Below are 43,430 nucleotides of genomic sequence, written 5' to 3' on the forward strand. Positions count from 1 at the left end.
AATGACTATAAAATATCTGCCTGTGAAAAAGGAGTAAAGAAACATGTGGGAATGGAGAAATATTTACCGTGGTCTTCTCATGGGAGCCAGCGATGTTGTTCCCGGCGTCAGTGGAGGCACGATTGCTGTAGTTCTGGGGATTTATGATCGTTTGATTGAGGCCATCAACGGATTTTTCAGTAAGGAATGGAAAAAACATTTGAAGTTTCTGCTGCCGCTCGGTATTGGGATCGTCACTTCCATCGCGCTGCTGGCCAGCGTCATTGAATGGCTGTTTGAACATTACCCGGGTCCGACGCAGTTTTTCTTTCTTGGATTGATTATCGGGGTGCTTCCCTATTTGACCCATAAAGCAGACATGAAAAATAAATTTCAAGCGAAGCACTATATTCTGCTGTTGATGGGTGCCGCTGTGGTGGCTTCCATGGCCATCTTCCAGACATCGGAAACGACGGCAATGGAGGAAATCACACTGTCCGGATACCTGCTGCTGTTCTTTTCCGGATGGATTGCCAGCAGTGCGATGATTCTTCCCGGCATCAGCGGATCGTTCATCCTTCTGATTATCGGTGTGTACACAACCGTGACTTCAGGCATTTCGGATTTCCGCATCGATATCATCGCCGTGGTCGGATTAGGTATTCTGATTGGCTTGGTTTCTATGAGTAAAATCGTGAAGTTTTTCCTGGAAAATTACACGTCCGGAACCTTTGCTGTCATTATCGGGCTTGTGATCGGTTCCGTGTTTGTCATCTTTCCCGGGGTTCCTGAATCGACAGGACTTCTCATCGTCAGTATCGTCACTTTCCTTGCAGGACTGCTTGCTGCCTGGCTGCTCGGTCGTGTGGAATACAAGGACTAGCAGCCGTGAGCGGAAAGTAAGACAATTGAGCGTGATTTGATTATCATGAGGGTAGAGCTTGCTTAAAGGAGATTGATAGGAATGGAATCTATTCAAAGCGTGGATCAATTTAACGAAACGATTGCCAGTGAACAGCCGGTCATCGTGAAATTCCAGGCGGACTGGTGTCCGGACTGCCGCCGCATGGACATGTTTATCGGTGGGATTATCGAGGAATATAATGGTTACCACTGGTACGATGTGAACCGTGACCAGCTTCCTGAACTGGCTGAAAAGTACGAAGTTATGGGCATTCCTAGTCTGTTGGTTTTCCAAAATGGTCAAAAGACCGCTCATCTGCACAGTGCGGATGCTAAAACGCCGGAAGAAGTGCAGGAATTCCTACAGGCAAGCCTATAATGGGTGAGCGTCCACATGGCTGGTTCCATGTGGGCGTTTTTTATAAGGAGGTGGAAGGATGTCCAAACGATTGCTGCTTGTCGGCGCCGGTCATGCGCATTTGGAAGTGCTCAAGCAGATGGCTGAACACGGCCTGCCTGATGTGGATGTGTGCCTCATCACACCATCCCCCTATCAATATTATTCCGGTATGTTTTCCGGCTTTACCGAAGGGATCTATACAGAAGAAGACACGAGAGTCGACCTTCGTCCACTCACGAAAAGAGCTCGAGTGCAGCTGATTCAGAAGACAGCTGTGATGATCAGACCGGAACAAAAGAAGATCATCTGCCATGATGGGAGCGTGTACCCTTTTGATGCCGCCAGTTTTGACATCGGCTCACGCAGCCTGCCGGAGTCCGTCGAGCATACGGCCGCCCAGTCCATTAAACCGAACTACCTTTTCACTGAACGCATGAAGGATTTACGGGAAACCCCTCAGCCTTTGATTGTCGGAGGGGGAGCGGCCGGAACGGAACTGGCCCTTTCCATCCAGTCTTATAAAAATATGCATCAGCGGCCGGGGCAGGTACGTCTCGTTACTTCAGGACCTCTTCTGCCGGATACTCCTAAATGGGTCCGGGCGCGGATGAAGCATATCCTGAAGAAAAAAGGTGTCCGGGTGTGGGAAAATGAAGAGGTGGAAGCCGTCACGGATTCCAGCATTGAGACGAGCAGAGGGAACAAGATCCGTCACACCGGTGTCCTCTGGCTGGGCGGAGCTGTCGGGGATGCCATATTTACGCGGGCAGGGCTGGATGTGGATGATCGTGGTTTTGCTTTTGTGTCACGAACACTGCAGTTCAAGAACTATGACTATTTGTTCGGGGCGGGAGATTGTGTCACGCTGGAAACCGATCCTGACCTCCCGAAAAGCGGCGTTTATGCCGTGCGCCAGGGACCGGTTTTATGGGAAAACGTAAAGAATTTCTTCCATCACGAGCCGTTGGAAGCCTTCGTGCCTCAAAAGAAAGCTTTGTATATTCTTTCCACTGGAGATCGGAAAGGTTTTTTGATTTATGGACTTGTGCATGCACATAATCACAAAGCATGGCAGTTGAAGCAGAAGATCGATCGTGAATTTATGGCGAAATACAAATAAAAAAGCCTTTGAACCGTATGCCGAAGAGGGATGGTTCAAAGGCTTTTCTTATGGTTAAATCTTCAACCAGGAACGTACTTTATTCCGGAAAAGGTATGTCGTTACTAGAATAAGGGCAAAAACGCTCAGCGCGGCGAAAATCAATGTCCTGTCCCCGCTGGCAAGACTGGTACCGACAAGACTGTAGGCGAATGTGCCGGGCAGCATGCCGAGGACTGTGGCCAGGATAAAGGATGGCAGTTTCACCCGCGTCATCCCTGATAAATAACTGAGGATATCAAATCCGACAAGCGGGATGAGCCTGAGGACAAATACATATAAAAATCCTTGTCCTTTCATACGCTCATAGATGGAAGAAGCCCACTTGGACTGATGGAACTTCAACACGGAATCTCCGAAGAAGCGCCCCATCACCCATCCGGTGATTCCTGCCCCGGTCGCTCCGATGACAATGTACAGCATACCCGGCCACAGGCCGTAGGCAAAGGCTGCTGCCAAGGAAAGCACGGAGGTTGGAAAGACGACAATGGGGCCGATGGCATACAATCCCATAAAAATGAGCGGGCCGATACTGCCGAACGACAGGATGTAGGCACGGATGTTTTGTGGATCGACGTTAAACCGGCTCCGGGCAAACCAGGCCGCCGCAATGAAAATCGTCAGGAACAATAGCGAACGGAGCAGAGTTTTTTTATTCATGATGGTTCACCTCAAATCGTTGAATGCGGGAAGTCGGGATGTGCAGAGTGACTTCTTCTGTATCCGCTGTAACCTGTTGAACGGGTAACGCCACTCTGGAACCCAGGGCGGGAACGTTGATATGAGCGACTGGACGTCCGTGCTGGTAGGTCAGGTGCTCCATCCGACCTTGGAAGGTACGTATCTCGCCGTCTTCATGCCCCGGGGAAAGCTGTATGTCCCCCAGTGGGACAAATTCGTTTTCATTCAGGATCAGGTGGCCGCCCATGAAGGAAGCGACTTTTTGATTGGCAGGATGGTGATGGAGGACAGATGCTTCTCCAATCTGTTGAAACTCTCCATCCTGAAAGACGGCAATCTGGTCTCCCATGATCATAGCTTCTTCCATATCATGAGTAACGAACAAGGCTGTCGTTTTCTGTTCCACGAGGAAATCTCTGACCCAGTAGCGCAGGTCCTGCCTAAGCGATGGATCCAGGCTGCTGAACGGTTCATCAAAAAGTATCACTTCCGGTTCAGTCGCCATGGCGCGGGCAAGCGCTGTCCGCTGCTGCTGACCGCCGGAGATTTCTGAAGGGAAATAATTTCTATACCGGCTCATTCCAATCGCTTCAAGCAGTCTCTCTACTTTCTGTTTGTCATATTTCTTAGATACTTTCGCTCCATAGACAATATTTTCTTCTACTGTCATATGGGGAAACAGAAGCGGCTGCTGGAATACGAGACTGATATCCCGCCGGTTGGCTTTTGTAGCTGTAATGTCCTTACCGTTCATCCAGAGGGACCCGTGTGTAGGGGTTTCGAGGCCGGCAAGGACACGGAGAAGCGTTGTTTTTCCACTTCCAGAAGGACCGACAACGCTGAGGATTTCCCCTTTCTTTAATTGAAAGGAAAGACCGTTCAAAATCAGGTCTTCTTGAAAGCTTTTTTTCAATTGCTTCACTTCTAATGTAGTCGGGCTCATCTTTTATTCCTCCAAGGCAGGCGAGAGTAGGGAAGCAGAAGGATGACAGCTTCCACCAGGATATACATCCCAACGGGTATGACAGCAAACCAGAGGGAAAACGCAGACATGACGGAAGCATCCGCATTTTCCAGGAATGGAAAGAATACGAGAGGCAGCGTCAGCACACGTCCTCCGCCGATAACGGCTGTGATTGCGTACTGGCTCAGACTGATGACAATGGTTAAAAAAGTGACACTTCGAAGCGCCGGTTTCAAGAGAGGCAGCTCAACCGTGAACAGCTGCCTGAAAAATCCGGCACCGAGGATGTGAGGCTGCTCAAGCATCGCCCGTCCAATTTGCTGGTAACTGTTGTGAAATACTTTAATGCTGTAAGGGACGGTCGGTACAAGGTGGATGATGATGACACCAAGTGCTGTATCCGCCAATCCGGCACGGATCATAAAGATGTGGAGCCCCATGGCGATCGCAAGGACCGGGATAAGAATCGGTGACAGCAGTAAAGCCTCCACCCAGGGTTTTCCTTTCAATGGGACGGTGGCGAGCGCTTTGCCGGTGGACACACCGATCAATACATTCAGGAGCAGGACGATGAATCCGATCCATATCGATGTGAATGTAGCTTTCCAGAGCATCGGGTTCTGCAGCAGCTGTTCATAGCTGCGAAGCTCCCAGTCCAGTCCGGCGCCTGTTTGAAACCGCCACGGCGCACTGAAGCTCTGAGCGGCCAGTATGAGGAGCGGCATAAGGAAAAACAGGAGCGTAAGCACTAAAAATAAACGTGAATTCTGCTTCATGAACGACTTCCTCTCATAGCTCTCCATCTGGCTTTGTTTAAGTACCCGTATCCGATAAAGGACAGAACCAGCAGGACGAGGCTGATGCTGACCATAGCGGCAAACGCCAGTGGACGTTTCTGCCAGGAGCTTCCGTAAAACCAGTCATAGCTGAGTACGGAGACCATCTCCGGAAACGTGGTTCCCAACAGAGCAGGTACTTCATAAGCCGATAAGGTGAATGAGAAAATGATCAGGCTTGTCTCCATCAGAACCGGAAGCAGGTGAGGCAGTTCAACCGCTGTGATTCTGTTCCAAACCGACCCCCCAAGTGTATCGATGAGTGCATAGTATTCCGGCCGGATCGAGGCATAGACCGGCAGCAGCATCAAGATGACAAGGGGAACCTCTTTCCATACATAGGTTAAGATGATGCCGATTCCGTTCGGGTCCCTTGTGAGTATCGGAAATTGCTGCGGGTCAGAAATCCATCCGGCAGCCGTGAACAGCTGAGCGGCCACTCCGGTTTCTGAAAGAAGGAGAATGACCATGTAGCCCCAGACAAAGTGCGGGAACAGCATCGGAATCCATACACTCACCCTTGGTGCCATTTTTTCCAGGATGGGATAAAAACTGCGTGTGAAAGCGATCCCGATAAGAATGGACAACAGGGTGGCGATCAAGGCTGTCTGCAGGCTGAAAACAAGAGACGTGACAAAACGGTTGGATTCAAAGATCTGCCGGTAATAGTCCAGTGTCCATCCTCTGTGCCGGCCAAAGCTGTTCAAGACAGCTGTCAGGAGCCCGTAAAGAGGAAGGAGCATAAACAGGACAGCCGGCAGGAAAAGGAGAGAATGTTTAAGGTTGAACGACTTCATCAAACCACTGCTCTTTCATCCATTCGACGTAGGCGGCTTCTGATTCAGGGAGAAAGCTTTCCTCCAGCTTTTCTGTGGAAAGAACGCTGTCTCCTCTATCCACCGCTTCAAATTGCTGTTTCATATCTTCGGGTAGTTGATCTATGCTGATCGTGGTGTTTTCCCCCCAGTAATCCGGCTTGAATTTGGCCAGCTGGGCTTCCGGTGAAAGCAGGAAGTTAATGGCAGCCAGCGCTCCGGGCGGATTGGAACTATTGAAGGGAATGCTCAAAAAGTGTGTATTTCCAATAGAACCTGGTTCCAGGACGAACGAACGGGTGGATTCCGGGAACACCCCGTCAGCGACCAAGGATTCCGCACGGGACTCATTGTAGCCCATCGTCATCAAGACTTCTCCTTGACTATATAAACGATCCAGCTCTGTTAAGTCATTCGGGTAGTGATCACCGGAACGCCATAAATCCGGCTGAATATCCTTGAGATAAGCCCATGTGCGATCCGCCGCCGGCTGAATATCAGCTTCATTCAAGGGATTCTCATAAATATCTGATGGCTCTTCCGCCTTGGCATATAAGACGTGGCGTAAGAAAGCATTCCCGGAAAAGTCCTCCGCTCGCGGATAAGTGAACTTTCCTGGATTGTCATGAATCCAGTTCTGCAGTTCCTCAAAAGAGGAAGGAGGCTCACTGATCCGGTCGGCGTCATAGTGAAAGACGAACTGGACTTTGCCCCACGGGGCTTCCATGCCTTCTACAGATGTTCCGAAATCGGTCTGGAAAGCTGGATCATCTGTGTCGTAATATTCATTGAAAGCAGGCAGCTTGTCTGTAAACGATCCTGCCAGCAGTTCGTTTTCTTTGGCATTTTTAAAGTTCTCCCCATTGATCCAGATCACATCGATCGGGCCGTCTTGTTTTCCGGCCTGTTTCTCTGTCTGAAGTTTTTGGAGTATTTCCGCCGCATCCATAGGAACACGCTCCAGAGTTATGTTGTGTGCTTCTTTCAGGCGGGGAGCCGCCCATTCATCAATGTAGCGGTTGATCCCTTCATCGCCGCCCCACATATAGAGACGCACCTCCGTGCCGTCGGCCTCTTCTTCAATGGTTTCCCAGGACATATCCTTCCATGCTTCTTCCTGGGACCCGCCGCCACTGCAGGCAGCCAGTACTAGTGTGATCAGCAGCATAAGAATGCTCCACTTTTTCATGATTTTCCCCCTTAGGATCATTTTATAAAAAAATAAGTACAGGTCTCTGTCATCTATCATACAAACAAACGCCCGGGAAGGAAACTAAACCCTTTTCACCAATAGGCATACCTGTTCTTGAAGACGGGTACAAGAAGCGGGAAAGGAAGGAGAGGGAACCGATGCTGTATCAACATTTCGCAAGGCCTTCCGGCTGGATGGGGAAGCTTGCCGGACGTTTTATGGAAAAAGAAAATGAAAAGCTGAACGCGTGGACACTATCGTTTCTGGATCTGCAGAAAGGAGAGGAAGTTCTTGAAATCGGATGTGGAGCAGGAGAAGCGTTAGAGCAGGCATCCAGAATCCAGGGACTCCACCTTTACGCCTTGGATCCATCCGAGGTGATGGTCGAAACGGTGCTGCATAAATGGCGGAGCTTCAATAATGCTGCGCAGGTGGGTGTCATTCACGGGCAGGCTGAAGACCTGGTCCATTTCCACCGTGCGATGGATAAAGTCTATGCCGTTAACAATGTCACCTTCTGGGAAGATCCGGAAGAGATACTCGCCCATTTGTATACAAACATGAACCAAAACGGAAGAATAGCCTTAACGCTCCGTCCTCACGAAGAGGGGGCGGGAGATGATACCACACATATCCTCGGAGGCCAGATGAAGGCGATGCTGGTGCAGGCAGGGTTCCGGGACGTCTGCATCCATATCCGTCCTGAGAAGCCGAATAAAGCGGTCTGTGTCACCGGGATGGTGTGATAGGATAGAGGGAAAAGGGGGGATGGTTGTGAAGTTGAAAAAAGAACAACAGGAATACATGGCTGAACGTATTAAAGAGTGGTTTGAGCTTGAACGTGGGGAGGTCATTGGCGATTTGGCGGCCGATCAATGGGTTCATCAGATGGCAGAGGAAATGGGGCCTTTCTTTTATAACAAAGGAGTGGAGGATGCCCGACAGATGGTGGAACAGAAGGTCATGAATGTAGATGAAGACCTGCGCTCCCTTGAGCGTCCTGCCGGGCGTCCGAAGCGGCGGTAAAAAAACACCGCTTCAGGAAGCTGAAGCGGTGATGATTTCCTCATCGGCATGTGGGGGAGTCGTTTCCGGTTCCTTCTGCCATTGAAACTGCTGGATTTGTTCATTCAATTGGCCGATCATCGTTTCCAACTGTTCACTTTCCAATAGCAGCTGCTGGAAGGCGGACTGCTGCTCCACCGTAGAAGCCGAGATTTCCTCGGTTCCTGCTGCGGTCTGCTGGATGACACTGCTTACGTTTTCAAAAGCCGCATGAACATCTGTGCTCTGGTGACGGGACTGATCGAGTCCCTGTACGAGGGCTTCGAGGTGCTGGTCGATCGTATGGACATACGTACTGATCTGGTCAAAGGCGGCTTTTGATGCAGACACAGACGTGTTCTGCTGCTCTGTCACCTGGACAGTTTCTGTCATTTCCCGGCGGATCGTATCCACGCCGCTCCGGATTTGTGACACCATATCGGAGATGTCTGCTGTTGCAGCGGTGGATTGATCGGCCAATTTGCGCACTTCCTCTGCGACAACGGCAAATCCTTTTCCATGCTCTCCTGCACGTGCAGCTTCAATGGCTGCATTCAGGGCAAGCAGGTTGGTCTGGCTGGCGATATCGTTCACAAGGTGTACGGTCGATTCAATTTGATCAGTGTATTGGATGAATTGGTGCACCGATGTTTCGACTTTTGCTAAAGAAGCCGTATTTTGATCCATCAAGGTCCGCTGATTCATCAGACTGTTCTGTCCTTCCTCAACAGAATGAAGGGCTTGTGTACTAATTTCCCTGGATTCTTGTCCGTCATGACGGTTCTTCGCAAAGCGGTCGTCCAGATCCTCCATCAATACAGCGGCATCCTGAACGTCGTTGGAGATCGACTGGCTCCCCTGAGCCAGTTCATCCGTTGAATGAGCCACCTGGCTGGATATTTCCGAAAGGCCGTTCATTTCCTGATTCAACCTGGAACTGAACGTTTTGACGCTCTGTCCGATTTCGTCTACGGACTGAACCGTTTCCTGAAGATTCTCCACCATGACACGGAAGGATTGGGTCAGTTGTCCGATTTCATCGTTTTTCTTCGGATCGTCTTCGATGTTCACTGTCAAGTTCCCTCCGGCCACATCAGCAGCCTGGGCGGCCAGCTGGCGGACGGGGCGGGCGATATGTGCGGTCAGGCGGAAGGTGGAGTACAAGGTGCCGATAATTAAGATAACGGCCGCAATGATGGTGAACAGAATCAACTGACCGATCGTCTGTTGCTGTGCCTCCATTTTGTTTTCATACCATGCCTGTGATTCCCGCTGAAGCATGTACACATCATTGATTAACCCGGCTGTCCGTGATGCCTGCCGCTGAATCTCATTCGTGTCATCGGTATTCAATGCTTCCGTGGCCAGGCTCTCCCAATCGTTGAATTTCGCCTGGGCCTGGTCAAACCACTGCCGCTGTGTATCGGTGACAATGAGCGGCTCCACCGTCTGAAACAGCTGCCTCGTCTGCTCCACCTGGGTGAAGGCTTCCTGCTTGGAAGCTTCGGAAGGGTTGTAGCCATATGTCGTCAAGGCCTGTTCTACACGGACGAGCTGTCCGTGAAGCTCCTTACCATCAAGGAGCACCTGAATATCTTCATTCGTAGAGCGCTGTAATCCGATCATTTGAAACACAATCACACCGATTAAAATAATACACAACACCAGAGGCAGCAAAGTCATGACAAATAGTCTGCGGCTGATACTCATTTGTTTTCCTCCTCGTTCTACTGCCCCATAGCTGTTTGGAGCGTTTTCTCTTCCTGATCGTTTAAATCGATCAGGCGGATAGGGGCAAGCCCCACACCGTTTTCCTCAAGCCCGAGTGTACGGGCGCTGCCGTCCAGCTTTTCTCCTTCAGACAACTGTTCCATCACACCATATAAGGCGACATTGACGTTTTTAAGCATGGACGTCACGACGGATTCTTCCGCCGTATAAAATTGATCACTATCCACTCCGAAAGCGTAGATGTCCTGTTTTTCAGCTTCCTTCAGCACACCAATACCTGTAAAGCCGGCAGCTGGAAAAATATAATCGGCGTCCTGATCGATCATCTCCGCCGCAAGAGAAGCGCCTTTGTGGTCATCATCAAAGGTATCCGCATAGCTGACCAATATTTCGGCGTCGGGAGCGGCTTCCAGAACTCCTTTTGTGAATCCCTCTTCAAACCGGTTTACGACAGGAATGTTTTCTCCACCAATGAATCCTACGACACCACTTTTGGATTTCATGCCGGCAATGAAACCGATCAGGTAGCTTCCTTCATCTTCCTTAAAAGTGATGGATGATACATTGGGCTGATCAGAAATGGCATCAATCAAAACGAAATCCTGGTCAGGGAATTCGGCGGCCAGCTGATCGACGGCCGGCTGTGAGTTATACCCGAGACCGATAATGACATCGTGCCCCTGTTCAATCAGATCGCGGGCATGAGCTTCATAATTCTGGTCAAAAGGTTCACGGTAATCAAACGTTATATTCAACTCATCGCGGGCCTGCTCAAGGCCCTGAAAAGCGGAGTCACTGAAAGAATCATCTCCGAGACCGCTTTCAGTGACAAGCAGACCTGCACTGATTCCAGACTCCTCCGTTCCTTCAGCAGAACCACTGCTGCAGCCGGATATAAGAAAACTAAACAGAAATAGGACGATAAATAAGGTCGAACGCTTCAACTATTTCACTCCTCTGTATAAAATCCGCTGACATCATTTCCTTCGTTATGAAAGAGATGTCTGACAACTATATACATCGGCACATGCAGAGTGGAAATCAATAGGAATTGGAGAAAAGCATAAAAAAAACCACTACGACCTCAGGTCATAGTGGTGGACGTGGACAGTTCAAAAGCGCCGGCCAGCAGTTCGTAGGATTTCAGCCGCTCCTCAAATGGAGTGACAATCGTATTGACGATGATTTCATCTACCTGGTAAAGGGAAGCCAGTTCCTCAATTTCTTCCTTCACCCGCTCGATCGATCCGACAATCATCCTTTTACGGTTATCGGCGATGCGCTCCTCTTCAAAGACCGTGTAGGAGTGGGAAAGAGCTTCTTCCGGTGTAGGGAAGTGGGTGCGCCTTCCGCCTTTTTCAATTTGAAGAAGGGCAAGATCCAGGCTTGATGCTAAATACTCGGCGCGCTGATCCGTTTCTGCACATACGACGAAAACAGAAACATTGGCGTCCGGTTCGGTCTGCTGCAGCGAAGGGGTGAAATGGTTGAAATAACGCTCCATCGCTCTTGTGCCGCCCCGGCCATTAATGAAGTGGGCAAAGGAATACGAAGCTCCCAGCTCTCCGGCCACCCGTGCGCTCGTCCCGCTGGAACCGAGCATCCATACCGGTGGTGCAGTTTCGCCTGTCGGTGTCGCCTGTATCCCCATTCCGTGCGGGTCGTGCCCATGCAGATAAGCGATCAGTTCTTCAACCTGTGCAGGATAGCCTTCCACATTGGGGACGTTCCCTTTATTCAAGGCAAGGTTGATGTTCGGCAGGCCTCCGGGTGCCCGGCCGACCCCCAGATCAATCCGGTCCGGATGAAGGGTCTCAAGAACACGGAAGGATTCAGCTACTTTAAACGGGCTGTAATGCGGCAGAAGCACGCCTCCGCTGCCGATTCGTATGGTGTCTGTATGAGCAGCCAGGTGAGCGGCGAGGATTTCCGGTGAAGACCCCGCAAGGCTGCCGGTGCTGTGATGTTCGGATACCCAGAACCTGTGATACCCGAGCTGGTCGGTCCATTTTGCTAATTCGGTTGTTTGTCTTAATGCTTCCTGTGGGTCTGTCCCAGCTAAAACAGGGGACTGATCCAATACACTTAATTTCATTGTGGGCCCCCTTTAAAGTCAACGGTTTATTTATCTTTTATCGTCCCATGGACACGTAAAAGATGCAATACATATGGCTTGGAATGTGTGGGATATGGACCGGTTGCCAAAGCGTCTTGACCGGTTCCTTGAAGCAGTAAAAAACACGGGGGTTTTCTACAAGCAGAAGACGGCCGCGGGCGGCCGTCTTCTTTGTATGACTACCTCGATAAAAGTCCGAGAAGTCCGTAATTGAGCATCGTTGACTGATCCAGTTCCATCAGGTCTTTGACAGGAAGGTCCTCCGCCTGCATAGAGGTCAGAAAAACAGAGGCGTTACGGAATTCGTCCTTCGGTGCAACGGCCATCCACTCCCCGTCCTCGAGGCCGGATACGACTTGGACAAGTCCGTCCTCCTCCATGCCGGTTGTCACTTCCCGGCGTTCCAGGATGCCCTCTTCATTCATGATCCAGGCGTACAGATTTTCTTCCGTCGTCAAGGCAGCGTCCAGGGCAGCGACGGCTTGCGGTGCTTCCGCTGTGATCACCTGCATCTCCGCATGGTAGCCGGGAAGAAGCTGTTCATCCGCATCTTCCAGTGTCACGATGAATGGATACCGGCTCTTCCCGCCGAGGTCTGTCTGTTCCGGGAATTCGTCCACCCGGGTTACCGTTCCGGTCGTTTCCAGTTCAAGCTCGGGTACAAAGATCTCAACGGTTAAGTTTTCTTCCACCTGTGTCCGGTCTTCTTCCTGGATTTCGCCTTCCAATACGAGATTGGCAGACTTCATCGTAAGGATAGGAGCGTTGAGTTCTTCATCGATATCGGTGACGGTTCCTGAAAACTGGCTGGTGACTGTAATCTGTTCTCCCGTTTCCTGGAGCTGGTCCAGCTGGTCTTCCGCCATTTCAAGCAGCCCCTGCTGTTTGGAAAGTTCGGCCTGCTGTCTGGCAAGTTCCTCCTCTTTGAGATACTCCGCTTCTATAGAGGAATCCGGGGAAGAAGAGCTTTCTTCCCCGGAGGCATCCCTGTCTTCTCCGAAAAAGGAAGAAGTGGAACGGTTTGTTGGAGATGAGGGATCAGGGATATCATAGGCATCCAGTTGATCGATATAGTCCTCGACGGCTGTTATTTCTTCCTGAATGCGCTGCACTTCTCCTTGGAGACGGGATTCCTCTGCAGCGTAGTCTTCAACCTGATAGGTATAAAGGTCATCGCCTTCCTGCACCTTGTCCCCCTCGCTTACGAGGAACTGCTGGAAGGAACCATCTGCGCCGTCAAAGTAAACCGGGACAGATTCCTGCGATGTGAAGACGCCTTTGGTTTCCACTCTTTCAAAGAGGTCATATGTAACCGCCTGTGACCATGTATGGAGATAGGATTTCCGGTCCACTCTGTCATCTTCGTCCAAATAAATCAACAGGGCATTCGTCGTAATGAAAGCGATGATCAACAATCCGGTCATTCTTCCTTTAATGTTAATTTTCTTCATAATATGTCCACCTGCGGCTTTCCTACCTTATTAAATAAAGAAGATACAAATCGTAATAGGCAAGGGCGGAGGTTCCAGCCCACAGCAATAGATGCCAGAAAATGACGCCGGTCCAGATCCAGCCGATTTTTGTTCTGGACAGCCGGGAAAGGCATTTGACCTGGTACCAGATGATAAACAGCTGGAAAAGGGATATGGAACCGAAAAAATAAATGACCCACTCCAGGGAAGTGAAGTAGGAGGCTGCAACACCAAAGGAAAGAGGTGATACATACCAGTCGATTCCTGCATAGACCATCAACGGCACCCAGGTTACACGCTCAAGAAGCATAACGAGCAGGACGTTCATTTGTAGAATGATCAGCTTTTTGTAGGATACATGATTGAATAACCAGTAAAAAAACGAAGAGATAAATAAAAGGAATAAAAAAAACAGCAGCCCGTAAACAGCTCTGCCGATCAGGAACCATGCTTTTCTCAGTTCATAATCAGTCCGGGTCAATTCTGTCATATTAGCGGAAATCGCATCGGTACCCAGGCCGAGCCAGGCCGTCCAGACAAAGGTGAGTAAAGTGAGAGCGAGTAAAAAGAATAATAGATTCCAGACGTTTTTCAATTTTTCTGCTTCATTCAGCTTGAACAAATGATCATCACGGCGGATAAACAGTTTGATCAAGTGGACCGAGTAAGTCATACACTTCATCCTTTACCAGTGAAAAATAGCATTCTCTGTATCATTTTAACGGAAAATGTCATGGGTTGCTATCCATTGCTGAGAATCTTTGGGAAAAGATGGAGAACAAAGCAGTGCTCATTCAGATTTTTCTGCAGAAAAAGAAAAAACCCGGCGTCAAGCCGCCGGGCTGTTGATCAAGACGGGGCCGTTTCGTAATTGGATGCCCCGCGTTTCGGTTTGAAGAAAAGGGATCGGTCTCTGTAAAGAAAGATCATGGATAAAACAAACGCCAGAAGATCGGCCGCCGGGAAGGCAAGCCATACACCGGTGACACCGAAGAAATTCGGGAGGATCAGTACCAGCGGAATCAGGAACAGCACCTGGCGGGCCATAGACAGGATCATCGCCGGTTTGGCCATGCCGAGCGCCTGGTAAAGACCACCGCTGACGACTTGTGCGCCGATCAGGACAGCAAAGGCAAACATAATCCGGATGGCGTGAGCCCCGGTTTCGATCGTTGCCTGATCTCCTGTGAAAATCATCATCAATGCATTCGGGAAAGCCATCATGAGAACAAAAATACCGGCAGAAATGATGGTGACGACTTTCATTCCGAGCTTGACGGTTTCCTTTAGCCGTTCATAGTTCTGGGCCCCGTAGTTGTAGCCGATGATCGGCTGCATACCTTGGAGGACACCGATCATCGGCATGATGGTGAACATGGCCAGCTTCTGGACGATTCCGAAGACCCCGACTTCGAATTCGCCTCCGAACTTGATAAGCATCAAGTTGATAGCGATCATCATTGCGCTCCCAGCCACCTGACGGATAAACGCCGGCATACCGATGGTGATGATTTCCTTGATGATCTTCGTCTGAAGCTTCAAGGCGGCTCTCCTGACTGTCAGGGAAGATTTTCCTTTAAGGAAATAGTTCAGAACAACAATCGATACCGTCGCCTGTGAAATGACCGTCGCTATGGAAGCCCCTTGTACGCCCATGTCGAGTCCGAAGATGAAGATGGGGTCAAGAATGATGTTCAGAACCGCAGGTATGATCATCGTGATCATGGCAAACCTTGAATTCCCCTCAGAACGGATGATGTTGTTTGTCGCGAAGGCGAAGGAGAAGAACAGGGAACCGACCATGATCGGGAATAAATAATCCTTCGCATACGGCATGATGTTATCTGTAGCTCCGAAAATGGTAAGGAGCGGCTCTAAAAAGGTGAAAGCGCCGATGAAGCCGACACTGCTTATTAAGACAATCATGATCAGGACGTTTCCGAAAACAAGATCCGCTTCGTCTTTTTTATCTGCTCCGAGCCTTCGTGATATAACGGAGGCACCACCAATACCGACGGCTGCTGCAATGGCCATAATGATCATCATAACCGGGAAACCGATGCTTACACCCGATACTCCGAGAATCCCGACACCGCGTGCGATGAACAATGTATCAATGACGTTGTACAGCGCCATAACGAACATTCCGATCATCGCCGGAATGGACAAATTGGCCAACAGCTTTGGTATAGGCTGGGTACCTAAACGCTGACTTTGTTCTTTCATTCGTTTTCTCTCCCTGCTGTTTGTGACTTTATGCGTTCCTGGGTTCTTTTCAACCAGGATGTCATGATCTGCTGTTCCTCTTGAGAGAGGTCAGCGAAAGCTTCTGTTTCAATTTCCTTAATGGTTGTGACGATCATTTCGTGGAGTTCCATGCCGGCTTCTGTCAGAGTGATCAGTTTTGTGCGCTTATCCTCTTCACTCGGCCGTTTTGATATTCGTTCATATTTAAGGAGAGACTCCACAACGCCGTTCATAGAGGAAGGCTTGATGTGCAGCCGCTTCTGGAGTTCCACCTGTGGCTGCTCGCCTTCTCTGGCTAAAATGTGGATGACTTTGCCTTGGGCATGGGTCAATCCATATTCCCCGAGCCGTTCGTTATATACGTTTCTTAGAAAATGGGAAACCATATGAATCTGATATCCCAGTGATTCATCCATTTGTTTCTTCATAATTACTTAGCCCCCTAAACAAAATATAGTATAAAACAAAGAAGGCTATTCGTAAACCCATCTGCTTAGGTGGATGGGTGCGGCTTGTTCTAACAGAGAAGCCGCCAGGTGGAAGACGAAGTGGTGTACAATGGAAGATATGGAGGAATAAAGAGTAACACAGCAGGGTTGCCGATGAGGTTTTCCTGAATTCCTCTATGGAAAAAACAGCTTCATCATTTTTTCTGATCCTTGCCCAAAAGAGGAACCCAGTGGTTTTCCCGAATAGAGAATGTCCCGCCTATTTACTTAGATGCCGAAAGGATTTGCTTGGAGGTCGTAGGATGAAAATAGAGGAAATCGTTTCAAAGGTCCGCTTTTCGTCAATTATGTAAGGAGGAAGGAAGGGATACTATGCCGCGATTTGAAACCGGGATACTTCTATATAACGGAAATAAAGAAGAAAATGAAATCACACCTGCACTCAGCCAGGTGCTTCCTGAGGTCAGTAAAGAGGTCAAAGATCTGCGTGTAATTCAGACGGCTTCGCTGGAAGAACTTCGGGACGTCTGCAGGACGTACGGTCCAGAAACCGATGTCTTCCTAATCCTTGGGGGAGACGGGACAATTCATGAATGCATCAACAGCATGGCGGAACTGGAAAAGCGGCCGGTGATCGGGGTGCTTCCCGCCGGAACGTGCAATGATTTCAGCCGTGTCCTTGATATTCCGCAGCGGCTGGATCAGGCGGCTGCCTCCATTATGAAGGGGGAGGCACTGCAGGTGGATGCCGGCAAAACAGAAGATACGTATTTCATCAACTTCTGGGGCATCGGCCTCGTCGCCCAGACATCGTTCAACATCGATGAAAACCAGAAAAACCGTTTAGGGGTGCTCAGTTATTTCATCAGTGCATTGAAAACAGTGAACCGATCCGAACCTTTTCGTTTTTCATTGACCGTCGATGGGGAAAAACTGGAGGGGGAAGCGGTGATGATCCTTGTTATGAACGGGCAGTTCATCGGTACCCGGAAAGTTCCGATGTCATCGCTCGACCTGCAGGACGGGAAGTTTGATGTGCTGATTGTCAAAAATTCCAGCCTGGCTGTATTCAGAGAGTGGCTGGCAATGGGAAGGGAACGCTCTGTCGATCAAAAGTTCCAGGACCTCAGCTATCGTCAGGGACAGCATATTACCATTGAGACGGAAACGGATGAAGAAGTAGATATGGACGGCGAAATTAAAACAGAGACACCTGCACAAATCGATGTGCTGCCGGCCCATTTCACTTTTTTAGGAGGCGGCCCGAACGCCCTTCGAACGACAACTGATCTATAAAAGTCTTCAAGCTTATCCGTCCGTGCCTGATTGACAGTGCGAAAATGTTAAACTTATACTATCTTTATCTTTTAAAAAGGATGGGCGAACCGGATGAACGAACATGAATTGTACTTGAAAAAGAAACAAGATCCATCATTGAAGCTGTTTGTCGTCTTATCTAAGGCGCAGCGGGCCATCGGTGATTTAGTGAAGGACGATATTCAGCGTTATGAATTAAACCCGACGGAATTCGGTGTACTGGAGCTGCTATACCATCAGGGGGATCAGCCGCTGCAGAAAATCGGCGAGAAGATCCTTCTTGCCAGTGGCAGCATTACGTATGTGGTAGACAAGCTTGAAAAGAAAGGGTTTTTGAAGCGTGTCCCATGCCCGACAGACCGCCGGATTACGTATGCGTCGATTACGGAAGAGGGCAGGAAACTGCTTCACGGCATCTTTCCGGATCACTGGCAGCAGATTGAATCTATTATGAGCGGCCTGACAGATGAGGAGAAAACAACGGCGATTGACCTGCTGAAGAAACTCGGGAAAAATGCCGGTCATCAAAAAGAGTAGCCAATTTTCAGACAATCCGTTATGATAGACGTAAGACTAAAGACAAAGGGGGTATAAAGATGTTACAGATGCATGCGCTTGATTATCAACTGAACTATCTGCGTCGTGCAATTATTCACATTTCAGCTGTCAACGGGACACGTATGTCCAAAAATGACATCTGAATAGGAATCTGTAATGTCTCATACCTGATTGAATATGCATGAACAAAAGTCAGAGGTAACGGGACCTCTGGCTTTTTTTGTGCTTTTAAAATGTCTTTAGGAGGAACGGAAATTGATCATAACCCTTAAACATATCTATAAAATTATGGGCGGCGAAGTGTTATTCGAAGACTTGAACATGGAAATCAAAGAACACCAGCGTGTTGGTCTTGTCGGAAGGAACGGAAGCGGGAAGTCAACATTGTTCCGGATCTTAACGAAGGAAGAGCCGATTGATGGAGGCGATGTGTTTATCCAGAAAAGAAAAACCATCGGATATTTGACTCAGATGCCGTCCCATTGGACGGGAACCGGCCGGGAATATCTACGCTCGGCCTTTCAAGAGCTTCAGGACATGGAAGCGGAGATGCAAGAGCTGGAACAGAAGATGAGGATTCCGCAACATATGGAGAAAGCTGTAGAACGATACGGATTCCTGCAGGAGCGGTTTGCAGACCGAGGGGGCTACGAAATGGAGTCATCCATCCGTCAGGTCGCCCACGGATTAAAGGTCCACCACCTGCTCGATCAGTCCTTTACCACGTTGAGCGGTGGGGAAAAGACGAAGCTTGGTCTGGCGAAGCTGCTGTTGGAAAAGCCGGATGTGCTGCTGCTGGATGAGCCGACCAACCACCTGGATGTCAAAGGGGTCGAGTGGCTGGAAGAGTTTCTCCAGCAATATCCCGGCACACTCTGCATCATTTCTCACGACCGCTTTTTCCTCGACCGGGTCGTTACGGATATGTATGACCTTGCTGCTGGTAATATAGAAGCCTATAAAGGAAATTACACAACCTTTGAAAAGAAGAAGGAAGAAAAGCTGCTGGTCGAGTTTCACCATTATGAAGAACAGCAGAAGAAGATCAAGAAAATGAGGGATGCCATCCGCCGGTTGAGGCAGTGGGCCAACGAGGCCTCTCCTCCCAGTGAGAAGTTATTTAAAAAAGCGAAAAGCATGGAGCGGGCGCTGGAACGTATGGAGAAAATCAATAAACCGGTCATGGATCCAAAACGGATGAAGCTTTCCCTTGATTCAGAAGACCGGACAGGGAAGGATGTCTTCATCGTGGAAAACGGCGGGAAGTCCTATGGGAATTCCACGATTCTTCAGGGCTTCAACCTGCACGTCCGTTATCAGGACCGTCTGGCTATCGTCGGGACGAATGGGAGTGGCAAGTCGACACTTCTTCGTCTGCTTCTTGAGGAAGAACAGCTGGATGAGGGTACGATGAAACGTGCACCTGGGATGAAGGTGGGCTATCTTCCTCAACATCCGCTGCAGGAGGCTGATCAAGAGCAGAGGCTGATTGATTATTACCGCGCATCTATTCGTGTAACCGAAGGAGAGGCAAGGCGTCAGCTGGCAGGGTTTCTTTTTTACGGCTATGATGTCTTCCGGAAAATCCGCCATTTGAGCGGCGGGGAACAAATGCGCCTGAAACTGGCCATCTTCATGCAGCAGGACCTGCACGTGCTGCTCCTGGATGAACCGACCAACCACTTGGATATTGAATCCCAGGAGGTTTTGGAAGAAGCGCTGGACCGCTTCTCCGGAACGGTGATCGGTGTGTCCCATGACCGCCATTTTCTGAACCGGTGCTTTCCGGAAACCATGTATCTGGCAAATGGAAAAGGGTATCGATGTTCAGGATCGTATGAAGATACGAAGCACCACTGGCCGGAGGAAAGAAAAGAGGAAGCGGAAAAGAAGGCGGCCCTTGAACCTGTGGAAGAACCCGCATCCCTGGAAGACCGGATTACGGATCTCGAAGAAGAGGCCGCTCGTTTGGAAGAAGAATGGGCGGTGGCTTCGCTTTCAGAGTCGGGGAGGCTGGAACAGGAAAAGCAAGAGCTTGATGAAAGACTGGAAGCATTGTATGAGAGCTGGCTGGCCGAAGCGGGAGAATGAGAAAAACGGGAGGGCAGATAACCCCTCCCGTTTCTTTTTGTGGAATTTTCCATTGAAACATCCTTACAGAATAGAGACATGCTTAGCTGGGTTGTTTTTATGCTCTTCATAATAATGAATGAGCGGCTGTGTATAGTAGAAGAGGTCCGGACAGTAGAGACCGGAAGACGCCAGGTCGTTTTCTGCCTGGGCTGAATCATAATCGGCGGCGGTTTCAAAGTAGTCGAGCGCCTCTTTTTGAATGCCCAGCTTTTGACGGATGTGTTTCAGTTTTAACGGTGGACGGGCAGCCGGGAGCGGCACCGTCAGATGAGGCTGTTTATCGGCATACAGATACGCGAAATGATGATAAATGTCCTTTGCTGTATAGGGGTGGGGATCTGTCAGGTGGTAGGTCTTACCTTCCGCGTCCGGCAGGTGGGTGAGAACGTTGGCTGCCTGGACCACATAATCGTGGGGGACGAGGTTCACCCGGGCCTGACCTTTTCCAAAATAAGGGACAACAGGGAGGGACTTCAGTGCATGCAGGAGATTCAAGATAAAGTAAGGGCCGTCGAATTTCGCTGTCGATCCTGTCCGCGTATGACCGACGACGATGCCGGGCCGGACAATGGTGAGGGGCAGACGATGCTGATACTCCTGTACCAGCTTTTCTGCTTCGTATTTCGTATATTCGTAATGGTTTTTGAAGCCGTCTCCATGCTTCAGCTCATGCTCGTAGACGGTTCCCTGCCTTTTTCCGGATACATAAGCCGTACTGAAATAAAGACAGCGGTTCAATCGCTGGCAGTCTTGCAGAAAACGAAGCACTTCTCGTGTTCCCTGAACGTTTACTTGAAGGGCAGGCGCCAGCGGAACGGCCAGATCATATAAGGCAGCCAGATGATAAAAGTGGGTGAGGTTCTGTTTCAGCTCCTCGGCTGTCGAAATGTCGAGCCCGAGATCTTTCTTTGTAATGTCTCCGGTTATCAGTGTAATACGGCCGCCCTCCACAGCAGGGTCCTCCAGACAGTCATGCAGCCGCATTCGTGCTTCCTTTTCCATATGAGGAAGGTGAAGAAGATAAACATGCTCCACCTTCCGTGTGCGGAACAGATCTTTCAGCAGCTCAGCCGCCAGAAACCCGGGGAAACCAGTACATACATACGTAAAAGCCATAAAACTGCCTCCTCCATCTTGTTTTTACCTCCATTCGGGATGGTGGAGGTGAATTCCTTTTTTCCTATGTAAAAAGGGGGATTAATAAGTGGGAATACGTGGTAAACATAGGTGAGGAATAGACGTTTAAACTAAAATGATCAGGGAAAAATCTGTAGAACGTTTATTGAACCGGCATGAGGAGGGGAGTCATGGGAAACCAGAATGTTGTTGTGTACACCAGTCGCGATTGTGCCTCTTGTAACCAGGTCATGGATTTATTAGATGAGTGGAATGTAGATTTTGAGGAACGGAACGTATCGGAAAACCGCACCTATTTTAAGGAGCTTCAGGGGAAGGGTGTCTACGGGACCCCGGCCACCTTTGTCGATGATCACCGTGTTTTAGGGTTTCAGAAACGCAAGCTCCAGCAGGTGCTGGGGTTGAGGGAAGACCTATATGCTCAAACGGACTCATTCAACTTTTCATAAATAAAGGAAACAAGTGATGAGAGTCACTTGTTTTTTTATCGTGTCGGGTACTGGATGATTGCGTCTCACTCTTTTCCTGCCTCTGTCATAGGCTGAAGTAAATACGTTAAAGGTGGCACAGTCATGTACCCATATTATTCCTACCCTTATTACGAAAACTGGTACCGGTATCCGGCTCCTCCTGTGTACAGCCAGGATACTTACCCGCAGACCTATTATCAGGGGAACGCCTTCTACCCATATCAGGGAGGTGCATCCTACGGCTTTCCTTATTACCAGGTGAATAGTACCCCTTACTCCGGTTATACTGAAACCGGGAATGAAGGCGGCTCCACCTCTTTCCAACCCGCAGCAGCAGGGAAGAGTGTGATCGGCTATTTTCAAAATGAGGAAGGTCAATTTGACTTTGATAAAATGATGAATACGACCGGTCAGGTGATGAAGACCGTTCAACAAGTCAGTCCGATTGTCAAAGGCATCGGTACTTTTGTGAAAGGGATCAAATAGACGCGCTGCTGATGTCAGCGCGTTTTCTTTCTTCCATATTGGAAAAACTGCAGGATGCGGAGGAAAAAGTTATGAGTATTGGATGTTTGTGCATTCACGGATATACAGGAAGCCCGGAGGAAGTGCAGCCGCTCGTAGATTTTCTTGAAGCGAGAACCGAATGGGAAATCGCCAACCCGACCCTGCCCGGCCATGGGGAGGATCTGGATCTTGAAGGGCATTATTATCAGGAGTGGATTGCAGCAGCTGAACTTGCGCTGTTGGATTTGATGAAACGTCACGATGAAGTGTATATCGTCGGATTCTCCATGGGTGGCATGATTGCAGCTTATTTGACGGCCAAATACCGGATTGACCGGCTTGTGCTTCTCTCAGCCGCCGGCAAATATGTGAGCCTTCCGCAGATGGCGAAGGATGTTCTGGAGATGGCTGGAGATGCGTGGAATGGTGCGCTGGCCGACAATGATCTGTTCCGCCGCTATCAGAAAAAAATGCGCGATACGTATGTATTTTCAACCATTGAATTTATGAAATGTGTTCAATTTACCCGCCCTTATTTAAGGGAAGTGACGTGCCCTGTCCTGATTATCCAGGGAGAGCTGGACGGCATGGTTCCTAAAGCAGCAGCGGTTTATTTAGAGGAGGAAATTCCGTCTACAGAAAAAGAAGTGGTCTTTTTGAAGCAGTCGAAGCATCTTATCTGCCACGGAGATGATAAAGACGAACTGTTTGACAGAGTGCTCGAGTTCATCGGCAGCGCTCAGCAGGAGGGGGTAACTTGAATAACCGAACAGACGGATCACCCTTTTATTATGGATGGGTGATCGTTTTTATTGCCGGTCTGAGTGTGTTTTTCTCCGGGCCCGGGCAGACGTATTCTATTTCTATTTTCATTGATTATTACATAGATGATTTTGATTATACCCGCTCGCTTGTCTCTGGTATTTATTCCGGTGCTACGCTTGCGGCCGGATTCCTATTGTTTATGATGGGGCGGCTGATTGACCGTTTCGGACAGCGGGCGATGATGGTCGCCGTCGGAATGTGCCTCGCCCTTGCGCTGTTCTGGAATGCCTTTTTAGCGGGTCCTGTCATGATGTTCATCGGTTTTTTCCTGATCCGCCTCTTTGGACAGGGGTCGATGACATTGATCCCGAATACCCTTGTTCCGCAGTGGTTCATCCGGAAAAGGGGGCGGGCGCTCAGTGTGATGGCCATCGGGGGTTTCGCAAGCTCTGCACTACTGCCGCCATTGAACACGTGGCTGATTGAAGCGTTCGGTTGGCGAATGACCTGGGGAATCTGGGGAACCGCTCTGCTGGTGATATTCGTGCCGCTTGCTTTTTACCTCGTGAGAAACCGTCCGGAAGATATAGGGGAAGTGCCTGATGGGGGCCGTAAACCGGCAGACGGGCATGAGATCAACAATCTGAATGCCGAAGTGAATGAAAAAAGCTGGACATTAAAAGAAGCAATGGCTGCGAGAGCTTTCTGGTTCATTTTGTTTTGTGTGACGGTTCCTGCTCTCGTCAACACAGCGATCACGTTCCATATGGTTTCCATTATGGAACTGCGCAGCCTTGACGCTGGAGTAGCAGCAATGGTGTTGACGCTTATGGCCGTTGTCGGGTTTCCGGTCACTTTTATTAGTGGCTGGCTTGTCGACCGCTTCCAAGTGCATTACATATTGGCTGTTACATTTTTCGGACATATCTGTACGCTGCTGCTTCTTCTTGTGACGGATTCCTGGGCTGCCGCTGTCGGTTTTGGCTGTTTATGGGGAGTGGTGAATGGATTTGAGCGGATTGTATTGAACATCGTATGGCCGAATTATTTCGGGCGTGCCCACCTCGGGAGCATTAAGGGGCTTGCCCAGACGGTGATGGTCGTTGGATCTGCTCTCGGGCCGCTTCCTTTCGGTATTTTTTATGACTGGCTCGGGGGCTATCAGGAAATCATCGTGCTTACCGTTTTATTTCCAGTCACCGCGACAGTTCTGGCACTGCTTTCCCCGCAGCCTGATTATGAAACCTATCATGGATAAACAAACTCCTTAGGCTAAGGCCTAAGGAGTTTGTTGGCTGTAGAAAAAGCCTGTGTTAACCAGTGAGAGTTGTCCATTTGTCGTGGGAAGGGTCACTTTCCGCTTATCGGTGGATGAATGCCGCGGGCATGCAGGCATCACCACCGAACGCTCCTCATGCCGACGTTAGAATATAGAGGAGAGAAATTGTGCACGAAGCAGATTCAAAAGAACAGCATGGGATGCGCTGGTGCGCACTTGCGTGGAAAAGAAAAAGGAAAAGCACAGGCGCTGATGACGGCTGCCTTCCGGAATATGAAAAAGACTCTCCTCCATCCAGCAAGGGCGAGCTGGGTGAAGGAGAGTCTTTGTCGATGTTAAGGAATTCCCAATGAGCGGCGCCCCTTCCACTCCTGGCGGTAAGAAAGAAAAAAGCTTGTAGAGAAACAGAGTTTTCAGCTTTTAATCTTTGAAAAAGGCAATGGCGAGGCCGCCTTCCCCCGCATAGGTGGCAATCAAAGGCCCCATTTCCATAAACAGGCTTTCCTTAAATGGATAGCGGTCTTTGATCATATCAAGCACCTGACTGCCGCGTTCCTCATCATTGGAATGGGACAGAGCAATGACGCGGTCTTCGAAGGAATGGGCGTATTCCCCGATTTGATCGACAAAGCGGCGGATCGATTTTTTGTTTCCCCGCACCTTTTCCGTTACTTCGACGGCACCGATTTCACTTGCTTTCATAAGCAGCTTGATGTTCAGGGTCTTGGCCAGAGCGCCTTTGACTTTATCCAGGCGTCCGCCTTTAATGACGTTCTCCAGCGTTTTCAAAATGAACAGCGTAATCGTGTTCTCGATACGGTCTTCCATATGGGCGACAAGTTCGTCAAAGGAGACGCCTTCGTCCATTTTCTTTCCTGCTTCGTCGACAAGAAGAGCGATACCACAGGAGGCCGTTTTGGTGTTCATAACTGCGATCCGGCGGTCGGGCTCTTCTTCAAGCAGCATGTTTTTGCCGATTTCAGCACTTTCGTAGGTGCTGCTCAACCCGTGACTGATGGCAAGGATGAGGATATTCGCAGACGGGTCCACGCGTTTGTACATTTCATAAAAATCATTCGGGCTCGGGGAAGAGGAGCCGGGGAGCTCTTCTGACTGTCTCATCTTCGTATAGAAGGTATCCAGATCAATGGTTTCTTCCGTTTTATAATGTTCGTCCCCGAAATGGATGTTTAACGGGACGGAGAGGATGTTATGCTTCTCCATCATTCCCGGCGCGACATCTCCGCCGCCGTCGATGATTAGTTGTGTAGTCATTCGTTCACCTGCTCTCAAAATATCGTCTTTCCAGTATACCAGACTCGTTTCAGTGATCTTTTTTCAATTCGTGGGTCAGTTTCGGCTCGACTTTTTTCGTGGTGCTCAAAATAAACATCATCAAGCCGAATAAAACGATGGACCCGCCAAGCCACTGCACCCAAGTGATGGATTCCTTAAGGATCCAGTAAGCTAACAGAGAGGCTCCAATCGGCTCCAGGAGGGCCGCCATCGATATGGAGGCCGCGCTCAGCCAGCGCAGTGTCCAGTTGAACAGTGAATGTCCGAAGAACGTCGGAATCACGGCAAGGGCCAGGAAAATAAGCCACTGCTCTCCAGAGTAGCCTGTGAAGGCCGTCCCGGCGGCCACGTTGTAAAGGCCGAGGGTGACAGCTGCCATTCCATAGGCAATCAGTGTATAGGTGAGAAGCGACAGCCGCTGGCGCAGACTCTGGCCCAGCAGGAAGTACCCGGTTACGGTAACCGCTCCGAGGAGCGCAAGAATATCACCGGCCAGTGCTGTTCCACTCAGCTGAAGATCTCCCCATCCAATGATGACACTGCCGATCAACGTAATGAAAAGGCTGAGAATGGCTCCGACGGTAAATCGTTCCCGGAAAAACAGATAGGCGCCCGTAAAGGCAAAGACGGGCTGGAGGGAAACGAGAAGAACGGAGCTTGCCACGGATGTATATTTTAAGGATTGAAACCAGAAGATAAAATGGAAGGCGAGAAAAATTCCTGAAATTGTGGCAAGGAGCCAATCTTTTTTATGAATGTGTTTGAATTCACCGGAATGTTTCCATAATACATAAGGGGCCATCAGTCCGGCGGCAAGCAGCAGCCGGTAGAACGCGGTCATCGAAGCAGGGGCGCCGCCCGCAAGCTTGACGAAAATGGCCGAGGTGGATATGGAAACCACTCCGATAAACAGGATGAAATATGGATGCACCGGAGGCTTTTCCAATCTAGCCCTCCTCTGGTATAGGTCGGTTTTTACTCATTTTATCATTATTGGGTTTGAAAAGCATAGCGGAAATGTGTAGAATATAATGTGTTAAATATGTTATGATGAATAAATCTATCAGGCAGATACCAGAGAAGCCTCTCCCGTTTCCTGTGGCAGAAGGCTTTTTTTACATGGATATAGGTAGAAGATTTAAACATAAAGGAGTAGGAATTAAGTGACAACATTCGAATCACTAGGATTATCAAAGCCGATTCTAAAATCATTAGACGTAATGGGCTTTGAAGAAACCACACCAATTCAAGAACAGACCATCCCTCTAGGACTAGAAGGGAAAGACGTGATTGGGCAGGCTCAGACAGGTACGGGTAAGACGGCGGCATTCGGTATTCCGATGCTTGAAAAAATCAACAAACAGGTGAAAGGCGTTCAAGGTCTTGTCATCGCCCCGACAAGAGAACTGGCTATTCAGGTAGCTGAAGAAATGAACCGTCTTGGTAAAGGGAAAGGCGCACGCGTCCTTCCGATTTACGGTGGATCCAATATGGAGCGCCAGATCCGTGCGTTGAAAAACAACCACATCGTGGTAGCGACACCTGGACGTTTACTTGACCACATTCGTCGTAAAACGATCAAATTGGAGAACGTGCACACAGCTGTCCTTGATGAAGCGGACGAAATGCTGAACATGGGCTTCATCGATGATATCCGCGACATTCTGAAGGCTCTTCCAGAAGAACGTCAGACACTCTTGTTCTCTGCGACCATGCCGAAAGAGATCCGCGATATTGCAACAACTCTTATGAACAATCCGGAAGAAGTTAAAGTGAAAGCGAAGGAAATGACGGTGGAAAACATCGAGCAGTTCTTCGTAGAAGTTCCGGAAAAACACAAGTTCGATACACTGACGCGCCTGCTTGATATTCATGATCCAGCCTTGGCGATCGTCTTCGGTCGTACGAAGCGTCGTGTAGACGAAGTAGCTGACGGTCTTCAAGCCCGCGGATTCAGCGCGGAAGGGATTCACGGAGACCTGACTCAAGGAAAGCGTATGTCTACGTTGAACAAGTTCAAGCGTGGCCGTATCGAAATCCTTGTCGCTACAGACGTAGCTGCCCGTGGACTGGATATCTCTGAAGTGTCCCATGTGTACAACTTCGATATTCCACAGGACCCGGAAAGCTATGTACACCGTATCGGCCGTACTGGTCGTGCCGGACGTAAAGGAGAGTCCATCTCCTTCGTTACACCACGTGAAAAAGATCAGCTTAACTTGATTGAAAAGCTGACGAAGAAGAAAGTGGATCGTCTGAAAGTGCCTTCTTCTGAAGAAGCTGCACGCGGTCAGCAGAAAGTGGCTGTCGAAAAGATTGCTGAAACTGTGAACAACAATGACTTGAACAACTACAAAAATGCAGCAGAAGAACTGCTTGAGCGCTATGAGTCTTCAGACCTTATCGCAGCAGCTCTGAAGTTGATGACTAAAGAACGCAGTGAAGTTCCTGTTAACTTGTCCTACGTTGCACCAATCAGCGTGAAAAACGCCCAGCGTGACAAAGGCAAGAAAAAAGGCGGCTACCGCAAAGGCGGAGGCGGCCGTAACTTCAACAACAAAAACAAATCCCGCAACCGCAACTTCAGCGGTAAAGGCGGTAAGCGCGGCAGCTACCAAAACAAAGGCCGCAGCTAATATATAAAAAAGATCCGCTTCCTATCTGTCAGGAAGCGGATCTTTTTTTGTTTCAAGGGAGCGGTCCGGCGCACGAATTAAAGGGATCGGTTCACAAGCGCAAACAAGGCGAGGAAAATGATAATGCCCCACAATACATATTTTCCGATCCCTCCACGGCCGAACCGTCGTTTTTTCCACCGGTTGGGGTCGAAGGAAATCTCATCACTGTCCCGGCGGGAATGACGGGTGCGGATCTGCCATAGGGAAAAGGGACGGGCGTTTTTTAAGATGGCAGGGGCGATGGCGAAGCCGCCGATCAAACCGAACAGATGGCCGAGCACGTTGATGTTCGGACGGGTGAACGTCATGAAAAGCCCGAGAGCGAAGATGACGATGATGATCTGTGCATTGGCCTGATCGATGAAGTGCTTCCGAAACAGCACCATAAACAGATACACCCCGAAAATCCCGAAGATGGCTCCGGATGCACCGAGGTGCGCGTAGTAAGCATCGGGGTTTACGATAAATGTCCCGATGTTCCCGGCAATACCGGCGGCCAGGTACATGACGATAAACCGGACGCGGCCGAGCATCTGTTCAAGCGCAGGTCCGAACAGGACGAGGGAGAAGGAATTGAATACGGCGTGCATGAAGCCGGCATGCAGAAAGATGGGGGTGATCAGCCTCCAGTACTCTCCATTTAATACGAGTACGTTCACGCCGATGCCCCACTGCTTCAAGTCGACAGCAAAACCAAGCTGAAGGAAATCCGCAAGCAGCCATAACGCAAAATGGATTCCGACAAGCGCAGAAACCACTGGATAAAATCTCAGAAACTCTTTGAAGCTTTCTGTTCGTAAAAACATGACATTCGTCTCCTTTGTGATGTCTTGTTATCTAAAAGTGTAGTCCCACCACCGTCTGCGTATTCTTTTTTTAACAAAGGTACGTTCGGGTATACTGGTGGTAGATGAATAAGGAAAAGGGAGATGCTGTGTGATCAGAGGAATCGGAATCGATATGGTTGAAATCGATCGTATTAAACAAAGTATAAAGCGTCAGCCGCGCTTTGTTCAAAGAATATTAACGGAAAATGAATATCAGCGCTGTCATAACCTTAAAGAACAGCGTCAGGCGGAGTTTGCCGCCGGGCGCTTCGCTGCCAAAGAAGCCTTCTCAAAGGCGGCTGGGACCGGCATCGGAGCTCTCGGTTTTCAGGATATGGAAATTCTGCCATCGGAAAAAGGCGCCCCGCAGATGACCGTCAAGGGCTTTGAATCCTTCCACATCTGGGTATCGATCACCCACAGCCGGACTCATGCGGTCGCCCAGGTGGTTTTGGAAGAGAGCGGCCGGGAATAGACAGGCAAGACATAATTGAACCGCTTGTCTCATAACATGTAATGCGGGTAGGAGGGAACGAGTTGGATATTGTAACCGCACAAGAGATGTACGAACGGGATCAGGCTGCAGCGGAAGCCGGACTGGCAGGATCCATGCTCATGGAGAATGCCGGACGTGCGACCGCCTATGATCTGGTTAAACACATGCAGAAATCGGACCGCATCATCGTATGGATCGGTGCGGGAAGCAATGGAGGAGACGGATTTGTGATTGCGCGTACCCTTTTGAACCTTGGGTACACGGCTGAGGCTGTGCAGGTCGTTCCGGACGAGAAAATTAAGGGAGACGCCGCCGTGCATAAGCAGATCTTCCAAGCTTCCGGTCACACAGTGAAAAAATGGACGGATGTGGAAGACGCGGAAGGATACCTGCTGCGTGCGGATGTTTCCATTGATGCCATGCTCGGCATCGGCGTCCAGGGTGATCTGCGTGACCCTTATAAACAAATCGTCCAGCACTGTAATGAAGCTTCTCTACTTCGTCTTGCCGTCGACCTCCCAACCGGCGTTCCTGCGGATGAAGGAGTAGAGGAATTCACAGCATACAAAGCTGATTACACCTCGGTGATTGAAGCTCCGAAACTGAGTGCGTTTCTCCAGCATACACAGCCCTGGTACGGGCAGTGGTCCGTCGTTGAAATCGGTATTCCGCCACAGGCTGCTCCTGCCGTGCGCCGGAGCATGTGGACGGTGGAGGATGTGAAACGGACGCTCCCTTCCCGTGATGATCATTCGCATAAAGGTTCCCATGGCAGAGGTCTGGTCATCGGAGGGTCTATGTTGATGCCTGGGTCTGCAGCGATGACGTCGCGGGCGGCCCTTAGAAGTGGGGCCGGGCTGATCGCCATCGCCACGGAGGAAGGAGCGGTTCCGTCCATATCCCCTTATGTCCAGGAGGCCACTTTTGTGGAAAGGGAGACAATGGACCTCTCCACCTATGATGGTGTAGCGGCCGGTATGGGCATCGGCAGGGGAGCAGAGGCCCAGGCGTTGATCCGTCGTGTGGTCACTCATACTAAAGGGCCGCTGCTGATTGATGCGGACGGGTTGTATGTGCTGAAAGACTTTCTTGGGGAAGTGGAAAAGAGGCAGGAACCGACCATCCTCACTCCACATCCGGGAGAGTTTGCTCATCTGACCGGGCGATCGATCAAGGACGTGCTGCTTTCTCCGTTCTCCCTGGCTGAAGCTTTCGCGCGCCGGCATGGGGTTTACCTCGTCTTGAAAGGGCCGGCAACGATCATTACCGCCCCTGACGGCCGGCAGCGTGTCGATACCACGGGGAATGCGGGCCTTGCCAAGGGTGGAAGTGGGGACGCCCTGGCCGGCATCCTGCTGGCGATGCTGATGCAGTCACAATCCATGTTGGACGGACTCAGCAGCGGCTGTGTCCTGCACGGCCATACCGCCGATCAGCTCGTGCAGCAGGGACGGTCGAAAGTGGATCTGCTGGCCACCGATGTAATAGAAGGCCTGCCCGGAACCTTTCGTACACTCTCTTCATCCATAACTTAACGTTCCCTTTGTCCATAAGTAGAGACAAAGGAGTGGAGTCTGATGCAAAGACGTTTTCTGATCCTTTTATTCAGCCTGTTCATCCTGGGGGCTCTGACCGCGTGCGGCTCCCAGTCAAAAGAGGACGTAGTCAAGAAGCTTGAGAAGCAGACAGAAGAGATGGCGGGTTATAAAACGGAAGCAAACATGAAGATGCGCACAGGCAAGGAAGAGCAGAAGTACCATATTCAAGTATGGCACAAGAAAGATGATTACTACCGCGTGAAACTTCAGAATGATCAGGACGAAAAGGGAAGTCAGGTCATTCTGAAAAACGATACCGGCGTCTATGTCCTCACTCCGGCTTTGAATAAGAGTTTCAAATTCCAGAGTGACTGGCCGCAGAATACAAGTCAGCCCTATTTATTCGCTTCTCTTTTAAATGATATCAAGGCCGACCCGGAAGCCGAATTCACCGCAACCGAAAACTATTTTAAATTCAAGACGAAAACCAACTATCAAAACAACAAAACACTCCCTTATCAGGAAATTTATTTCGATAAAAAATCCTACCAGCCGGTTATGGTCAAAGTTTTCGATCAGGATATGAATGCGCTCGTGGAGGTCTCTTTTGCGAATTTCACAAAAGATGACTCGCTGAAAAAAGAAGATTTCGATGTAGACAAGAATATGGCGATGTCTCCGGCTGAGGCTCCAGTAGCGAATATGGATGGGGCGGAAGAAGAGCTTGAGGAAGTGCTGTACCCACAGGAAACCTTCGGTGCAGAGCTTGCGGAAGAACGCGAAGTAAAGACAGATGACGGCAAACGCATGATCATGACATATGCCGGAGAGAAAAACTTCACACTCGTTCAGGAAAAGGCAGAAGTGCAGCCGGCCAGTGCCGGGTATTCTGTCCACGTGAACGGAGATCCGGTGCAGCTGGATGACGGTGTCATTGCTGCGCTAGAGCACAACCGTCTGGAGTGGAGTCATAACGGAACGACCTACCAGCTTGCAAGTAATGAGCTGACCCAGGAAGAAATGGTCTCCGTTGCCAGTTCGATCAACCATGGGGCTATGGTGAAATAGTTGAAAGTGGAGCAGGCGTCCTCGTCTGCTTTTATTTTCTTACTTAAACATCCGCAGAAAGCGCTCTGCGGATGTTTGGTATGGGAAAGGAGGTGTCCATTTGACAGGGAGGAATGTTCCGCTCAATAATAATAGGATAGCTAAAGGAGAGGAGCGGGCAAGGTGCAGCAGGATAGATACTACAGAGATTCGATAGCAGAAATTGATTTATCCGCCATTGAAGCAAACATTCAGCAGTTGAGACAGAGGCTTCACCCTGGGACGGGGATCTACGCGGTCGTCAAAGCGGACGCTTACGGGCACGGCGACGTACAGGTCGCTGCCGAGGCCCTGCGTGCGGGAGCAGGTGGACTGGCGGTTGCGATTATGGATGAAGCGCTCAAACTTCGGGACGCGGGCATTGAGGCTCCCCTTCTCGTAATGGGATGGACGCGTCCGGAAGACGCTCCGCTGGCGGCAGCGAACGACATTACCGTCACGGTTTTCCAGAAGGAATGGCTGCATCACGTGCAGACGGACGCATGCCCGAAGCCGCTGTCGATTCATTTGAAGCTCGATACAGGTATGGGAAGAATCGGAGTCCGTGACACGGAAGAAATGGACGCCGTCCTTGAAGCCGTTAAAGCAGAAGATATGTTCCGGCTGAAAGGAATCTTCACCCATTTTGCCACGGCAGATGATGAGGATACGAGCTATTATCAGAGGCAGGCGGACGAATTTCAGCGATTGATGGACCATTTTAAGAGGGTTTGGCCGGAAGATGTCGAAATACATACGAGTAACAGTGCGACAAGCATGCGTTTTCCAGAGCGGATGGACCACTTTGTCCGTTTCGGGATCAGCATGTACGGACTATATCCATCCGCAGATGTGAAAGAGGGACGCCCGATAGAATTGACACCTGCCTTTTCCCTGACCAGCTGTCTGGTTCACGTGAAGCAGGTGGGACCGGGGGAATCGATCAGCTACGGAGCGACGTATACAACAGATAAAGAGGAATGGATCGGAACCGTTCCATTGGGTTATGCCGATGGCTGGATCCGCCGGCTGCAGGGCATGGAAGTCCTTGTCGACGGGAAACGTCATCCGATTGTCGGAAGAATCTGCATGGATCAATTCATGATTCGGCTGGATCAGGAATATCCTATAGGGACAAAGGTTACCTTAATTGGTAAACAGGGGAATGGCGAAGTAACGACAGATGAAGTGGCTGACTATCTGGATACCATCAATTACGAAATTCCCTGCATCATCAGCCGCAGGGTCCCCCGTGTATACCGGAAGGACGGGAAGACCATCGAAGTAAGAAATACGTTGTGACAGGAAGGAACAGGTGCAAGACAAATCTCCCGATGTAAGGATAGAAAGCTGCACAAAACACAAAAAAATTCCAACACGCCTTTGCAATGGACACTCCCGTTTGATAAGATTAGAGTGGACTATTTGACTGGTTTCTTTTGAGAGAAGATGGTGGAGGTGTATGGTTTTGTCCGACAGCATGCAGGAGATTGTCATCCGGATTCCGGATAACCTACTCAATGAAGTGGATGGCTTCATTCAACTCGATAACAGTGATCGGAGCGATTTCATGTGTCAAGCTACTAAAATGTATTTGCGTGAGAAAAAACAACGTCATATTCGGGAATCAATGCGAAGAGGTTATATGGAAATGGCGAAAATTAATTTAAACATCGCTTCAGAAGCGTTTCAAGCTGAAGAGGAGGCCGAACACACCCTGGAGCAATTAGTGAGCGGGGTGTGAAGCCTGTGATAGTCAAACGAGGTGACGTTTATTTCGCTGATTTGTCCCCGGTTGTGGGATCCGAACAAGGCGGCGTTCGTCCTGTACTCATCCTTCAGAATGACATTGGTAATCGCTTCAGCCCGACCGTAATTATTGCTGCGATTACAGCGCAAATACAAAAAGCCAAACTTCCTACTCACGTTGAAATCAATGCAGAAAAATATGGGTTCGAGCGAAATTCTGTGATCCTATTGGAGCAAATCAGAACGATTGACAAGCAGCGTTTGACCGACAAGATCACCCAATTGGACGAACCGATGATGCAGCAGGTGAATAAATCCCTGCAGGTCAGCCTCGGTTTGATCGACTTCTAACTTATCTTTTTTCTTTTTGTTAAAATAAAGTTGCCTCGTATGCAGGCGGCTTTATTTTTTTTGTCGAATGTAGTTTATAATAGAAATACAAAGGGTATTGTTGTTGGCATGTTTTTTTTACAAACGGATTGGTGTAATTACCCGGCCTTTTTTGTTAACATTATACCCAGATAGCAAAAACAGCAGTTGGAAAATATGAAATGGTATCAATGGCGGAGGGTTCGATAATGGATGAACGATTAAAAAACGTAGTGCTGGAACACAGTGACGATATTGTCAATATGTGGTTGAAGGAAGTTGACGCTCATAAAAAGAATGATTATACATCAACGATTTCTGAGGAAATGTTTGAGAATACGAACCGGGAGTTTGTGAATGTCATTTTCTCAAGCATTGAAAAACAGGGATTGTCCTCGGATCTGGATGATTTCTCTGAACGCCTCATTAATCTAGGCTGGCCTTTGAGCTACCTGACGGACGGCATGCAGGTATTCCGCCGCGTTGTAACCGATTTTATACTCAAGCAGTCGGAAAAGGTCAATTCTGACCATTTTTCCGAAATTCTGCGGGAGGTGGATGGATGGGTGGATCCGATCATCAACCGCCTCGTCAATGAGTACTCGGGCAGCTGGGAGCACATCGTATCCCTGCAGCGGGTCGCTCTGCAGGAACTGTCAGCACCGCTGATACCGGTGATGGATAACATTACGATCATGCCTCTGATCGGTACGATTGATACGGAAAGAGCCAAGCTGATCATGGAGAACCTGCTTGATGGAGTGATTAAACACAATGCAGAGGTTGTGCTGATCGATATCACGGGTGTGCCGGTTGTCGATACAATGGTCGCGCATCACATCATCCAGGCGGCAGAAGCGGTCCGTCTAATCGGTTCACGCTGTATCCTTGTCGGTATCCGTCCGGAAATTGCGCAGACGATCGTCAACCTCGGTATCGACCTTGGGAAGTTCCCGACGAAGAGTTCCCTTCGTAAAGGCTTCCAATCAGCTCTTGAGCTGACAAACCGCCGGATTGAGGACACGCGTTCCAATGACCAGGATATTGAAAAACTGATTGATTCGCTAGATGGGGAGTGAAACAAATGAGGATACCTATATTAAAGCTTCATAATTACCTGCTTATTTCCATCCAGATCGATCTTGATGATCAAACGGCTATCCAGTTCCAGGAAGACCTGTTGAAAAAAATCCATGAAAGTGGAGCTACAGGTGTCGTCATTGACCTGACCTCTGTCGACATTATTGATTCGTTTATTGCTAAAGTACTCGGCGATGTCGTGACGATGTCAGATTTGATGGGGGCAAAAGTAGTGCTGACGGGAATTCAGCCTGCGGTAGCCATGACGCTGATTGATTTGGGCATTCATATGCAGGATGTTCCTACAGCATTAGATCTAGAACAAGGATTGATTAAACTTCGCCAGGAATTGGAGGAGTGAGTATGGATTTTCAATCCTGTGTAAACATACAAAAGGAGTGGGACATTGTCGGAGCAAGGCAGCTGGGCCGTGACATCTCTAGAAAAATCGGCTTCGGCACCGTTGACCAGGCAAGGATCGCCACTGCCATCTCGGAATTAGCGAGAAACATTTATTTATATGCAGGGACCGGAAAAGTCTGTTTTGAAACGTTGGAGGATATGAACAAAAAAGGCATCCGGATCGTTGCCATGGACGAAGGACCTGGGATTCAGGACATCAGTCAAGTTATGGAGGACGGCTTTACGACTTCCGGGGGGCTTGGCGCAGGACTTCCAGGGGTAAAGCGGCTGATGGACGAGTTCGATATTATCTCCCGCGTAGGGGAAGGTACGGAAATCAAGGTTGTGAAATGGCTCCGTTAGAGGAGGTATAAACGATGAGTACATTGAAACTCGACTTGGAGAATTACAAAGAGCTGCTGCAGGAGTATATTACTACGAAAGATGAGCAGGCTCTGTATCAGGCAGAGCAGTTCAGTAAATACTCGATGCAGCAGAATATATCACCAGAAGAAATTATTAACGTGCATATTCAATCATTACAGGAAATATACCCGGATATGCCGGAATATATACAGACATCGATGAATTTCCTTTTGGAAACCATGATTTCCTATGGTCTCGCCTATCAGGAGTATCAAACGCTGCGTGAAAAGCAGCTGGAGCTGAAATCCGAAATTTCGGTTGCGGCCAATATGCAGAAAACACTGCTGTCTACGGTGAAGCCGGACATTGATGAGCTGGACGTCGGGGCGCTCAGTGTACCGGCGAAACAGATGAACGGTGACTATCACCACTTTGTCCACGACAACAAAGGCGGCCTGGGTATTGCGGTGGCTGACGTCATCGGAAAAGGCGTGCCGGCCGCTTTATGCATGTCCATGATCAAATATTCCATGGACAGCTTCTCTGAGATGCAGACTGATCCAAGTGTCATTCTGGGCAGCTTGAACCGGGTTGTGGAACGCAATGTGGATGCAAGCATGTTCATTACGATGTTCTATGGCTTGTATAATAACAACAATCATACGTTTACTTATGCTTCTGCCGGTCATGAGCCGGGCTTTTATTATCATAAGGATAAGGACGAATTTGAAGAAATCGATGCTCCGGGCCTTGTTCTCGGTGTATCTCCTGAAATCACCTACACCCAGTATGAGAAACAGGTGGAAAAAGGCGATATGATCGTCCTTTTGACCGATGGTGTGACAGAATGCCGGACGGGCGACCGTTTTATCGAGCAGGAAGAAGTGCTGCACGTTATCAAGCAGTATTCTCATCTGCCGGCACAGGGCATCGTCGACCAGGTGTACAAGCACTTTGAACGCCTGCAGGACTTCCACCTGCGTGATGATTTCACGTTGATCATTCTCAGAAGGAATGTTTAACGTTTTATCGATCCGGGTATTGGCTATTTAGGTTACTTTTCAGCAACACGGGAGGGATATTTATGAATTTATCGATAGATGTAACAAAGAATGACGGCGTGGCGAACGTGATGCTCGGCGGTGAAGTCGATGCATTCACGGCACCTCAGCTTAAAGAGACGCTTCTTCCATTGACGAAGGAACAGGATGTCGTTGAAGTGAATCTTCAAGACGTGAATTATATGGATTCCACAGGACTGGGTGTCTTTATCAGTGCCTTGAAAGCGACGAAAGAACATGACAGCACGCTCCGTCTCGTTCATATGCAGGACCGTGTCTACCGTCTGTTCAAGATTACCGGCCTGACTGAAATTATGAACATCGATTCTACAGTGCAAGGTGGAATGTAATGATGGAACCATTTGATTTTGTTGAAGTGAAGGTGCCTGCAAAAGCGGAATATATCGGAGTCGTGCGTTTGAGCACGTCCGGGATTGCCAACCGCATGGGCTTTTCCTATGAAGATATTGAAGATTTGAAAGTGGCGATTTCAGAAGCGATCACCAACGCCGTCAAACATGCCTACAAAGAAACGGGTGAAGGAGAAATCACCATCGGTTTCGGCGTGTATCAGGACAGACTCGAGGTGATGGTGGCCGATCACGGCGGAAGCTTCAATCTTGGTGAAGTGAAAGAAGACATCGGACCTTATAAGCAGGACGGTGATATTGAAGAGCTCCGCGAAGGCGGATTTGGCCTGTTTTTGATTGATGCCTTAATGGATAAAGTCGAAATCAACAGTAAATATGGAGTGATTGTATTAATGACGAAATACCTCCATGAAACCGGGGTGGGTCATAATGGCGACCAGATCACAACACCACAATGAGGAAATTTACGAATGGATTGCCTACTTACAGGAGAATCCAAAAGATGAGGCTGTACAGGAGAAAGTGGTCCTTGTTTATAAGGACCTTGTAGAGTCCATCGCCCGTAAATATTCGAAGAACAGTACGATCCATGAAGATCTCGTTCAGGTCGGAATGCTCGGCCTGCTGGCAGCGATCCGCAGGTATGATAAGGATTTCGGAAAATCATTCGAATCGTTCGCGATCCCGACCATCATCGGTGAGATTAAACGCTTCATCCGGGATAAGACATGGAGTGTGCACGTACCACGCCGGATTAAGGAACTTGGGCCGAAGATAAAGAAAGCGGCTGAAGAGCTGACGAATATCCAGCAGCGTTCCCCGTCTGTCCTCGAGATTGCTGAATACCTGGAAGTCTCTGAAGAGGATGTACTGGAAACGATGGAAATGGGTAAAAGCTACAAAGCCCTGTCCGTGGACCGTAAAATCGAAGCGGATTCAGATGGAAGTACTGTAACCATTCTCGATCTTATCGGGAATCAGGATGAAGGATACTCCAATATCGATCAGCGGATGCTGCTCGAAAAGGTGCTGCCGATCTTGAGTGAACGGGAACAGGAGATTCTTCAATGCACGTATTTTGAAAACATGAGTCAGAAAGATACAGGTGAGCGGCTGGGCATTTCCCAGATGCACGTATCCCGGCTGCAAAGGCGGGCGCTGCGTAAATTGAGGGAAGCTCTCCAGTCGGAATCGGTTGAGGTGTTCTAGTGGAAAAGGGGAACGAACGGGTGGAGTTATCTGTCTTCCAGAAAGCTAAAAAAGGAAATTATTACTGTGGCGACAGTTATTTTTACCGTGAAACAGATGATGCGTTCCTTTGTGCACTGGCTGATGGCCTCGGCAGTGGAGAGATGGCCAGGGAGTCTTCGAAAGCTGTGATGGAAATCATAGAAGATCATCCTTCTCTTTCTGTAGAGGCGCTTGTAAAAAAATGCAATGAAGTACTGGTCGGCAAACGCGGGGTGGTGCTCGGTATTTTGAAAATCGATTACCATGCGATGACTTATTCGTATTCCTCCATCGGGAATATTGGAGTCATTACTGTAGACCCTGACGGTACACGCCACCGGAATATCCCGCTGGCGGGTTATTTATCCGGGTATTCGAAGTCACTGCGGGTTACTCACGGAAATATCCAGAAAGGGATGATTTTTTTGATGTTCTCTGATGGAGTGAACGACCGCCGCCTGTCTTCAAAGCTCACACATGTACGAAACGCGGAAGAGATTACGTCCTTGTACAAAAATGTGTACGGACAGAACCGCGATGATGATACAACGCTGATCGCGATGGTTTACCATTAAAAATCCTTATTCTTCGGTGTGAATCCGGGAATAAGGATTTTTTAATTCGTTGAACCATCCTGGAACAACGAGGTAAACGCTTCGTTGTTTTGTTACAATAAGAGGGACGTCATTGAAGGAGGTCTTTTTTTGAGTGATTGGAAAAACAGTCCGGAGCTGATTCAGTCAGTAGCCGGACAGATGAAGCTGAAAGAAGGAATTATCCAGCAGGTGATTCAACTGCTGAACGAAGGGAACACCGTCCCGTTCATCGCCCGTTATCGTAAGGAGATGACCGGTGGTCTTGATGAAGTTCAAATTAAAACCATTGAAGATCAGTGGAATTATGCCGTCAACCTTGCTGAGCGTAAAGAGGAAGTCGTTCGCTTGATCGATGAGCAGGGGAAACTAACGGATGAATTGAAAGCCGACATAGAAAAAGCAGAAAAACTCCAGAAGGTGGAGGATCTTTACCGTCCTTACAAGCAGAAAAGGAGGACGCGTGCCACAGTGGCGAAAGAAAAGGGGCTTGAACCTCTGGCCCTTAAAGTATGGGCGCAGGAATCTTTCGGCTTTGAAGCAGAGGCGCAGACGTACATTTCCGAAGAACAGGAGCTGCCGGCTGTTGAAGACGTGCGTGCAGGTGTGAATGACATTCTGGCGGAATGGATATCAGAGGACGCAGCATTCAGGGAAAGAATTCGTAAGCAGACGCATGAGAAAGGCACCATCGCTTCTTCGGAGAAGGACAAGGCCAAGGATGAAAAAGGTGTCTTTGAGATGTACTACGACTACCAGGAGCCCGTCCGTTCCATCGCCTCCCACCGTGTGCTGGCCATGAACCGTGGGGAGAAGGAAGGGATCATCAAGGTTTCTGTCCAACCGCCTGAGGACAGTATTACGCAGTATCTGGAAAAAGAAGTCGTGAAGCGGGGAACAGGCGGAGAACTCAGAGGAATCCTGACAGACGCGATCCAGGACAGCTACAAACGACTCATTCAACCTTCTGTGGAAAGAGAGATCCGCAATTCTCTTTCCGAAGTGGCTGAGGAGCAGGCGATTGATGTGTTTTCGAGCAACCTGCGAAGCCTCCTGCTACAGCCTCCGCTTAAAGGCAAGGTTGTACTTGGAGTTGATCCGGCATACCGTACGGGCTGTAAGCTTGCGGTTATCGATGAAACAGGAAAAGTGCTCGATATCGGAGTCATTTATCCAACCGCACCTAAAAAAGATACCAAAGGCGCAGAAAAGAAACTTCTGTCATTGATGGAACAGTACAACATGGAGCTCATCGCCATTGGAAATGGAACCGCCTCTCGAGAAACAGAGCAGTTCATTAGTGATATGATCCAGAAGCACAGTTGGAAAGCTTCCTATATGATTGTGAACGAAGCGGGAGCCAGTGTGTATTCAGCATCCAAGCTGGCCAGGGAAGAGTTCCCGGATTTTCAAGTCGAAGAAAGAAGCGCGGTATCGATTGCCCGCCGAATCCAGGATCCACTCGCGGAACTGGTGAAAATCGATCCTAAATCCATCGGCGTCGGGCAGTATCAGCATGATGTTACCCAGAAGAAATTGAACGAGTCCCTGACGTTTGTTGTAGAAACGGCCGTCAACCAAGTCGGAGTAAACGTGAATACAGCCTCTGCTTCCCTGCTTCAATATGTATCCGGCTTGAGTAAAACGGTGGCTAATAACATCGTGAAGAAGCGGGAGGAACTCGGGAAGTTTACGAAACGCAGAGAATTGAAGGACATTCCAAGGCTCGGAGCGAAAACGTTCGAACAGAGTATCGGATTTCTCCGGGTACTGGACGGAGAAGAACCGCTCGACCGTACGTCGATCCACCCGGAAAGTTATCAGGCGACAAGGAAGCTGCTTCAGAATCTTGGATTTACAAGTAAGGACCTCGGGGATGGACAATTGGGTGAAAAGCTGAAGCAGATGGACTTGAATGCCGCTTCGGAAGAATTCGGCATTGGTACGCTGACGCTGACAGATATTCAAAAGGCATTGATCCAGCCGGGCCGTGACCCACGTGACGATCTTCCTAAGCCACTGCTCAAGACGAACGTCCTTTCCATGGAGGATTTGGAAGAGGGAATGGAACTGGAAGGAACCGTTCGTAACGTGGTTGATTTCGGTGCGTTCGTCGATATCGGAGTAAAACAGGACGGGCTTGTCCATATATCCAAACTGGCTGACAAATTCGTCAAACATCCGATGGACATGGTCTCTGTTGGAGATGTTGTAACAGTATGGGTGGACAAGGTGGATGTCCAGAAGCAGAGGATTGCTTTGACCATGATTCCTCAATCGTAAAGGGATACCTGGGAGCTGCGGCTTCCGGGTATTTCTATTTATAGAGGTGCTGATAATAGTACCAGCACTGGTTAAGCAGCTTGATCTGATACTTATCTTTATTGAAGAAAGCACGCTCCATCTGTACTTGCAGCCAGGAAGGCATGACGGACAGCTCCTTTCTGTTCCTCTTTTTAAATACGTATGATACAGTATGCACAGAACAGGGGAGGTGTGCTTGTGCAGTCTTTGACACAACAACAGCTGGAAGCATGGACGGACCAATTATCCAAAAAACATTTTGACAAACCATTTGTGGATGATGTATACTTCAACTCTCGTCTTCGAACGACAGGCGGGCGGTACATTCCTTCAAAAAGAACCATTGAAATCAATCCGAAGTATGTTGTAGAATTGGATGGTGCTGAATTAGAAGGGATTATCAAACATGAACTCTGCCACTATCACCTTCATATAGAAGGAAAAGGCTTTGGGCATGGTGATCCTGAATTCAAAGATCTTTTACATAAAACAGACTCTCCGAGATTCTGCGCGCAGCTGCCTTCTGAAAAGAAGAAAGGGTTCCACCATTATGAGTGTGTCCAGTGCGGTCAGACTTATCAGCGGAAGAAGAAGGTGGATACGAAAAAGTATCACTGCGGAAAATGTAAAGGCCGTTTAAAAAAGAAGTAAAAATTGTGTTGACGAACGACTTCTCACATGTTAAATTAAATAAGCCTTAACAAAACAACCAAAAAAACGTAAGAAACTACAATTTTTCACGAAAAAGGGTTTGACATTGCAGGCAGGATGTTATAAGATATTAAACGTCGCCGATAAACGAGCGGCACGAAATGAGACATTATTCCAACGTAGCTCAGTGGTAGAGCAATCGGCTGTTAACCGATCGGTCGTAGGTTCGAATCCTACCGTTGGAGCCATTACGGAGAAGTACTCAAGTGGCTGAAGAGGCGCCCCTGCTAAGGGTGTAGGTCGCGTAAGCGGCGCGAGGGTTCAAATCCCTCCTTCTCCGCCATTTTCTTAATGGCCCGTTGGTCAAGTGGTTAAGACACCGCCCTTTCACGGCGGTATCACGGGTTCGAATCCCGTACGGGTCACTTTGCATCACCCTTTAAGGGGTCCGGTAGTTCAGTTGGTTAGAATGCCTGCCTGTCACGCAGGAGGTCGCGGGTTCGAGTCCCGTCCGGACCGCCATTATCTTTGGGCCATAGCCAAGCGGTAAGGCAACGGTTTTTGGTACCGTCATGCGCTGGTTCGAATCCAGCTGGCCCAGCCATTTTTTCTTCGGAAAAAGGATGGACAACATTATCAATAAGATGTATGATGGTTCTTGTGCTTTTAAAAAGAACAAATCATTTTCAAGTGTAATAGATTCCTTTCTTTAGAGCCATTAGCTCAGCTGGTAGAGCATCTGACTTTTAATCAGAGGGTCGAAGGTTCGAATCCTTCATGGCTCACCATTTATTTGCGGGTGTGGTGGAATTGGCAGACACGCTAGATTTAGGATCTAGTGCTTCACGGCGTGGGGGTTCAAGTCCCTCCACCCGCACTTTAATTACCATGATCAGCATTCCATTATAATAATGCTGCGGTCGTGGCGGAATCGGCAGACGCGCTAGGTTGAGGGCCTAGTGGGAGTTAATCCCGTGGAGGTTCAAGTCCTCTCGACCGCACCAACTAATTTCTTTAAAAAAGTTGTTGCAATCGACACGGAAACGTGTTAAGATAGAAAAGTCGCTTTCAACGCAAAGCTATTATAAAATGCGCCCGTAGCTCAATTGGATAGAGCGTCTGACTACGGATCAGAAGGTTAGGGGTTCGACTCCTCTCGGGCGCGCCATTTTAACGGGA

At 49.2% G+C, this 43,430-nt stretch carries 46 protein-coding genes and 10 tRNA genes (1 of these 56 cut by a window edge); 39 read left to right on the forward strand and 17 right to left on the reverse strand.

The genetic code is table 11. The features are described 5' to 3' along the window. Positions 1-43 precede the first annotated feature (43 nt). From ACXAGL_RS09150 to ACXAGL_RS09160, 3 genes are all read left to right on the forward strand, one after another. Positions 44-862: a DUF368 domain-containing protein gene (locus ACXAGL_RS09150; RefSeq protein WP_474967162.1), complete on the forward strand. Its 819-nt coding sequence runs from the start codon at positions 44-46 to the stop codon at positions 860-862. Positions 863-943: 81 nt separating this feature from the next. Beyond that, positions 944-1,261: a thioredoxin family protein gene (locus tag ACXAGL_RS09155; protein ID WP_474967163.1), complete on the forward strand. Its 318-nt coding sequence runs from the start codon at positions 944-946 to the stop codon at positions 1,259-1,261. 58 nt (positions 1,262-1,319) lie between these two features. Further along, on the forward strand, positions 1,320-2,402 hold the full coding sequence (locus tag ACXAGL_RS09160) for an FAD-dependent oxidoreductase (protein ID WP_474967164.1): 1,083 nt from the start codon (positions 1,320-1,322) through the stop codon (positions 2,400-2,402). A 54-nt stretch (positions 2,403-2,456) separates the two neighbouring features. Here the strand turns inward: ACXAGL_RS09160 and ACXAGL_RS09165 are convergent, their stop codons facing one another. Genes ACXAGL_RS09165 through ACXAGL_RS09185 form a run of 5 tightly spaced genes read right to left on the reverse strand, consistent with a single transcriptional unit; the run spans position 2,457 to position 6,926 of the window. Further along, positions 2,457-3,101: a TVP38/TMEM64 family protein gene (locus ACXAGL_RS09165; protein ID WP_474967165.1), complete on the reverse strand. Its 645-nt coding sequence runs from the start codon at positions 3,099-3,101 to the stop codon at positions 2,457-2,459. Continuing rightward, complete coding sequence (locus ACXAGL_RS09170; RefSeq protein WP_474990875.1) at positions 3,094-4,065, reverse strand: ABC transporter ATP-binding protein; 972 nt, start codon at positions 4,063-4,065, stop codon at positions 3,094-3,096. Before ACXAGL_RS09170 ends, ACXAGL_RS09165 begins: the two co-directional genes overlap by 8 nt. After that, positions 4,062-4,862, reverse strand: coding sequence for an ABC transporter permease (locus ACXAGL_RS09175; protein WP_474990877.1), 801 nt, complete (start codon positions 4,860-4,862; stop codon positions 4,062-4,064). Before ACXAGL_RS09175 ends, ACXAGL_RS09170 begins: the two co-directional genes overlap by 4 nt. Next, entirely contained in the window at positions 4,859-5,719 is an 861-nt protein-coding gene (locus ACXAGL_RS09180; RefSeq protein WP_474990879.1) for an ABC transporter permease, read from the reverse strand. The genes ACXAGL_RS09175 and ACXAGL_RS09180 overlap by 4 nt, the downstream gene beginning before the upstream one ends. Further along, positions 5,700-6,926, reverse strand: coding sequence for an ABC transporter substrate-binding protein (locus tag ACXAGL_RS09185; RefSeq protein WP_474967169.1), 1,227 nt, complete (start codon positions 6,924-6,926; stop codon positions 5,700-5,702). The genes ACXAGL_RS09180 and ACXAGL_RS09185 overlap by 20 nt, the downstream gene beginning before the upstream one ends. Before the next feature lie 161 nt (positions 6,927-7,087). Here ACXAGL_RS09185 and ACXAGL_RS09190 point away from each other — a divergent pair, with 161 nt between their 5' ends. After that, a complete protein-coding gene (locus ACXAGL_RS09190; protein WP_474990881.1) occupies positions 7,088-7,675 on the forward strand; it encodes a class I SAM-dependent methyltransferase in 588 nt (195 codons plus the stop codon). 22 nt (positions 7,676-7,697) lie between these two features. Beyond that, positions 7,698-7,955: a DUF2164 domain-containing protein gene (locus ACXAGL_RS09195; RefSeq protein WP_474967171.1), complete on the forward strand. Its 258-nt coding sequence runs from the start codon at positions 7,698-7,700 to the stop codon at positions 7,953-7,955. Between the two features lie 12 nt (positions 7,956-7,967). On the opposite strand, the gene ACXAGL_RS09200 is transcribed toward ACXAGL_RS09195, so the two are convergent. The 7 genes from ACXAGL_RS09200 to ACXAGL_RS09230 all read right to left on the reverse strand — a co-directional run bounded on the left by ACXAGL_RS09200 (position 7,968) and on the right by ACXAGL_RS09230 (position 15,967). Then, the gene (locus ACXAGL_RS09200) at positions 7,968-9,683 is read right to left on the reverse strand and encodes a methyl-accepting chemotaxis protein (RefSeq protein WP_474990883.1); all 1,716 of its coding nucleotides are present in this window, start codon (positions 9,681-9,683) and stop codon (positions 7,968-7,970) included. Positions 9,684-9,700: 17 nt separating this feature from the next. Continuing rightward, positions 9,701-10,648 carry a BMP family lipoprotein gene (locus ACXAGL_RS09205; RefSeq protein WP_474990885.1) on the reverse strand — a complete coding sequence of 316 codons (948 nt, stop codon included), beginning with the start codon at positions 10,646-10,648 and terminating at the stop codon, positions 9,701-9,703. 140 nt (positions 10,649-10,788) lie between these two features. Beyond that, positions 10,789-11,799, reverse strand: coding sequence for an LLM class flavin-dependent oxidoreductase (locus ACXAGL_RS09210; RefSeq protein ID WP_474967174.1), 1,011 nt, complete (start codon positions 11,797-11,799; stop codon positions 10,789-10,791). A 200-nt stretch (positions 11,800-11,999) separates the two neighbouring features. Next, positions 12,000-13,271, reverse strand: a complete 1,272-nt coding sequence (locus ACXAGL_RS09215; RefSeq protein ID WP_474990887.1) for an efflux RND transporter periplasmic adaptor subunit — start codon at positions 13,269-13,271, stop codon at positions 12,000-12,002. A gap of 22 nt (positions 13,272-13,293) precedes the next feature. Further along, positions 13,294-13,965: a hypothetical protein gene (locus tag ACXAGL_RS09220; protein WP_474990889.1), complete on the reverse strand. Its 672-nt coding sequence runs from the start codon at positions 13,963-13,965 to the stop codon at positions 13,294-13,296. A gap of 176 nt (positions 13,966-14,141) precedes the next feature. Beyond that, positions 14,142-15,518, reverse strand: coding sequence for an MATE family efflux transporter (locus ACXAGL_RS09225; protein ID WP_474967176.1), 1,377 nt, complete (start codon positions 15,516-15,518; stop codon positions 14,142-14,144). Next, entirely contained in the window at positions 15,515-15,967 is a 453-nt protein-coding gene (locus ACXAGL_RS09230) for a MarR family winged helix-turn-helix transcriptional regulator (protein ID WP_474990891.1), read from the reverse strand. The genes ACXAGL_RS09225 and ACXAGL_RS09230 overlap by 4 nt, the downstream gene beginning before the upstream one ends. 393 nt (positions 15,968-16,360) lie before the next feature. On the opposite strand from ACXAGL_RS09230, the gene ACXAGL_RS09235 reads away from it, so the two are divergent. From ACXAGL_RS09235 to abc-f, 3 genes are all read left to right on the forward strand, one after another. Next, positions 16,361-17,284: a YegS/Rv2252/BmrU family lipid kinase gene (locus tag ACXAGL_RS09235; protein WP_474967178.1), complete on the forward strand. Its 924-nt coding sequence runs from the start codon at positions 16,361-16,363 to the stop codon at positions 17,282-17,284. Positions 17,285-17,377: 93 nt separating this feature from the next. Beyond that, complete coding sequence (locus tag ACXAGL_RS09240) at positions 17,378-17,842, forward strand: MarR family winged helix-turn-helix transcriptional regulator (RefSeq protein WP_474967179.1); 465 nt, start codon at positions 17,378-17,380, stop codon at positions 17,840-17,842. Positions 17,843-18,118: 276 nt separating this feature from the next. Next, a complete protein-coding gene (gene abc-f, locus ACXAGL_RS09245) occupies positions 18,119-19,954 on the forward strand; it encodes a ribosomal protection-like ABC-F family protein (RefSeq protein ID WP_474990893.1) in 1,836 nt (611 codons plus the stop codon). Between the two features lie 63 nt (positions 19,955-20,017). Here abc-f and ACXAGL_RS09250 read toward each other — a convergent pair whose 3' ends face one another. Next, entirely contained in the window at positions 20,018-21,112 is a 1,095-nt protein-coding gene (locus tag ACXAGL_RS09250) for an SDR family oxidoreductase (protein ID WP_474990895.1), read from the reverse strand. 191 nt (positions 21,113-21,303) lie between these two features. On the opposite strand from ACXAGL_RS09250, the gene ACXAGL_RS09255 reads away from it, so the two are divergent. The 4 genes from ACXAGL_RS09255 to ACXAGL_RS09270 all read left to right on the forward strand — a co-directional run bounded on the left by ACXAGL_RS09255 (position 21,304) and on the right by ACXAGL_RS09270 (position 24,133). Then, the gene (locus tag ACXAGL_RS09255; RefSeq protein WP_027956800.1) at positions 21,304-21,582 is read left to right on the forward strand and encodes a glutaredoxin family protein; all 279 of its coding nucleotides are present in this window, start codon (positions 21,304-21,306) and stop codon (positions 21,580-21,582) included. Between the two features lie 123 nt (positions 21,583-21,705). Continuing rightward, on the forward strand, positions 21,706-22,089 hold the full coding sequence (locus ACXAGL_RS09260) for a YppG family protein (RefSeq protein ID WP_474967182.1): 384 nt from the start codon (positions 21,706-21,708) through the stop codon (positions 22,087-22,089). A 71-nt stretch (positions 22,090-22,160) separates the two neighbouring features. Continuing rightward, complete coding sequence (locus tag ACXAGL_RS09265) at positions 22,161-22,871, forward strand: alpha/beta hydrolase (protein WP_474967183.1); 711 nt, start codon at positions 22,161-22,163, stop codon at positions 22,869-22,871. Then, positions 22,868-24,133, forward strand: coding sequence for an MFS transporter (locus ACXAGL_RS09270; protein WP_474967184.1), 1,266 nt, complete (start codon positions 22,868-22,870; stop codon positions 24,131-24,133). The genes ACXAGL_RS09265 and ACXAGL_RS09270 overlap by 4 nt, the downstream gene beginning before the upstream one ends. 441 nt (positions 24,134-24,574) lie before the next feature. Here ACXAGL_RS09270 and ACXAGL_RS09275 read toward each other — a convergent pair whose 3' ends face one another. Next, positions 24,575-25,429, reverse strand: a complete 855-nt coding sequence (locus ACXAGL_RS09275; protein ID WP_474990897.1) for a DegV family protein — start codon at positions 25,427-25,429, stop codon at positions 24,575-24,577. Positions 25,430-25,478: 49 nt separating this feature from the next. After that, positions 25,479-26,396 carry a DMT family transporter gene (locus ACXAGL_RS09280; protein WP_474990899.1) on the reverse strand — a complete coding sequence of 306 codons (918 nt, stop codon included), beginning with the start codon at positions 26,394-26,396 and terminating at the stop codon, positions 25,479-25,481. A gap of 217 nt (positions 26,397-26,613) precedes the next feature. Here ACXAGL_RS09280 and cshA point away from each other — a divergent pair, with 217 nt between their 5' ends. Further along, entirely contained in the window at positions 26,614-28,086 is a 1,473-nt protein-coding gene (gene cshA / locus ACXAGL_RS09285; RefSeq protein ID WP_474967188.1) for a degradosome RNA helicase CshA, read from the forward strand. Between the two features lie 77 nt (positions 28,087-28,163). Here the strand turns inward: cshA and ACXAGL_RS09290 are convergent, their stop codons facing one another. Continuing rightward, positions 28,164-28,934, reverse strand: coding sequence for a rhomboid family intramembrane serine protease (locus ACXAGL_RS09290; protein WP_474972234.1), 771 nt, complete (start codon positions 28,932-28,934; stop codon positions 28,164-28,166). Between the two features lie 130 nt (positions 28,935-29,064). Here ACXAGL_RS09290 and acpS point away from each other — a divergent pair, with 130 nt between their 5' ends. The 15 genes from acpS to ACXAGL_RS09365 all read left to right on the forward strand — a co-directional run bounded on the left by acpS (position 29,065) and on the right by ACXAGL_RS09365 (position 41,579). Next, entirely contained in the window at positions 29,065-29,430 is a 366-nt protein-coding gene (acpS, locus tag ACXAGL_RS09295; RefSeq protein ID WP_474967190.1) for a holo-ACP synthase, read from the forward strand. 62 nt (positions 29,431-29,492) lie between these two features. Continuing rightward, entirely contained in the window at positions 29,493-30,986 is a 1,494-nt protein-coding gene (locus ACXAGL_RS09300; RefSeq protein WP_474990901.1) for an NAD(P)H-hydrate dehydratase, read from the forward strand. Between the two features lie 42 nt (positions 30,987-31,028). Then, positions 31,029-32,057, forward strand: coding sequence for a LolA family protein (locus tag ACXAGL_RS09305; RefSeq protein WP_474967192.1), 1,029 nt, complete (start codon positions 31,029-31,031; stop codon positions 32,055-32,057). 162 nt (positions 32,058-32,219) lie between these two features. Beyond that, positions 32,220-33,377 (forward strand): alanine racemase, encoded by a 1,158-nt coding sequence (alr, locus tag ACXAGL_RS09310; RefSeq protein WP_474990903.1) that lies wholly within the window; start codon positions 32,220-32,222, stop codon positions 33,375-33,377. 160 nt (positions 33,378-33,537) lie between these two features. Next, positions 33,538-33,819, forward strand: coding sequence for a CopG family ribbon-helix-helix protein (locus ACXAGL_RS09315; RefSeq protein WP_027956786.1), 282 nt, complete (start codon positions 33,538-33,540; stop codon positions 33,817-33,819). A 5-nt stretch (positions 33,820-33,824) separates the two neighbouring features. Further along, positions 33,825-34,175: a type II toxin-antitoxin system PemK/MazF family toxin gene (locus tag ACXAGL_RS09320; protein ID WP_027956785.1), complete on the forward strand. Its 351-nt coding sequence runs from the start codon at positions 33,825-33,827 to the stop codon at positions 34,173-34,175. 227 nt (positions 34,176-34,402) lie between these two features. Continuing rightward, positions 34,403-35,272, forward strand: coding sequence for an RsbT co-antagonist protein RsbRA (locus tag ACXAGL_RS09325; protein WP_027956784.1), 870 nt, complete (start codon positions 34,403-34,405; stop codon positions 35,270-35,272). A 5-nt stretch (positions 35,273-35,277) separates the two neighbouring features. Continuing rightward, a complete protein-coding gene (locus ACXAGL_RS09330) occupies positions 35,278-35,634 on the forward strand; it encodes an STAS domain-containing protein (protein ID WP_027956783.1) in 357 nt (118 codons plus the stop codon). A 2-nt stretch (positions 35,635-35,636) separates the two neighbouring features. After that, positions 35,637-36,038 (forward strand): anti-sigma regulatory factor, encoded by a 402-nt coding sequence (locus ACXAGL_RS09335; RefSeq protein ID WP_474990905.1) that lies wholly within the window; start codon positions 35,637-35,639, stop codon positions 36,036-36,038. Positions 36,039-36,052: 14 nt separating this feature from the next. Continuing rightward, a complete protein-coding gene (locus ACXAGL_RS09340; RefSeq protein WP_474967195.1) occupies positions 36,053-37,063 on the forward strand; it encodes a SpoIIE family protein phosphatase in 1,011 nt (336 codons plus the stop codon). A gap of 62 nt (positions 37,064-37,125) precedes the next feature. Beyond that, positions 37,126-37,452: an STAS domain-containing protein gene (locus ACXAGL_RS09345; RefSeq protein ID WP_474972230.1), complete on the forward strand. Its 327-nt coding sequence runs from the start codon at positions 37,126-37,128 to the stop codon at positions 37,450-37,452. 2 nt (positions 37,453-37,454) lie between these two features. After that, the gene (gene rsbW, locus ACXAGL_RS09350) at positions 37,455-37,931 is read left to right on the forward strand and encodes an anti-sigma B factor RsbW (RefSeq protein ID WP_474970330.1); all 477 of its coding nucleotides are present in this window, start codon (positions 37,455-37,457) and stop codon (positions 37,929-37,931) included. Continuing rightward, on the forward strand, positions 37,903-38,682 hold the full coding sequence (gene sigB, locus ACXAGL_RS09355) for an RNA polymerase sigma factor SigB (RefSeq protein WP_027956778.1): 780 nt from the start codon (positions 37,903-37,905) through the stop codon (positions 38,680-38,682). The genes rsbW and sigB overlap by 29 nt, the downstream gene beginning before the upstream one ends. 20 nt (positions 38,683-38,702) lie before the next feature. Next, positions 38,703-39,278, forward strand: coding sequence for a SpoIIE family protein phosphatase (locus tag ACXAGL_RS09360; RefSeq protein ID WP_474990907.1), 576 nt, complete (start codon positions 38,703-38,705; stop codon positions 39,276-39,278). 129 nt (positions 39,279-39,407) lie between these two features. Continuing rightward, positions 39,408-41,579 carry a Tex family protein gene (locus ACXAGL_RS09365; RefSeq protein ID WP_474967198.1) on the forward strand — a complete coding sequence of 724 codons (2,172 nt, stop codon included), beginning with the start codon at positions 39,408-39,410 and terminating at the stop codon, positions 41,577-41,579. 34 nt (positions 41,580-41,613) lie between these two features. Here ACXAGL_RS09365 and cmpA read toward each other — a convergent pair whose 3' ends face one another. Then, positions 41,614-41,724 (reverse strand): cortex morphogenetic protein CmpA, encoded by a 111-nt coding sequence (gene cmpA, locus ACXAGL_RS09370; protein ID WP_474967199.1) that lies wholly within the window; start codon positions 41,722-41,724, stop codon positions 41,614-41,616. Positions 41,725-41,798: 74 nt separating this feature from the next. Between cmpA and ACXAGL_RS09375 the strand changes: the two genes are divergently transcribed. The 11 genes from ACXAGL_RS09375 to ACXAGL_RS09425 form a co-directional block, all read left to right on the forward strand. Further along, complete coding sequence (locus ACXAGL_RS09375; RefSeq protein WP_474990909.1) at positions 41,799-42,251, forward strand: SprT family protein; 453 nt, start codon at positions 41,799-41,801, stop codon at positions 42,249-42,251. Between the two features lie 173 nt (positions 42,252-42,424). Further along, a tRNA-Asn gene (locus ACXAGL_RS09380) sits at positions 42,425-42,499 on the forward strand. A gap of 4 nt (positions 42,500-42,503) precedes the next feature. Continuing rightward, positions 42,504-42,594, forward strand: a tRNA-Ser gene (locus tag ACXAGL_RS09385). Between the two features lie 10 nt (positions 42,595-42,604). Then, positions 42,605-42,676, forward strand: a tRNA-Glu gene (locus tag ACXAGL_RS09390). Positions 42,677-42,696: 20 nt separating this feature from the next. Beyond that, positions 42,697-42,773: transfer RNA gene (locus tag ACXAGL_RS09395), tRNA-Asp, on the forward strand. 7 nt (positions 42,774-42,780) lie between these two features. After that, a tRNA-Gln gene (locus ACXAGL_RS09400) sits at positions 42,781-42,855 on the forward strand. Between the two features lie 108 nt (positions 42,856-42,963). After that, a tRNA-Lys gene (locus ACXAGL_RS09405) sits at positions 42,964-43,039 on the forward strand. Between the two features lie 7 nt (positions 43,040-43,046). Further along, a tRNA-Leu gene (locus tag ACXAGL_RS09410) sits at positions 43,047-43,128 on the forward strand. A 39-nt stretch (positions 43,129-43,167) separates the two neighbouring features. Then, a tRNA-Leu gene (locus ACXAGL_RS09415) sits at positions 43,168-43,255 on the forward strand. Positions 43,256-43,342: 87 nt separating this feature from the next. Further along, a tRNA-Arg gene (locus tag ACXAGL_RS09420) sits at positions 43,343-43,419 on the forward strand. A gap of 6 nt (positions 43,420-43,425) precedes the next feature. Continuing rightward, positions 43,426-43,430 (forward strand) — tRNA-Pro (locus ACXAGL_RS09425) (it continues 72 nt past the right edge of the window).

Source organism: Halobacillus sp. ABA4_118 (genome assembly GCF_056160205.1).

Bases quoted from the DNA above. Each gene is read 5' to 3' on its own strand.
- ACXAGL_RS09150 (WP_474967162.1), top strand. From the start codon at position 44: ATGTGGGAATGGAGAAATATTTACCGTGGTCTTCTCATGGGAGCCAGC.
- ACXAGL_RS09155 (WP_474967163.1), top strand. From the start codon at position 944: ATGGAATCTATTCAAAGCGTGGATCAATTTAACGAAACGATTGCCAGT.
- ACXAGL_RS09160 (WP_474967164.1), top strand. From the start codon at position 1,320: ATGTCCAAACGATTGCTGCTTGTCGGCGCCGGTCATGCGCATTTGGAA.
- ACXAGL_RS09165 (WP_474967165.1), bottom strand. From the start codon at position 3,101: ATGAATAAAAAAACTCTGCTCCGTTCGCTATTGTTCCTGACGATTTTC.
- ACXAGL_RS09170 (WP_474990875.1), bottom strand. From the start codon at position 4,065: ATGAGCCCGACTACATTAGAAGTGAAGCAATTGAAAAAAAGCTTTCAA.
- ACXAGL_RS09175 (WP_474990877.1), bottom strand. From the start codon at position 4,862: ATGAAGCAGAATTCACGTTTATTTTTAGTGCTTACGCTCCTGTTTTTC.
- ACXAGL_RS09180 (WP_474990879.1), bottom strand. From the start codon at position 5,719: ATGAAGTCGTTCAACCTTAAACATTCTCTCCTTTTCCTGCCGGCTGTC.
- ACXAGL_RS09185 (WP_474967169.1), bottom strand. From the start codon at position 6,926: ATGAAAAAGTGGAGCATTCTTATGCTGCTGATCACACTAGTACTGGCT.
- ACXAGL_RS09190 (WP_474990881.1), top strand. From the start codon at position 7,088: ATGCTGTATCAACATTTCGCAAGGCCTTCCGGCTGGATGGGGAAGCTT.
- ACXAGL_RS09195 (WP_474967171.1), top strand. From the start codon at position 7,698: ATGGTTGTGAAGTTGAAAAAAGAACAACAGGAATACATGGCTGAACGT.
- ACXAGL_RS09200 (WP_474990883.1), bottom strand. From the start codon at position 9,683: ATGAGTATCAGCCGCAGACTATTTGTCATGACTTTGCTGCCTCTGGTG.
- ACXAGL_RS09210 (WP_474967174.1), bottom strand. From the start codon at position 11,799: ATGAAATTAAGTGTATTGGATCAGTCCCCTGTTTTAGCTGGGACAGAC.
- ACXAGL_RS09215 (WP_474990887.1), bottom strand. From the start codon at position 13,271: ATGAAGAAAATTAACATTAAAGGAAGAATGACCGGATTGTTGATCATC.
- ACXAGL_RS09220 (WP_474990889.1), bottom strand. From the start codon at position 13,965: ATGACTTACTCGGTCCACTTGATCAAACTGTTTATCCGCCGTGATGAT.
- ACXAGL_RS09225 (WP_474967176.1), bottom strand. From the start codon at position 15,518: ATGAAAGAACAAAGTCAGCGTTTAGGTACCCAGCCTATACCAAAGCTG.
- ACXAGL_RS09230 (WP_474990891.1), bottom strand. From the start codon at position 15,967: ATGAAGAAACAAATGGATGAATCACTGGGATATCAGATTCATATGGTT.
- ACXAGL_RS09235 (WP_474967178.1), top strand. From the start codon at position 16,361: ATGCCGCGATTTGAAACCGGGATACTTCTATATAACGGAAATAAAGAA.
- ACXAGL_RS09240 (WP_474967179.1), top strand. From the start codon at position 17,378: ATGAACGAACATGAATTGTACTTGAAAAAGAAACAAGATCCATCATTG.
- ACXAGL_RS09250 (WP_474990895.1), bottom strand. From the start codon at position 21,112: ATGGCTTTTACGTATGTATGTACTGGTTTCCCCGGGTTTCTGGCGGCT.
- ACXAGL_RS09255 (WP_027956800.1), top strand. From the start codon at position 21,304: ATGGGAAACCAGAATGTTGTTGTGTACACCAGTCGCGATTGTGCCTCT.
- ACXAGL_RS09260 (WP_474967182.1), top strand. From the start codon at position 21,706: ATGTACCCATATTATTCCTACCCTTATTACGAAAACTGGTACCGGTAT.
- ACXAGL_RS09265 (WP_474967183.1), top strand. From the start codon at position 22,161: ATGAGTATTGGATGTTTGTGCATTCACGGATATACAGGAAGCCCGGAG.
- ACXAGL_RS09275 (WP_474990897.1), bottom strand. From the start codon at position 25,429: ATGACTACACAACTAATCATCGACGGCGGCGGAGATGTCGCGCCGGGA.
- ACXAGL_RS09290 (WP_474972234.1), bottom strand. From the start codon at position 28,934: ATGTTTTTACGAACAGAAAGCTTCAAAGAGTTTCTGAGATTTTATCCA.
- ACXAGL_RS09305 (WP_474967192.1), top strand. From the start codon at position 31,029: ATGCAAAGACGTTTTCTGATCCTTTTATTCAGCCTGTTCATCCTGGGG.
- ACXAGL_RS09315 (WP_027956786.1), top strand. From the start codon at position 33,538: ATGGTTTTGTCCGACAGCATGCAGGAGATTGTCATCCGGATTCCGGAT.
- ACXAGL_RS09325 (WP_027956784.1), top strand. From the start codon at position 34,403: ATGGATGAACGATTAAAAAACGTAGTGCTGGAACACAGTGACGATATT.
- ACXAGL_RS09330 (WP_027956783.1), top strand. From the start codon at position 35,278: ATGAGGATACCTATATTAAAGCTTCATAATTACCTGCTTATTTCCATC.
- ACXAGL_RS09335 (WP_474990905.1), top strand. From the start codon at position 35,637: ATGGATTTTCAATCCTGTGTAAACATACAAAAGGAGTGGGACATTGTC.
- ACXAGL_RS09340 (WP_474967195.1), top strand. From the start codon at position 36,053: ATGAGTACATTGAAACTCGACTTGGAGAATTACAAAGAGCTGCTGCAG.
- ACXAGL_RS09345 (WP_474972230.1), top strand. From the start codon at position 37,126: ATGAATTTATCGATAGATGTAACAAAGAATGACGGCGTGGCGAACGTG.
- rsbW (WP_474970330.1), top strand. From the start codon at position 37,455: ATGGAACCATTTGATTTTGTTGAAGTGAAGGTGCCTGCAAAAGCGGAA.
- sigB (WP_027956778.1), top strand. From the start codon at position 37,903: ATGGCGACCAGATCACAACACCACAATGAGGAAATTTACGAATGGATT.
- cmpA (WP_474967199.1), bottom strand. From the start codon at position 41,724: ATGCCTTCCTGGCTGCAAGTACAGATGGAGCGTGCTTTCTTCAATAAA.